We start from the raw sequence: 55,386 nt of genomic DNA on the forward strand, positions 1-55,386 counted from the left end.
CGGATTCGATAAGGACACTAGCAAACTTATGATTCTAGTGTGCTTTATGAATGCGAAGTTCGTGAAAGTGGCTGCCGCGAAATCGCACGAACTTCGCATCCAGCACACTAGCCGCTGTCGCGCAGCACCAGTTCGAAGCCGAGATCGACGCGGCGCTCGCCGCCGCGCTCCAGCGTCAGCGTCGCCGCAGTGCGGCCGATCGCGTCGCCATGCACGCTGATCGTGCTCAGGGTCGGCGAGATCAACTGGCCCATTTCGAGATCGCCGAGCCCGATCACGGCGACCGGTTGCGCCGATGCAGGCCCGTCGCGCAGCAGCCCGGCCTTGCGCAGTCCCGACATGAAGCCGATCGCATGCGCATCGTTGGCGGCGAACACCGCGTCGACATCGGGCAGGCGTGCATGCGCCGCCACGCTGCCGGAATCCTTGCGGTCCAGGATCAGCCGGCGCGGCTCGGCAAGGCCGCTGGCCAGTGCCTCGTCCCTGAAACCGAACCAGCGGCGCGTTCCGCGCGGATCGTCGCCGCCGATGAAGGCGAGCTGCTTGCGGCCCTGCGCGACCAGATGCTTCGCGACCGCAACGCCGGCCTTGTAATTGTCGAAGCCCGCGACCGCGTCGATCGGGTTTGCCGGCAGATCCCAGGTCTCGACGATCGGGATGCGCGCATTGCGCAGCAGGCGGCTGCCCTCCTCGGTCGCCGGCGAGCCGACCATGATGATCGCCTCGGGCCGCCGCGACAGCAGCGCCGCCAGCATGCGCTCCTCGCGCGCCGCGTCATAGCGTGACTGCGCCAGGATCACGGAGAAGCCCAGCGGCTCGAGCTTGTCCGACAGGCCCTGCACCGTGTCGGCGAAGATCGCGTTGGCGATGGTCGGCACCAGCACGCCGACCGAATTGGTCCGCGCGCTCGCCAGCGCGCCCGCCACCAGGTTCGGGACATAGCCGAGGTCGCGCATCGCCCGCTCGACCCGCGCCCGGGTCTCCGGGGCGACCAGGTCGGGCATCCGCACCACCCGGCTCACTGTGATCGAGGAAACGCCGGCGCGCTTGGCCACCTCTGAAAGGGTGGGCGCGGCACCGGCCGGGCCGGTCCCGGGGGCGGTCAGTTCGGAGCTCATGGGGCGGAGCCTGCCCGATTCCGGGTTGCCAAGCCATGATGTTAGCGCTAGCATCGCTATATGTTAGCGCTAACATGGAACAAAGAGGGAGAAACAGGATGATTTCGGACGAGCAGGCCCAGGCTTACAAGCGCGACGGGGTGATCGTTGTCCCGGAGGTGCTCAACCAGGAGACCTTAGCCAAGGTGCGCACGGTGCTCGCCGAGCTGGTGGCCGGCGCCGCCAGCGTGAGCGAGCACACCGACGTCTACGATCTCGAGCCTGGGCATACGTCTGACAATCCGCGCGTCCGCCGCATCAAGGCGCCGCACAAGGTGCATCCGATCTTCGACGAGATCGTGCGCAGCCCCGCCGTGATCTCGATCCTCACCAAGCTGATCGGTCCCGGCCTTCGCCTGCACGGCTCCAAGCTCAACATGAAGTCGGCGCAATATGGCTCGCCGGTTGAGTGGCATCAGGACTGGGCATTCTATCCGCACACCAATGACGACATCCTCGCGATCGGCGTGCTGCTCGACGATTGCGACATCGAGAATGGCCCGATGCTGGTGACGCCCGGATCGCACACCGGCGACACGATGTGGGATCATCACGGCGAGGACGGCCACTTCGCCGGCCTGATCGATCCTGACCAGATCGCGGACGACATCAAGCGCGCGGTGCCCTGCATGGGCAAGGCGGGCAGCATGTCGTTCCATCACGTGCGCGCGCTGCACGGCTCGGCGACCAACACGTCGAACCGGCCGCGCAACCTGCTGCTCTATGAAGTGGCTGCCAGCGACGCCTGGCCGCTGATGGGCGTGAAGGACTTCGACGAGTTCAACAGCCGCCTGCTGGCTGGTCCGCCGGTGGTCGCACCGCGGCTCACCGACGTGCCGGTGCGCATGCCGCTGCCGCCGGCCAAGCGACAAGGATCGATCTACGAGACACAGTCGGCGTCGAAGAAATCCTACTTCACGCGCGCCGCGTGAGACCTGAGCAATGCCCGCGGCCAAGCCGCGGGCATTGCTGCTTTCACGAGCATGATCCCCCGCGACAACGCAGAACGCGTTTGCGCGGAGATCGTGCCCGATCAAGACGACCATAAAAACAGACATAACGGGGAAACGAATGACCGAGATGGCAAGAGATGGCGCTCGCACATCGCGCCTGCGTGTGATCCTGGCCGCAAGCGTCGGCTCCGCGCTCGAATGGTACGACTTCTTCCTCTACGGCACCGCTGCGGCGCTGGTGTTCGGCGAGCTGTTCTTTCCGAAGAGCGATCCGGTGGTCGGCACGCTGTTGTCGTTCCTGACCTTCGGCGTCGGCTTCGTGGTGCGGCCGTTCGGCGGCCTGTTGTTCGGCATTCTCGGCGATCGCTATGGCCGCAAGCCGGTGCTGGTCGCCACCCTCCTGATGATCGGCATCGGCACCACCGCAATCGGCTTCCTGCCGACTTATGGGCAGATCGGGATCTGGGCGCCGATCCTCCTGGTCGCGATGCGTGTCATCCAGGGCCTTGGCGCCGGCGCCGAATATGGCGGCGCGGTGATCTACCTTGTCGAGAACGCGCCGCCGAAACATCGCGGCTTCTGGGGCGGCTTCGCGCCGCTCGGCGTCTCGGTGGGCAATCTGCTTGCGGCCGGCGCCTTCGCGCTGGTGACCATGCTGCCGCGCGAGGATTTGATGAGCTGGGGCTGGCGCCTGCCCTTCCTGGCGAGCTTCCTCCTGATCGTGGTCGGCATCTTCGTTCGCATGCGCATCACCGAGACGCCGGTCTACACCGAGGCGGTGGTCGCGCGCGGCAAGGTCGAGAGCAATCCAGCGATGGAGGCGTTGCGACGGCACCCGCGCAACTTCTTCGTCGTGCTCGGCGCCCGCATGGCCGAGAACGGGCTCGGCTATTTCTTCCCGGTGTTTGGTCTCAGCTACGTTATCACAACGCTCGGCGTGCCCAAGGCGGAGGCGCTCAGCGCGCTGATGCTGGCATTCACGGTCGAGCTGTTCGCGATCCTCGGATTTGCGGCATTGTCGGACCGGATCGGACGGCGGCCGGTCCACATGTTCGGCGCGCTGGCCGGCGTGGCGCTCGCCTTCCCGTTCTTCTGGATGGTCGGCACCAAGGAATGGATCATGATCGCGCTCGCCTTCATCCTGGCGCGCGCCGTGGTGACGGCGGCGATGTTCGGGCCGCAGGCGGCGTATTTCGCCGAGCTGTTCCCGCCGCAACGCCGCTTCGCCGGCTTCGCCTTCGCGCGCGAACTCGGTTCGCTGCTGTCGGGCGGACCGGCGCCGTTCGTCGCCACCGCATTGGTGGCTGCCTATGGCACCTGGTGGCCGGTCGCCTGCTACGCGATGTTCCTGTCGGCCTGCACCGTCGTTGCGATCTGGATCGGGCCCGAGACCTACCAGGAGAACATCGACGCCGACGCGAGCGAACAGGCCGAGCTGCCAGCGGCGATCCCGGCGCGGGCCTGATCGGTGGCGCAGCAACTGCGCGTCCTGCAGTCGCTCTGGGCGATGGAGCGGCGGCTTGCGGATGAGGGCGAATGGCCGCTGCACACCCAGCTCGCGATGATCCGCGATGCCGGATTTGACGGCGCCGGCGTGCGCTTCATCGATCCTGCCTTCGCGCGCGAGGTGACGAGCTTCCTTCGCGCGCATGGCATGATCTGGCAGGCGCAATGCTACCCGAGGACGGTCGACGACCTGAAACCGGTGCTCGAGCTGGTCGCCAAGCTCGGCGCCGATCATGTCAATTTGCAGCCGGACGTTCGGCCGCGCCGGCTCGCAGATTGCATTCCCTGCTCGAAGGCTGGCGGCGGCTTGCCGCGGAGGCCGGCGTCGCCGTGCATGTCGAGACCCATCGCGACCGCATGACGACCGACCTGTTCTTCATGCTCGACCTGCTCGACTGCTTTCCCGATCTGCGGCTCACCGCCGATCTCTCGCATTATCTGGTCGGCCGCGAATTCGCCTGGCCGGTCGACGACGTCAACCACGCGATGATCCATCGCATCCTCGACAACGCCTGGGGCATCCACGGTCGCATCGCGAGCCGCGAGCAGGTGCAGGTCTCGCTCGGCTTTCCGCAGCACCAGGGCTGGGTGTCGCTATTCATGGGCTGGTGGCACTACGGCATCCGCTCGTGGCGCAAGCGCGCCGGGCCCGACGCGACCCTGACCTTTCTGTGCGAGCTCGGTCCCGCGCCCTATGCCATCACCGGGCCTGACGGCAAGGAATTGTCCGATCGCTGGCGGGACGCGCTGGTCATGAAGGACATGATCCGCGCGCTATGGGATCGCATCGCGAACGAGCCGCAAGGTCCGCTCCCGCATTGATTCAAACACGCCGCGGCGGCATCCTGAACGCCACAATCCGGAATGCCGCGAGGACCCGTGCGCGACCGCTGGGCTTATCCGCTTCGATGCCTCGTCGCCGTCTCGGCGATGGCAACCTTCGCGCATACGAAGGCAGCCGCGGCAGAGCTTGCCTTGAATGTCGCGACCCTGCCGCGCGTTGCGACCATCGACCCGCGCTTTCAGTCCTACAACATCGAAATGGTCGAGGTGACCGGCGGACGGTTCTGGAAGCCCTATGCAACCGCCGCCACGCGTCGGCGTGCAGAAACGGAGCGGTTCGCAGCTCGCGCTCCGATCGACCTGCACGATGGCAGACTGCGCAAGCTCGCCGCCGCCCTCTCCCCCGCCTATCTACGCGTCAGCGGGACCTGGGCCAACAGCACGTTCTTTGCGGATCTCGACCCGCCGCCATCAGCACCGCCGGCCGGCTTCAACGGCGTGCTGACGCGACGGCAGTGGCGGGACGTGATCGAGTTCTCGCACGCCGTCGACGCTCCGATCGTCACGTCCTTTGCGATCAGCGCGGGCGCGCGTGACGCTACGGGGCAATGGAGCCCCGAACAGGCCCGGAACTTTCTTGACTTCTCACGATCGGCCGGCGGCCATATCGCCGCAGCCGAATTCATGAATGAGCCCGATCTGCCGACCATCGGCGCCGCCCCTGACGGTTACGATGCCGCGGCCTACGGCAGGGATTTCGCAGCGTTCCGCGCCTTCATGAAGGACACCGCGCCCGACGTGACGATCCTCGGCCCCGGCACGATCGGCGCCGCCGCTGAGGTTCAAGCGCTCTTCGCCGCATCTGCAGCCGGCATCGACGCGGTCTCCTACCATCACTATGGCGCGCTCTCGGCCCGATGCGGCGGCGATCGCAAGGCAAGGCATGCATTGTCGGACGAATGGTTGGCGCGAACCGGCAAGAGCCTCGCCCTCTACGAGACGCTGCGCGACCAGCTTGCACCGGGAAAGCCGATCTGGCTGACCGAGACGGCCGACACCGCGTGCGGCGGCAATCGCTGGGCTAAAACCTTCACCGACACGTTCCGTTACCTCGATCAACTCGGACGGCTGGCCAAGGCTGGCGTTCAGGTGGTGATGCATAACACGCTGGCCGCGAGCGACTACGGGCTGCTGGACGAACGAACTCATCTGCCGCGGCCGAACTACTGGGCGGCGCTGCTGTGGCGACGGTTGATGGGGACCATTGTGCTCGATGCCGGTGTCGCCGAGCAATCCGGCTTCCATGTTTATGCGCATTGCGCGCGCGAAATGCCTGACGGAGTGGCCTTGCTCGTCATCAACAATGATCGGCGAAAACAGCGCAAGCTCATGCTGCCAGCCGCCTCGCAACGCTACACGCTAACGAGCGCAAAGCCCGCCGACGGCAATGTTCAGCTCAATGGCGCGACGCTTTTGCTTGGAGCCGCTGACAGGATCCCAGCCCTGGACGGCGACGCGGCCGCTACCGGAACGATCGTCTTCGCACCTGCAACGATCACGTTCCTGACCGTCGCCGGCACCGGCAACGCCCATTGCCGTTAGCGGCCTGACGTCGCCTTACGCCGCGTCGCGGCTGGCGTCGGAGGATTCCGGCGGGCGCGCCACCAGATGGCCGAGCATGATGGCGGTCATCAGCCGCTCCATCTCGAGCCGTGCAGTGACATGCGACATGGTCGGCCGGCCACCGAGCGCGAGCTGGCTGACATCGTCGATCGCGGTCAGTCCGCGCGGATAGAATTCGCGGAAGATCACGCGTTCGGCCAGGCCATCGACCAAGCGGAAATTCAGCGTCTTGGACAATTCGCTCAACGCTTCGCCGACCAGGCGCTTGTTGCGTGACCCGAGCGTGGAGAGACGGTTGCGCAGCACCACCCACTCGAATGCCGGCTGATCGTGTGCGCTGCGCTCGCGCCGCGCCTCCTCCACCATCTTCGAATAGTGGCTGATGCCGGTCACCTTGAAGTCGTTCGGATCGACGGTGCCCAGCACGTCGAAATCGAGGAAGCTGTCGTTGAGCGGCGTGATCAGCGTATTCGCCAGCGAATGCGTGAACGTCGTCAGATAGGTGTCGTGGCCGGGACAGTCAATCACGACGAAATCGTGCGACCGGCCGAGCCGCTCGACGATCTCGGCGAGCGCGCTGCGCCCGAGCGTCTCGACCTCGCTGCTCCTGCCGCTCACCGTCTCGAAGCACATATGCGCGGGAACGCCGAGATCCAGAGAGGTTTCCCGCGCCCAGTCGCGCCGGTTCTCGACGTAGTGCGTCAGCGACTTCTGCTTGTTGTCGAGATCGATGGTGGCGACACGCTGACCCGCCTTGATCAGCGCGATGGCGACGTGCATGGCAATTGTCGACTTGCCAGAGCCGCCCTTGTTATTTCCGACAACTACTACTCGTGCGTTTGTCATGGGAATCCATACCGGACGCTTGAGTGAAAGCAGGACGAAACAGAATTTAATGAATGGCTCGAATCTCCCTGATTCGACGAATCTCGACAAGAGTCGTCGCACGATCGGCGTGATCGAAATTGATGCGGCTGCGACAACATTGTCACAACCGCAATCCGGGCACGTATCGTGAACGCAGCGAGCGCCGCTGCGGCGAGCGCCCCTGCTACTAGCGCGCCCTGGGACTAGCGTCCCTGAAACACCGCCGCGCGACGCTCCACGAAGGACCTGATGCCCTCGGCCGCATCTGATGTGTTGAGCACGCGTTCGCGGATCTGCGGGATGATCGCGATTGCCGCCTGTTCGCCGGCTTCGATGAACTTGCGGCCCGCCTCTTTGGTCACCTGGATTCCAAGCGGCGCATTGCGCGCGATGATCTCCGCGAGCGCCATTGCACGCTCGACCTGCTGGCCCGCCGGCACGACTTCCTGCACGAGGCCGATCCGATGCGCCTCGGCGGCGGTGAACTCGTCGCACAGCAACAGGTGATACATCGCATCGCCCCACCCGGCGCGGCTGATATAGCGGAAATGCGCGCCCGCCAGCGGCGCGATGCCGCGCTTGGCTTCCATCTGGCAGAAGCGGCTGTCGTCCGCGGCGATCACGATATCGCCTGCCAGCATCATCTCGATGCCGACGGTGAACACGATACCCTGCACTGCCGTGACGATCGGCTTCCGGCAGCGCTTCGACAATCCAAAGGGATCGACGTTGCCCTCCGGCAGCGGCTTGCGCGTCGCCGTCGGGCCGAAGAATTTCGGCATGTCGAGACCCGCGGTGAAACTGCCGCCGGCGGCGCAGAGCACGCCGACCCAGAGGCCGTCGTCATTGTCGAGCAGCGTCAGCGCGTCGGACAGCTCAGTCATCATCTCCGGACTGAAGGCATTCTTCTTCGCGGGATTGTCGATGATGATCTTGAGGATGTGGTCGTGCCGCTCGTGGCGGACCCGCCCTTCGCTCGCGCTGCCGGACATCTGTTCCTCCCTGCTTTGTGACCGGATAATTTCTGGATGATAGTTGTCATCCAGATGCATGATGGTCATAATCCAGAAAGAGAGTCAAACAGGGGCCAGGCGAGATGGGCCATTCCCAGGCCGACAAGACCAGGAGCCGTCAGCGTATTCTGAACGAGGCTGCAACGCAGATCCGCGGCAAGGGCCTCGACGCGCTCAGCATCGGCGGCCTGATGCAGCAGGTGAAGCTGACCCATGGCGGTTTCTATGGGCACTTCGCCTCACGTTCCGACCTGATCGCCGCGGCGCTGGAACAGGCGCTGAATGCAGGCGAAGCATCGGCTCACGCGGCGCGCGATCCCGACAGGCCGGTCAATATCAACACACTGGTGCGGAGCTATCTCAGCCGCGCCCATCGCGACTCGCCCAAGTCGGGCTGCGCGATCGGCGCGCTGATCTCGGATGTCGGCCGCGCCGATGCGCAGTGCCGCGCGGTGATGGAACCGCACATCGAATCCTTCATCGCCAAGGTCGCCGAGACGTTCGGCGACGATGACGATAGCAACGCAATCGTCGCCGTGAGTGCGATGGTCGGGGCGCTGGCGATCTCGCGCGTCCTCACCGATCAGAGGCGGTCCGATGCCGTTCTGCGCACCGTGCGTGATGCCATCGTCGCGATGGCGTCCGACGAATGATTTCGCCCGCGCCGCGGGCAGCTTGATGGAGTGAGCCATGAACGACCGATCCACCCTCGAGCCGACCGCTGTACAAGGAAGCGTACTGATTGCCGGCGTCGGCGCGTCGAACGGCCTCGGCGCCGCGATTGCGCGTCGCTTTGCCGCCGGCGGCTATCCCGTCGCGATCGCCGGCCGCAACGCCGACAAGCTCGCCGCGACGGCGGCCGAGCTGGCCGCTAGCGGCGCGACGGTCGCGCACGTGGTCGGTGACGCCTCCACGGCGGCCGATGTCGCGCGCTTCGTCGAGGCGGCCGAGAGGCTCGCACCGCTCGCGGTGGCCGTGCACAATGCCGGCTCCAACCGGCCGGCACCGTTTCTGAAGGTCAGCGAGCAGCGCTTCGAGGAACACTGGCGCGAACATGCGCTCGGCGGTTTCCAGCTCGCACAGGCTGCGATCCCCGCTCTGCTTGCGCGCGGCGGCGGCACGCTGGTGTTTACGGGCGCCAGCGGTTCGCTGCGCGGCAAGGCCAACTATTCGCCGTTTGCCGCCGCCAAGGCCGCGCTGCGCGCGCTGGCGCAGAGCGTGGCGCGGGAATTCGGGCCGCAGGGCATCCATGTCGGCCATGTTGTGGTCGATGGCGGGATCGAGGGCGACCGCCTGCTGAGCATGCGTCCCCAATTGAAGGATGAGCGCGGACCGGATGGCATGCTCAACATCGCGGCCATCGCCGACGCCTATTGGGTGCTGCATCACCAGCACCGCAGCGCCTGGACGCTGGAGCTCGACCTGCGGCCGTGGGCGGAGCAGTTCTGAAAGCGCTGCGCCGTTCTCACCCGTGAAAATAGGTTGCGATCGGCCGGAATCTTGTCAGCTTATGCGGCAAGGTCCGTCGAGATCGCACCCTGTCCCGGGAGAAGGCCATGTCGCAGCCCACGCCGATCCTGCACCACTTCGATCAATCGCCGTTCTCCGAGAAGATCCGCATCATCTTCGGATTCAAGAAGCTCGCCTGGAACTCGGTGCGGATCTCCCGGATCATGCCGCGGCCGGACCTGATGCCGATGACCGGCGGCTATCGCCGCACGCCGACGATGCAGATCGGCGCGGACATCTATTGTGACACCCAGATCATCATGCGCGAGCTGGAGCGGCGCTATCCGACGCCGACGCTGTTTCCGGCGGGCAATGCCGGCATGCCCTGGGCGCTCGGCATGTGGACCGACCGGCCGTTCTTCCAGAACACGGTCAACCTCGTGTTCGGCTTCATCGGCGACAAGGTCCCGAGGGATTTCATCGAGGATCGCGAGAAGTTGCGCGGCGGCAAGTTCGACGTCGCCGCCATGACCGCGGCGCTGCCGCAGATGCGCGACCAGTTCCGCGCCAATGTCGACTGGATCGAGGCGCAACTCGGCGACGGCCGGCCGTGGCTGTTCGGCGAGTTCAGCCTCGCGGACGTCAGCGCCTACATGAACGTGTGGTACGCGCGGCAGAGCCTCGCCTCGATGGACGAGATCATGAAGTCCGTGCCGCGTGTTGCGGCATGGGAGGAACGCATCCGCGCAATCGGCCACGGCACGCGCACGGAGATGTCGTCGGCCGACGCGCTCGAGATCGCCGCGAAGGAGCAGCCGCAGTCGCCCGTGTTCGGCGACCCCATGGATCCGAACGGTCGCAAGCCCGGCGACGTCGTTGCCGTGATGCCGGATGACTACGGCAAGGTCCCGGTGCACGGCGAGATCGTTTCGCTGTCGGCGCAACACATTGCGATCCGCCGGTCGGATGAGCGCGCCGGCGAGGTGGTGGTGCATTTCCCGCGCGCCGGCTTCCTGGTGGTCCCGGGCTGATTGCCGCATGCTGCTCCCAAGCGGGCCTGGAAACGCTGCGTTTCGCGGCGTGACCTTGCCGGCCCCCTGAACCGGCAATAGCTCAACGGTATCTCCAACCCAAGGCTCCACAGCGCAGGCTTGCGGATAGATCCGCAGCAACCCGACCTTTCGGCCTGCGTGCGATGGGTAGCCCGTGGCGGATGCTCCGCCACGCCGACAACCGGACTGACTATGACGACCTCCGTCGAATTCGGGCTTGATACGTTTGGCGACGTCACCAACGACGCCGCCGGCGCGCCGCTGCCCCACGCCCAGGTGATCCGCAACGTCGTCGACGAAGCGGTGCTGGCCGATCAGCTCGGGATCGATTTCATCGGGCTCGGCGAGCACCACCGCGCCGATTTTGCGATCTCCACGCCCGAAACCGTGCTGGCGGCAATCGCCGCGCGCACCGAAAACATCCGCCTCGGCTCGGCGGTGACCGTGCTGAGCTCGGACGACCCGATCCGCGTCTTCCAGCGCTTCGCCACGGTCGACGCGGTCTCGAACGGCCGCGCCGAGGTGATCCTCGGCCGCGGCTCCTTCACCGAGTCGTTCCCGCTGTTCGGCTTCGACCTCAGGCAATACAACGAGCTGTTCGAGGAGAAGCTCGACCTGTTCACCGAACTGCTCAAGCAGGAGCCGGTGACCTGGCAGGGCAAGCTGCGGCCACCATTCAAGAGCCAGTCGGTCTATCCGCCGGTCGAGCACGGCCGGCTGAAGACCTGGATCGGCGTCGGCGGCAGTCCCGAATCGGTGGTTCGCGCGGCGCATTACGACCTGCCGCTGATGCTTGCCATCATCGGCGGCGATCCCAAGCGCTTTGCACCCTATGTCGACCTGCACCAGCGCGCCTACCAGCAGTTCGGCCGCGAACCGAAGCCGATCGGCGTGCATTCGCCTGGCTTTGTCGCCGAGACCGACGCGCGGGCACGCGAGGAGCTGTGGCCGGACTACAAGGTCATGCGCGATCGAATCGGCAAGGAGCGCGGCTGGCCGCCTATGGGCCGCGACGAGTTCGTGTCTGAGGCCGAGCACGGCTCGCTTTATGTCGGCGCGCCGGAAACCGTTGCCCGCAAGATCGCGGCGACCGTCAAGGCGCTCGGCGCGGCGCGCTTCCAGCTGAAATACTCGGCGGGCCCGCTGCCGCACGACAAGCTGATGAAGAGCATCGAGCTCTATGGCAGCAAGGTGGTGCCGATGGTGCGCGAGATGCTCGCCGCGTGACGCGCCAGAACCGGCATGACAAAGCAAAACCCCCGGCGCTTGCGCGCCGGGGGCTCTGTTAGATCGCAGTCAGATCAACCGGTATTACCAGTTGCGCTGAGCGCGGAGCAGCATGGTGTAGGTGTTCTGGTCCTTCAGCTCGTAGATCGCAGCCGGCTTGCCGATCGCGGCGCTGCCGGGGAAGGCGACCGTACCAGCAAAGCTCTGGTCCAGACGGGTGTAGGTGAAGTCGGCCGAGAAGGTCAGGTTCTTCACCGGGGTCCACTGGGTCTGCGTGCCGAGCTGCGCAATGCTGTAGTCGGGGTTGCAGGACGTCAGAGCCGCACCAGCACCGAAGAAGTTGCTCAGCGAGCCACCGACGCCGTTGCCGGCCGGACCGCAGATGTAACCCTTGGACGTGCTGTTGTAGTTAACCTGGGCCCAGCCACCATAGATGCTGGTGTTCCAGTTCGGGTTCCAGTTGTGCACGTATGCACCGCGGAAGCCGTAGGTCGTGATCAGCTGCTGCTGACCGCCGGTCACGAAGATCGAGTCCGGCGCGAGGCCGAAGCCGATGCTCTGATAGGCGCCCGGGACGTTCGTTCCACCGAAGATGGTGTTGCCACCGGCGAAGCCAGCCAGGTCCTGGATGTTGTAGCGGGTCGCACCGTTGGTGTAGACACCCTGCAAGTTGATGGTGTCGCCAGGTCCGGTCGGGATGTTCTTGATCGACAAGGCCAACTGACCAGCCCAGCCCCACTTGTCGTCCGGATGACCGGTCAACTCGGTGCCGCCGTAGTAGGCCACGTGGTTGTTATGCGCGGCGAACGATGCCTGGAACAGACCCCAAGCTTGATCGACGCGCAGCATCGCGACGAGATCCGGAGCGATCGTGCCAGCGTAATCGCTGATGCCGAACACGTTGGTGTTGCCGGGAACGCCGAAGTTGACGGGCGCACCGAGGTTGACCACGCCAGCCTGATAGTAGGCCGACTGATCCTGAGCCGACAGAGACAGCGACACGCCGTTGCCGAACTGCGCGGTGTAGGTGAACTGGTTCACGCCAGTGATCGTGCCGCCGCCGCCGACGAGACCGTCCCAGCTGTTGCCCGGATAGTTGGCCCACGGAGCCGAGAACTGCGAGACCGCCTTACCGATGGTGAAGCCGGCGAACTGGATGAAGGCGTAGTAGACGCCGACCGTACCAGCCGCAACCGCACCGGAGTTGGCGTTGTTCGGAGCCGAAACCGCGCCGATCGGCGAGTAAACGGTCGAGCCGTTGCCCTGACCGGCGTAGCTGTCCGAGGTCCAGGAGAACGTCGCATCGAAGAACGTGCGGACCACGCCGTATTCGGTCGCGGTGCGCGTATCGATGTTCAGGTCTTCACGAGAGCGCCAGGTGTAGCCGTTGGTGAAACGGTTGTTGGCACCGCCAGCGCCGCCCGTGTTGCCGGTGGCGTCGGTGTTGCCGTTGATCACGACGTCTGCGCGCAGGTAGCCGCCCAGCTTGATACAGGTATCGGTGCCCGGGATGTAGTAGAATCCGGGACCATACAGGGAGCAAACCTTCACGTACTCGACCGCTTTGGCCTTGACGGGAAGATCGGCCGCCTGAGCTCCGCCGACCGCGACGAGAGCCGCCGCCGAGCCGAGGATAAGGCTCTTAACCATCTTCATGTTAAACCTCCAAGTTGCTCTATCTCAGGGAAGGTTCCGGATCCGCCGGGCAGAACACCCTCAGGTTGGTTCCCTTGTCCCTTAAATCCCCGCTTAGTCGCTTCGCGCCTTCGGACACACCCGCATGAACGCGAGGGACTTAAGCGAACCACCTAGAACGGGACGACCTCGGGATGCCCCCCTCCGTCGTAGTTCCATATGAGACAGAAGGCCCCCGATCACGCAACAAAAGACCGCTCGGTTTGGGGCAAGTTGCGGCTGTTTTCGGGCAAATGTTGCACAAATATCACGGGCATTTGACCTGCGACACTTCCGCAAACCATTGAAATACAAGACGAATATTTCAGTTACCGTTATCGGGCACAAGATCGGGCAACACCGCGCGGAACGGTGTGTAAAACGGGTGTCCTGCGGAGAAAGCGAAAAGCGGAGCCGGCTTCGGCAGCGCTGATTCCGGTATCCGGGCACGGCATTTTGGCCCAAAACGCCGCGATTTGAACAACATAACCCGCCCCTAATACCGTCGACTCGCGCCTGGAAGGGGGCTTTCCGATGGCTCGGAGCAGGCCGAATGACGGCGGCGGTTTGCCACCCATGTGCAGTAACGATGCTACATGTCACTGGGATGTCAGCCTGCAGAATCGGTCGATTTGTTCTCCGCGGCACCCGCGCGCTGAATATCTCTGCTGTGCGCGACGCACCCGCAAGGCTCGCCTGCGACGGAGTCGCGTCGCGCTCACTCGTCCAGAATGTCCAGGAGATCCTCGATCCGCTCGAAAGGCGGCTCATGTATGTTGTCCGAATAGAACACGCGATCGCCGTCGCGCTCGAGCGATCGTGCCCTGGATTTCGGCAGCCTCCCGGGAAGGAACGTCGCCGCGACCGCCTCCGGGCCGACATCGAGCCTCACGATTCCGCGCCGCTTGCAATCGATCCTGAGCCTTGCCGCGGCGAAGAAATCCCGACCGGCCGAGGGCAGCCTGCCGAAGCGGCGCGAGGTCTCTTCCTCGAGATCTTCCAGATCGTCTTCGCTCCGGCACCTCGCGGCACGGCCATAGATTTCAAGCCGCACGGATTCCGATTGCACATAGCTCCTGGGCAGCAAATCCGCGAGCGGAAGGTTGAGATCGGGCACCCACAGATCGGCGGACCGGTCGTTGGTCTTCTCCGAGGCTTGCTTGAGAAGGTGGCTGTAGAGCACCGGACCGAACACCTGCACGTGGCCGGATTGCCGCTCCGAAAGCAGATCCCCGGCGCCTCGGAGGTCGAGATCCCGCTCGCTGATCGCGAACCCGGCGCCCGGTCTGCTGAACTCCTCCAGAACGGCCAAACGCCTCCCGGACTGTTCCGAACTGGATTCGGTCAGCATGTATGCGAAGGCGCGTGTCCCGCCGCGTCCCACCCGGCCTCTCAGTTGATGGAGCTGTGCCAGACCGAACTTTTCCGGCCAGCAGACCACGATGGTGTTAGCCCTCGGGATGTCGAGACCGCTTTCGACGATGTTGGTCGCCAGCAGAACGTCCGCCTCACCTTCGACGAAACTCATCATTCGATCGTCCAGTTCGTCGGCGGGCAGCTTGCCGTGCAGGCAGACGATGCGCAGTTCGGGGGCCATCGACTGCACGCGCGCCAGCATCGGATCCAAATCCTGGATACGCGGACAGATCAGAAAGCTTTGCCCGTGACGTCGCTGCTCGCGCAGCAGTGCGGCGGCAATGGCGGCGTCCGAGAGCGGAGCGATCTTGGTCGCGACCGGAAGCCGATGAACGGGCGGGGATGCGATCACACTCAGCTCCCTGAATCCCGCAAGTCCCGCCGCAAGCGTGCGCGGGATCGGCGTGGCACTCATCCACAGCGTATGGGCGCCCTTCGCCAGGCCTGAAAGCTTCGCCTTCTCGGCCGCGCCGAAGTGCTGCTCTTCGTCGACAATGACCAGGCTCAGCTTGGCGAACTTCACGTCCTTCGATGCGATCGCCTGCGTGCCGACCACGACCTTCATCTTGCCGCTTCGCAGGCCCTCCTTCGTCTCCTTCATCTCCGGAGCCGACGTCGCCCGCGACAGGCTTCCCACTTCGATGCCAAGCGGTGCAAACCGTTTGCGGAAGGTTGCGACGTGCTGCCTTGCCAGAACAGTCGTCGGCACAACGACGGCAACCTGCTTGCCCGACAGGGCTACGGCCGCCGCCGCGCGCAACGCCACCTCGGTCTTGCCAAATCCGACGTCGCCGCAGACGACCCGATCCATCGGATGACCGGACGCCAGATCATCCAGGACGTCGCGAATTGCCTTCGCCTGGTCGACGGTCGTGAAATAGGGAAAGCGCGCGACGAACCGCTCATATGCGGGACCGGGAGCGACCAGCTTGGGAGCGCGCCGGCGGCGCCGTTGCGCGATGTGTTTGGCAAGCGCCCTGGCGGCAGTTTGAATTTCCTGCTCCGCCTTGGTACGGCGCGTCCACCACGTACTGCCATCGGCCCTGTCCAGTGCCAGCTTGCCGAGCTCCGCAGCATACGGCCAGATCAGCGCAAGATCGGCCGGCGGAACGAGGACGGCATCATCCCCGGCAAAGGCCAGCCTGACCATCTCGCGCGATGATCCCTTCCCCATATCGAGGGTCTGCAAGCCATCGAGCACGGCCAGCCCGCGCTGCAGATGCACGACGACCGCGTCGCGCTCCGGCACGTCAGGATGATCGAAAGCCGAGCTCCAGGCTCTCGCCATGGGCTGCGGATGATGCGCCCTGCTGCCGAGCACGTCGGTCGCCGTCACGACGACGAGCGGCTTGCGCCCTGAGCCGATGAAGCCGGTGTCGAAGTCGGCCAACAGTGCGCCTTCGCCGCCCCGCCCTTTCGCCGCCTCGTTCCAGTCGGCGAAGCGCTCCGCCTTGATCCCGCTCATTCGCTCCATCGCGCGCAGATCGTCCTCGACCGCCGCGACAAAGAGCAGCCGCGATCCGCTGCGCTCCGTGTCGGCGACGAATGCGCGAAGAGCTTTCCGCGACGAGGCGACCTTCGAGAAGTCAGGCGTGGCGATGAAAGCCGCCTTTCGAGGCAGCGAGCTCATCCGCTTGGCCAGCCGTTTCCAGTCAGCGGGCCCCAGATACTCGCGCTCCGCCTCCCTGCGGCCGGCCGCCTCCTTGATCGTGCTCAGCCAGCTATCGGCGTGGCCCGAAACGCCTGCGTCCGCGATCCAGTGCGCGCGCTGGCAATAATCCGGCAGCGCCGCCCGCTGGACCCGCTTGCCTCCCAACGCGATCCGTTCGGACATCGGGTCGATGTGCAGTTCCTCCGCGTCAAACACGACGTCGTGCTCGTCCGGATCGACACCTGCGATTCTGCGGATCACGCCACCGGAATGCTCAATTCTGAACGGCCCCAGCGCGCCCGCGGGAAATACCTCGAACGTCATTCCGTGGAACAGAGCGCTGCCGGGATAATCCGCCTCTTCGTCGAGATCGTATCCCAGAGCTTCCAGACGATCCTTGAGTTCCTGCTCGGAATAGCCCGCCCCCACCTTCAGGCTGATGCTGAGGCGCGCCGAGCTGGCAGGCAACGGCAACCGCTCCATGATCGCCTCCGCCGTCGATACCAGGAACACCGGCTTCTTGCTCCTGGCGAGGCGCCTCAACACCGAACTGCGCCTGCCGGCGATCTCTCGTGACGGCTCCAGCCCGTCAAAGGGCAAGGTATTCAGCCGCGGGAACACCAGCACCTCGACCGAGGGATCGAGCGAATGCAGCACGCTGCCGAGGCGCTCGGCCCTGTTCTCGCTTTCCGCAAGGAAAACGATGCCGTCCCGTCCGGACTTCTTCCATTGCTCGAGAAGATGGAGCGCCAGCATGCCAAGCGGTGAGGAAGACGAGATCCCGGAACGCGCCGATCCCTTGCTTTTCTTCTTCGCGCCAGCAGCAGCGCGGGCCTTCTTGGTATTCGCCACGTCAGATCCGTCGTTATGTCGTGAGTACGATCGCCCGTTGACCTGCGTCTCCGGGCGACTCGGGGGCTTGTCGCCCGCCGCCATGGAAACGAAAGCGGCACAATTTTCCAGCTGGCCGGACCAATCCGCCTGAAATGGCGGCAGGGGCTCGACCGGGGAGAATGATTTCCTTTATTAAAATCAATGACTTGTTTGCTGGCTGGGGCGGGAGGGATCGAACCTCCGAATGGCGGAATCAAAATCCGCTGCCTTACCGCTTGGCTACGCCCCAACGCGCCGATCGAAGGCCACGTCGGTCTATAGGGTGAGTCCCGCCATTTCAACAGGGCGGCGATCGAAAAGGCACGAAAGCCGCAGGATGATGACGGTACTCTTATTATAGGGCGACGCCGCGGTGGCCGAAACAGACCGCGCGATGTCTGTTCGGACTGTTGAGAGGCCGCCGGTTTCATGGGATGACAATTTCAAACGCCTCGTCGGGAGTAACGCCATGACCTACCGTGCGCCGATCAACGATATCCTGCTGTCCCTCAATCACGGTGCGGGGCTCGCTGCCGCCGTGGAGGCCGGCCACTACGGCGATTTCGACGGCGACATCACCGCTGCGGTGCTGGAAGAAGCCGGCAAGTTCGCCTCCGATGTGCTGGCGCCGCTGAATCGTGTCGGCGACGAGCACGGCATCAAGCTCGGCAATGGCAAGGTGACGACCGCGCCGGGCTGGCCCGACGCCTATCAGCGCTGGACCGCCGCGGGCTGGAACGCGGTGTCGGGGCCGGAAGCGTTCGGCGGCCAGGGCCTGCCGCTCGCGGTCAACGCCGCCTGCACCGAGATCTGGAGCGCATCGAACGTCGCCTTCGGCCTTTGCCCGCTGCTGACACTGTCGGCGATCGAGGCGCTCGATGCCCATGGCAGCGCCGAGCTGAAGAAGATCTATCTCGAGAAGCTGGTCACCGGCGAGTGGACCGGCACGATGCAGCTCACCGAGCCCAATGCCGGCTCCGACGTCGGCGCGCTGCGCACCCGCGCCGAACGCGCTGATGCCGGCACCTATCGCATCAAGGGCACCAAAATCTTCATCACCTATGGCGAGCACGACATGACCGACAACATCGTGCATTTCGTGCTTGCACGATTGCCCGATGCCCCCTCGGGCACCAAGGGAATCTCCCTGTTCCTGGTTCCGAAATTCCTGGTCAATGTCGACGGCTCGCTCGGCGAGCGCAACGACATCCATGCCAGCGGCGTCGAGCACAAGCTCGGCATGCACGCCTCGCCGACCTGCACGATGACGATGGGCGATAAGGGTGGCGCGATCGGTTATCTGATTGGCGAGGAAAACCAGGGCATGCGCTGCATGTTCACGATGATGAATCAGGCCCGCCTCGGCGTCGGCCTCGAAGGCGTCGGCATTGCCGACCGCGCCTATCAGCAGGCGCTGGCCTATGCGCAGGAGCGCCGGCAAGGAAAGGCTATCGGCCACAAGGGCGACGGGATGGATCCGATCATCGTGCATCCCGACGTCAAGCGCATGCTGATGCAGATGCGCAGCATGACGGCGGCGGCGCGCACGATCTGCTACGCCACCGCGGTCGCGCTCGACGTTTCGGTGCGCGCCAAGGACGCCAAGGTGCGCGCCGACGCTGCCGCGCGCGGCGCGCTGCTGACCCCGATCGCCAAGGCCTTCTCCACCGATATCGGCAACGAGGTCGCCTATCTCGGCGTGCAGATCCATGGCGGCATGGGCTTCATCGAGGAGACCGGCGCCGCGCAGCATTATCGCGACGCCCGCATCACCTCGATCTACGAGGGGACCAACGGCATCCAGTCGATCGACCTCGTCACCCGCAAGCTCGGTGCCAATGGCGGCGCCTCGGTCTGGGCGCTGCTCGACGAGCTCGCTGCCGTCATCAAGCAGGTGGAGACCTCCAACGATCCGGCGTTCGGCACCACGGGCGCCAAGCTGCGCGACGCGCACGCCGCGCTGGAGCGCACCAGCAGATGGCTGCTCGAGCGCCTCGCCTCGGCCCCAAACGAGGCACTCGCCGGCGCAACGCCCTATCTGCGGCTGTTCGCCGCAACGCTCGGCGGCTGCATGCTCGCCGGCGAGGCGCTGGCCGCCAAGGCGAATGGCGAAGCCGAGCCGCAGCGCTACGTCGCGCTGGCGCGCTTCTTCGCCGAGAACATCGCCGTGCAGGCGCCGTCGCTGGAAAAGACCGTGACCGAGAGCGCCGAGGCCGTGACCGGCGCGGATGCGGTGCTGGCGGGGTAAGATACTTTCCACCGTCATTGCGAGGTGAGAGGGCCCAAAGCGCTGTACTCGCCAAGGGTCCTCCTCGCTCGTTTGATGCACACGACGTGCCTCATCACAACTGTCGTCCCTGCGAAAGCAGGGACCCATAACCACAGCCTTCCGTTTTAAAACGAGCTGTGGCTCCGGCTTTGCAAACCAATCGGCATTTGTGGTTATGGGTCCCGGGTCGCGCCTCGCTTGCCCGGGACGACATCGAGTTTTGCGTCTACCGCCGAATCATACGTTTTGTCAGCGGTCCGCGCGAAGCGCGCGAAACTCCTCGGGGCCATCGAGCAAGTCACGCTTGCGAGCGGCCTGATCGAACTGGCTGGCGGCATGATCCGCCATTGCGTTAATGGCCATGCCGGCCAGGTTTTGCGCACGTCGCCGTCGGTCGTCGTGCCGCGATCGAACATCCCGATCCACGGCTCGCCGACGACAGATCTCATCGGAGATGCGTTCCTGGAGGCATCCGTTGCCTCGATAAGATCGCCGCGTCATCTTGCACGATCCTTCCAGCAGGATCGGTACGGGCTAGGTCTCCCGTGTGCCGCCTGCTTGCTGTGGCAGTTGTGGTGATTGCCTTGGCGCCGAAGGTCTGGACGCCGGGAACTTGGGCTTCCGCGGAGGAGCCGCGATCAATCCATCCCGGATCGCTTGCTTGCGGGCAAGCTTGCGGGCTCGCCGCACGGCCTCGGATTTCTCTCGAGCCCGTTTTTCCGATGGCTTTTCGAACGATCTCCGGCGCTTCATCTCTCTGAAGACGCCTTCGCGCTGCAACCTCTTCTTTAGAACTCGAAGCGCCTGGTCGATGTTGTTGTCCCTGACAAGAACTTGCAACGGATCACCTCTCTCGCGGTACAACGCACATTGAATGAACAATACGGTACCCCGCTCTATCAGCGACAGAGCGGGCCGCACCGCCATTTCAGTACATCCGTGGAACGGCAGCCGACCAACAACGTCGCGGAAGCTTCAGCCGCGGTGCTACGAGCACGCGTCCTCGCTTTCATCCGACGATGTCTTTGGAAAAGGGTCCCACCGGAACCGATCTACAAGGCTCAAGGCCAGTCGATCCTCCAAACCTATGCACTTATCTCGGCTATGCAAGACGCAATCGCAAATCGTGAGAGTTCTGTCCGACGGTGCAAGCAACGCCGAGATCATGGCTGAACCGCGATGGCGAACACGAAAGGCGGTTCCCCAAAATCTGCATCGTTGCCGAGTAGCAAATTCGCTCCAACAGGCGCAGAGTGCGGCGCTGCCGGATGATCTTGGAGCGCCGGCACTCGAGAGCCTGGGCAGCTCCCGGCACAAAAGGGAGCCGCAAATGGCAACCCGCTTCTATTTCGATATCCGCAACGGCGAGGAACTCTATGCCGACAGACAGGGCATCGAGCTACGCGACGAGGAAACTGCCGCGCACGAAGCGATGCAGTCACTGCTTAGCATAGCCAAAGACAACCCGTCTTTGGACAAGCAAAGGCTGCTGGCGTTCGAGGTCCGCACGGACGAAGGGCCATTGTTTCAGGTCAGTCTCAGTCTGGGCATAACAAGGTGCTAGGGCGTCGGCGCGCAACCAAACTCAGGAATTTGACCGGCGAATGCGCCATGCAATCCGCACTTCAAGCACGGGCCCGTCGTCGTCCCGGACTTCGATCGCAATCTGATCGAAATTGTGACCGCGAACGGAATCGCGAACCATGTCGGCCAAAGCACGCGCGGCTTCTTCTTGAACCGCCGCGAGATCGGACAGCACCAGACCTTCCTCGTCGAGGGCCAAGCCGCAACCGTCACGGAGATCGAAATAGTACTTCATCGCCATGATAATATGGCCCGGCTCTCGATCGTTCCTGCCGACCTTGCGAAATGTGGCGACGAAGTCCGGTGCAGACGGCGAGAGTCGCCCCGGAGAGGCATGACCAGTCCACGCTGCTTCCCATAGCGATTCCAGCGTGGCGGTCAAAAAACAGGGCAGCTTCAGCGACGTGATCGAGGATGCGGGGAGTGCGCAGCTCAGCGCACGATGCGCTTGATCCGCTTGGTCCTCTTGGCCGCAGGCGCTGATGGTGCAGGGCCGGCCTGCGCGGCCACCTCGGCGTCACGCGCTTCACGGAGAGCCCGCAGACGCACCATGTTCTTGCGCACGGCGATCGCATCGCGCTCGACCTCGGCGATTGCCTGCGCACCGGCCTCGGCGGCAAGCCGCTGGCGCTGGGCCTTGGCCAGGCGCTCGGCGGAAAGTTCTTCCGGCTTCTTGGCCATGAGCGAATGAGCCCTTTGAAAAGCAGCGAGACCCGCTCAACCCATCAGGGGATCGAGCGGGCCGCGGCTGTCATCCCAGTACATCCGTGGAATGACAGGTCGATTTCAAGCCAGCCGAAGATCTTCGGCGCTGGTCTTGCCACGCATCTTGTCGACCTTGAGTTCGAACGACAACTTCTGGCCCTCGGCGAGACCGCCAAGTCCAGCCCGCTCGACAGCGCTGATGTGAACGAACACGTCATTCGTGCCATCATCGGGCTGAATGAAACCGAAGCCCTTCTGGCCGTTGAACCACTTCACAGTACCTGTAGGCATTTGTCTTCTCCAAAGCGGACGCACGTGAATTCGCGCTTGGTCCGCATCATCCTTCAACCGACGATGTTCTTTGGAAAAGGGCCGCTTTGACCATTCAACAAGGCACAACGGCAAATCGAACGCTGCAAGCATACACACTTAATCCGCTAGGGCAAGCTCGGAAGCGCCGTCGATCGGGTGAGCGGAGTTGCACCGAGCTGTCGTTCCGATAAACCGAACCATGTTTCGCGTAAGGCTTGCGGCGTCGGGGAACTCCGTGACTGATGACGCGGGCGCAAATCGCAATATTCAACCGCCCGGACTTTTCGCCTTGCGTGGAACTCGCTTGGCGCGGGACCGAACGCTTGCTTTTGCTACAGCCGGCTCCGTAGGGCGCGTGATCGGAAACGTCTTCCGCATATGCGCTGCCAGCATTGCACAGTAGTCAGTCGCGAAACGAGGCAACGGACGCCGCTTGTCCCATGAGATGGTCAGGGGCTCCTGCAACACACGGCGCCTGTGCGTGAGACCGACAATCCTTAGTTCGTAGCGCCAGCACTGAAGCTGGGAGGGAACGATCGCGACGCCGTGCCCCGCCTCGGCAAGTGCCAGCAAGGTGTGCGGACTGCGACTCTCGAACGTGATCTTCGGTTTCAGCCCCGCCACACGACTTGCTGCATCGAAAGCACGCCGAAATCCGAACCCGCTGTCCAGCAGCAGCAACGGATGCTCGGCGAGGTCAGCGATCTCGATCGTGCGACGGGGACCAAGTGGCATCGACGGATGGCAAGCAGCCAGTAACCGTACCGATCCAAGCGGAAGACTGCCGAAGTGCTGTTCGTTCAGTCTGACGGCGTGCAGCAAATTTTGGCCGAGATGAACTTCCCCGCGTTCGAGCATCGCCAATATCTCGCTGCCCGTCCCCTCCCTGATCCTGATCTCGACCCTGGGATATCGCTCCGCGTACCGGTGGAGAAATTCTGACAGCACGCTCTCGATGTGTTGCGGCGAGCCAGCGATCCTTAGGACCCCGGTATCTCCTTGACGGAGCAGCTGAGCCTGCTCCTTCAGCGAACTGACGCTGTTGAGCAGCAGACGGCAGCCCGCAATCAACTGCTCGCCTTCGCCAGTCAACAGCAGCCGGCGCCCGACGCGGTCGAAGAGCTGCAAGCCGAGCTCGCGTTCGAGACCGATGATTTGCCTGGACAAGGCCGGTTGGGCGACACGCAACCGCAATGCGGCCTTTGAGACCGTGCCGAGCTCGGCCACCGTCAGGAACGTGAGGGCCTGTTGGAGGTTCATGCCCGCTTATACCATTCAAGCATAAGATTTAAGAAAATATATGTATTGGACGTATTTAGAAGCCTCGTGGAAAGTCCTGTCAGGCTGCGGCTTGCGGCACCGGCACGGCAGCGGAGGAGGCTCCCATGAATTCTGGAGGCAAGATGGCTCTGGTCATGTTGGGTTGTACCGCGATCGGCGCTCTTGGCAGCGAAGCACTGCATGGCGAAGCGAGGCCGCCCGCCTATTTGATCGGCCAGATCGAGGTCACCGATCCCGATGGTTATGCCAGGGAATATCTCCCGAAAGCGAAGGAGATCATCAAGGCACATGGCGGCAAGCTGATTGCGGCTGCAGGCGCGGCGGCAACCGGTTCGCAGGTCGTTGCCGTTGATGGAAATCCACCCAAGCGCGTCGTCCTCTATATGTATCCGAGCATGGAGGCGCTTTGGGCCTGGCGGCACGATCCAGCCTACGTGCAGGTTCGGGCCGTCGGCGAGAAATACGCCAGGTACCACACATTTGCAGTCGAGGGCTCTGTCGCCAATTAGCCCTCATCACGCCGTCGATCGCAGCGACCTGCAAGGTGCGCCACCTAATTCCGAAACACCAGGCAGCGCCCGCCGACTGCCTCTAATCGGGCGCACAGCTGGTTAGCCCGCTCACGGGTCGTCTCGGCGACCCGGAGCAGATACCAGGTGGCCGAGCCTGGCCCGGCCATGCGCGATCTCAGAACGAGCGGTGCGCGATCGCCGAGCACGGATGCAAATCGTTTCTGAAGTTGCTGGTAGTCGGCGAGGACCCTCGATTGCGACGGGCCGCCGGCCAATTGAAGTCCCCAGGGTGCCCACGCAGCTTGCTGCGCGATTGTCACGGACTCTCTTGGGCCCGCGGGAAGCGCCCGAACGAGCATGCCGCGCACGATGTCACCGCAGGCCATGGCCGCGTCGGTGTGGACTCGATCCTCAAGCGAACCCTGCGCCCATTCCTCGGCGGACTTGCCGGTGATGATCCTGACATAAGCGCGTGTTTCGCCCGGCAGGTTTCCACGTCCCGCCAACCAATCCTGAACGCGCCGCGGACCACCATTATAGGCAGCCGCCGCAAGGCCGAGATTGCCAAACTGCGCGCGCAGCTCGCGGAGCCAGCGCGCGGATTCCTGCAAGGCAGGCAATGGCTCGAACGGGTCGGCCAGACCGCGCCATCGCGCAGTGCCGGGCATGAACTGGGCGATCCCCTGGGCACCGGCCGAACTGACCGAGTTGGGATCGAAATTGCTTTCCTGCCAGATCAGCCGGACGAAGAAATCCGGCGGCAAGCCGTTCTCCAATGCAGCCTCCTCCAACGCCTTGCAGTATTGCTGCGGGCCATCGAGCTTTGGACGCAAAGGCGCCGGCGACGGAACGGATGACGATTGCTGATCGGACGCCGACGGATCGGCCTCAGCGTTACGCACTCCGGCGTCGGTAACCGGACGAGACGTTTCGGTGTGCGATGTTTCTGTCTGCGCCGGCTCTGCGCGCTGCGCGGCGGGCGTCGCTGGATTGCCGAGAGGTTGGGCGCTTGCGACGGGGACAAACAGCAGCAGGCAAGCCGAGCCGATAGCCGCTGGCAAAATCGATCGATGAACCCGCCGCGGCCTGAAAATCGACTGCATAAAGCGATCATCAAATTGGATGCATTCGCCGAATCATATCATCGGCGCCGACCGGCGGGCAGAAAATTTGCTGCCTAGCGGTTGGACAGGCTCCCAACGATCGATGCGCGACGCGACAGCTCGATCCAGTTGCCATCGGGATCGAGGATCATGGAGATCCGTGCGACCTCGCCGAGCGTCACCGGCGCAAGGCCTTCCCGCACGCCCTTGGCGCGCAGCTCGTCATGCACGGCGTCGATGTCGGCGACCTGCAGCGTGATGTAGCGCCAGCCGCGCGCCTGCCGAACCGGATCGACCGTCGCGGCAGCATCTTCCTTGAGCAGGATCAGACTGTCGCCGAGGCGGAACGCCGGACCGCCCGACCATGATTGCTCGGTGAAGCCGAGGATGTCGCCGTAGAACCTGCGATGCGCGGCGAGGTCGCGCACCGCCATCGCGACGGCGATCTGGGTGATGCCGTCGTGTCTGGGCGCAACCAGGCAAACCCGGTTGCCATCGGGATCGTGCATGTGTTGCGGCGTTTCGACGCCCGCGCGCGCAATGATCAGTTCGCGATAGCCGCTCGGCGCCGCATCCGGCAGCGGCTCGACATGATGGTTGAGCTTGATGACCGAACCGTGCGCGTCGTGCCGGTACTGCTTCTGCCCGCGGCGGATCGGCTGCACATGATCGAAGCGAAGTCCGGCATCCTGTTGCCAGAACCGCAGCATCGGCTCGAGATCGTTGGAGGAAAGGCCGACGTCGATCACGTTCTTTGCCAGTTGCATCTGCTGCCGTCCTCGGATGAAGTGCACCACGATGGATTAGCTATGCGAGGATCAAGTCACCAGCGCAAGCACCACGATCACTGTCGCGGATCGGCCGGCCGCCGCGACCGCCTGAAACAGTCAATCCAGTGAGGGCCGATATGCAAGCAGGCCTCGTTCAGACCTTTCGCGCCTTTGCGTACAATAATGCCTGGGCCAATCATCGCCTGCTCACGGCCTGCGCCGGTCTCAGCCAGGCGGAGTTCGCCGCGGCGCGGACCGGGTTCTTCCCGAGCCTGCAGGCGACGCTGAACCACATTCATGTCATCGACCTGTTTTATATCGACGCGCTCGAAGGCGGCTGGCTCGGCCCGAAGGCGTGGGCGAACGAGGTGCCCTACCCGTCAGTGGCGCAGCTGAAAGGTGCCCAGCGCGCGATCGATCAGCGGCTGATCGTGCACTGCGATGTGCTGACGCCTGAACGGCTCGAGGACATCGTGAAGATCAATCGCGACACCTCGGTGCAGACCGAGCGACGCGACCGCCTGCTGATGCATCTGTTTCAGCACCAGATCCATCATCGCGGCCAGGCCCATGCGATGCTGTCGGAGACCACCGTGAAGCCGCCGCAGCTCGACGAATTCTTCGCCGCCGGCGAAGCGCCGCTCCGGGCAGCCGAGTTCAGGGATCTCGGCTGGAGCGAAGCCACCGTGTGGGGCGGCTGAAGGCGAGGTTCCGCCCGCGATCGGACGGTGCGGAGCGGTTCCCGTTCCGGAACGAGGTCTTGAATCCGGGCGCTGCCACGCTCACCTGTCGTGAAACATGGGGAACTCTATCAATGCCATTCGCCAATCACCGGGGCCAGCGCATCCATTACACCGTCGAGGGGTCCGGGCCGCTGATCGTGCTGCAGCACGGTCTCCTGCTGGACGCCGCGAGCTGGAAACAATGTGGCGTGGTCGACGCGCTTGCCGATCGCTTTCGCGTCGTTTGCGTCGATTCGCTCGGACATGGCCTGAGCGACAAACCCGCCGATCCGGCGCTCTATAATCAGGCGCAGCGCGCCGGCGACATCGTCGCCGTGATCGACGATCTCGGCGGCGAGCGCGCCCATGTGGTGGGACACTCGATGGGCGGCTGGGTCGCGGTCGGTGTCGCCCGGTTTTTCCCGGCGCGGCTGGCGTCGCTGGCGATCGGCGGCTGGGACTTCCTCACCGGACTGCCGCGCGGCAATGCCGGCCCGCTGACCTATGGCGCCTTCATCACCTTTGCGCGCCGCACCGTCCCGGAGCTCGCCGAATGGGTGACGCCGGATCTCGAAGGCGGCGTGCGCGCCTGCTTCAATGCGCTCGGCCAGGTCGACGGCGCCAAGGACGCGGTGCTGTCCTCGCGCGTGCCGGTGCTGCTGTGGAACGGACAGGACGACGGCCCTCATGCGCCGATGCAGCGCTTCGCCGCGGAGAACGGCCTCGATGCGATGTCGGTGCCCGGCGATCACCTCGGCGCGCTGTTTCAGCACGGCGCCGCGATCGGCCGGGGCATCGGCTCGTTCGTCGGGCGCGGCTAGAGCGCTTAGGTCGAACAGCGCCCCCGACTCCGCTGTGCTCCCTCTCCCCGTTCTTCACCGGGACAGGGTTGGGGTGAGGGGCCGTCTCCGCATATCCGGTGATAGTTGTCTTTATGGAGACTCCCCCTCACCCGGAACGCATCTAGCGATGCGTCATAGCTGAAGCTCTGCTTCAGCGTTCTTGAGAACGGCCGCCAACGGCGGCCTATGCCTCTCCCCGCACGCGGGGCGAGGTGAAGCATGCCGCGCTAGACCGGCTCCGGCATCCCTGCGAGCAGCTTGTCGAGCGTGATCGGATAGTCGCGCACGCGAACGCCGGTCGCGTTGTGGACCGCGTTGGCGACCGCGGCGGCGACGCCGCAGATGCCGAGTTCGGCGACGCCCTTGGCCTTCATCGGCGATGACATCGGATCGGTCTCGTCGAGAAAGATCATCTCCTGATGCGGGATGTCGGCATGCACCGGCACCTCATAGGCAGCAAGGTCGTGATTGATGAACAGGCCGTGACGCTTGTCGACCACGAGGTCCTCCATCAGCGCCGCGCCGACACCCATGGTCATCGCGCCGATCACCTGGCTGCGCGCCGCCTTCGGATTGAGGATGCGGCCCGCCGCGCAAACCGCAAGCATCCGCCGCACCCGGATCTCCGCCGTATCGGCATCGACGCCGACCTCGACGAAATGCGCGCCGAAGGTCGACTGCTGGTAGGTTTTGGCGAGATCGCCGTATTCGATGGCATCTTCCGCCACGAGGTCGCCCGCACCGGCGGCCTGCGCCAGCGGCACGCTGCGATTGCCGGAGCGGACCACGCCGTCGGCAAACACCGCCTCCTCGGAATTGAAGCCGAGCTTCCGCGCAATGGCCTCGCGCAGCTTGGTGCAGGCTGCATAGACGCCGGCGGTGGAATTGTTGCCGCCCCACTGCCCGCCCGAGCCGCAGGACACCGGAAAGTCGGAATCGCCGAGCCGCACCGCGACCTTCTCGAGCGGCACGCCCATCATCTCGGCGGCGGTCTGCGCGATGATGGTGTACGAGCCGGTGCCGATGTCGGTCATGTCGGTCTCGACGGTCACGATGCCGTTCTGGTCGAGACGAACGCGGGCCGCCGATTTGGTCACGAGATTGTTGCGGAACGCCGCGGCGACGCCCATCCCGACCAGCCAGCGCCCATCGCGGACCTGACCCGATTTCGGATTGCGCTTGTCCCAGCCGAACCGCGCCGCGCCATCGCTCAAGCACTGTACCAGTTGCCGCTGCGAGAAGTGCCGCTCCGGATGCTCGGGATCGACCTGGGTGTCGTTGTCGATGCGCAGCGCGACCGGGTCGATGCCGAGCTTGTCGGCGAGCTCGTCGATCGCGATCTCGAGCGCCATCATGCCGGAGGCTTCTCCGGGCGCGCGCATCGCATTGCCTTCCGGCAGATCGAGCGCCGCAAGCCGCGTCGCTGTCATCCGGCTGGCGCCGGCATACAGCAGCCGCGTCTGGCTCACCGCCATCTCGGGCTCGCCGTCCTTGACGTTGCCGGACCAGCTCTCGTGGCCGATCGCGGTGATCTTGCCGTCGCGCTCGGCGCCGATGCGGATGCGCTGGATCGTCGCCGGACGGTGCGTCGTGTTGTTGAACATCAGCGGACGTTGCAGCGCGACCTTGACCGGCCGGCCGGCCGCGCGGGCGCCGAGCGCGGCGAGCAGCACCTCGGCGCGCAGGAACAGCTTGCCGCCGAAGCCGCCGCCGATATAGGGCGACACCAGACGGACATTCTCCTTGGGAATGCCAAGCGTCTTCGCCATGTCTTCGGCGCCCCAGGCGATCATCTGGTTGGAGGTCCAGACCGTGAGCTTGTCGCCGTCCCAGGCCGCGATCGAAGCATGCGGCTCCATCATCGCGTGGCCCTGATCGGGCGTGGTGTAGGTGGCATCGAGCTGCACGGGCGCAGCAGCGAAGGCGGAGGCGAAATCGCCGACGGCGGTGTCGGCCAGGCCGCCGAATGACGGGTGTGGCGTGATGCCCTTGTCCCGCTCCGCGGCGAGATCGAACTTGCCGTCGCCCTTGACGTAGTCGATCCGGACCAGTTGCGCCGCGGCCCGCGCCTGCTCGAAGGTCCCGGCGACGACGATGGCAACGGCCTGGTGATAATGCGCGATCTCGGGCCCGCCGAGCAGCGGTGCCGCATTGCGCTCGCCCTTGCCGAGCTTGCCGGCATTGTCCGATGTGACGATGGCGAGCACGCCGGGCGCAGCCTTCGCCGCCTCGAGATCGATCGAACCGATCCGCCCTTTGCCGATCGCCGAACCGACCACGTAGCCATAGGCCTGGTTGGCGGCGACGTCGTGCCGCTCATAGGCGTAAGGCGCGGTGCCGGTGGTCTTCAGCGGCCCCTCGATCCGGCTGGTCGGGTGGCCGATCACCTTGAGCTGGTCGATCGGGTTGAAGGTCGCGGGATGTTCAAAACGCATGATGTCAGGCCCTCATCTCAAGCTCTGGCCTCGCGCAACACCGCCGCGAGCGTTCGCTCGGCGAGCGGCAGCTTGTACGCATTGTCCTTGGTCGGCTTCGCATCGGCAAAGAGGCGCGCAGTGACGGCTTTGGCGCCAGCAGGCAATTCCGCCTCCGCCGCCTCGACGCGCCAGGGCTTGTGCGCCACGCCGCCGAGCGCGACGCGGCCGGTGCCGTCGCGCTGCACGATCGCGGCAACCGAGACCAGCGCAAAGGCATAAGAGGCGCGGTCGCGCACCTTGCGATAGGCCTGCGCGCCGCCGACCGGTTTCGGCAGCACCACCGCGGTGATCAGTTCGCCCCGCTCCAGGCTGGTTTCGATCTCGGGGCTGTCGCCGGGCAGACGATGCAGCTCGGCGATCGGGATGCTGCGCGTGGTGCCGTCGGGCCGCACCGTCTCCACGGTCGCGTCGAGCGCGCGCATCGCCACCGCCATATCGCTCGGATGGGTCGCGATGCAGGCATCGCTCACACCGACCACCGCATGCTGGCGGCTGAAGCCGCCGATCGCGGCGCAGCCGCTGCCGGGCTTGCGCTTGTTGCAGGGCAGATTGGTGTCGTAGAAATAAGGACAGCGCGTCCGCTGCAACAGATTGCCCGCGGTCGTCGCCTTGTTGCGCAACTGGCCGGAAGCGCCGGCGAGCAGCGCGCGCGACAGCACGCCATAGTCACGCCGCACGCGGATATCGGCGGCGAGATCGGTGTTGCGCACCAGCGCGCCGATCCGCAGGCCGCCATCCGCGGTCTCCTCGATGCGATCGAGCGCCAGGTCGTTGACGTCGATCAGATGCGCCGGCGTCTCGATCTCGAGCTTCATCAGGTCGAGCAGATTGGTGCCGCCGGCGATGAATTTGGCGTTCGCGGTGCCGACGGCGGCTGCGGCCGCTGCGCCCGGCGAGGTGGCGCGCTCATAGCTGAATGATCTCATGCGCTCCTCCCGGCGACCTCGCTGATCGCCTCGGCGATGTTGGAATAGGCGCCGCAGCGGCAGATGTTGCCGCTCATGCGCTCGCGGAGCTCGGCATTGGTCAGTCGCAGCGGCGCATTCAGATCCGCCGTGACGTGGCTCGGGATGCCGGCCTTAACCTCGGCAAGCACGGCGACCGCCGAGCAGATCTGGCCCGGCGTGCAATAGCCGCATTGATAGCCGTCATGCTCGACGAATGCCGCCTGCAGCGGATGCAGCCCGTCCGGCGTGCCGAGGCCCTCGATCGTCGTGATCTCGTCGCCCTGATGCATCACGGCGAGCGTCAGGCAGGAATTGATCCGCCGCCCGTCGACGATCACGGTGCAGGCGCCGCATTGGCCGTGGTCGCAGCCCTTCTTGGTGCCGGTCAGATGCAGGTGCTCGCGCAGGGCATCGAGCAGCGTGGTCCTGGTGTCGAGCTCGAGCTGGTGGGTTTCGCCGTTCACGTCAAAGGATACTCTCGTCATCACGGGCGCTCCGGTCGGGGCAGATTGGGCGGCCGCAGGCGGAGGCGTCGCGATCGACGACGCCGCAAGCGAGGCGGCTCCAACAATCAACAGATGGCGCCGCGATAGTTCCAAACGTCCGGAGATCTGCATGCCGCCGCTCTCCTCAAGTCAGCCGAATGCGGAACCAACGACAACGACGTGTCGAGGTCTGCTCGGCCTGTCAGCAAAGGGGGAATGCCGCGAACGGCGGAATGTTTCTCGCGGGGAAGTTAAACTCGTCGCGAGCGCCACGGCGGCTCCTGGGAGGCAGTAGCGCCATCAGGCGCGGGCGGCCTGCGCGGCAGCATCGTCGTACAGGTCCGGCCTACGACCAACGTCCCCTGCCCGGAATCGCGAAATTCCGGTTAGCTGCATTGCGCCGTCCTCATGCTCGCCCACGGGGAAAAGCGGCCCGGAACACGCTGGAGCTCTTGGGGCTTGCACCGGATCATGTAGGATGGCGGTACGACCTCCACCGGCGACGATGCCGGCCGACCCTGGGACCGCTCGATGACCGCGCATGTCATAGTGACCGACGAAGCCGCCACGCGCGTGATCCGGCTGCGCAGGCCCGAGAAGAAGAACGCGATCACCCAGGAGATGTTTCGCGCGATCAGCGACGCGATCGACAAGGCGCAGAACAATCCGAAGATCCGCTGCCTGATCATCACCGGCGGCTCCGGCGTGTTCACCGCGGGCAACGACATCGAGGACCTGCTCGCGCAGGGCACCTCGACCGGCGAGACGCCGCCGGCCTCCGACCTCGTCAAGTTCCTGTATTCGCTGGCCCACAATGTGAAGCCGATCATCGCCGCCGTCGACGGCGTCGCGATGGGCATCGGCACCACCATGCTGTTTCACTGCGACTATGTGCTCGCCAGCAAGACCGCGCTGTTCTCGACGCCGTTCTCCAATTTCGGCCTGGTGCCGGAAGGCGCCTCAAGCCTGTTGATGCCGCGCATGATGGGCCACCAGCGCGCCTTCGCGATGCTGGTGATCGGCCGCACCATGTCGGCCGACGACGCCCGCGTCGCCGGCTTCGTCAACACCGTGGTGGCGCCGGGGCATGCCGAGGTGGAGGCGCACAAGGTGGCGCGCGAGATCTGCGCGCTGCCGGCCGAGGCGGTGGCGATCTCGCGGCGCCTGATCCGGCTGCCGCCGGAGGACGTCACCCGCCGCATCGAGCAGGAGAACCATCTGTTCAGCGAACGGATGCGCTCCAAGGAAGCCGTCGAGGCGTTCAAGGCATTCATGGCTCGCCCGAAGGATTGAAACGAAGCGTCGCAAAATTGTAGTGGCGCGGCGCCATGATCCCGTGCTCCATGGACAGGTCATGAGACAGCCCCGCCTTTCCCCTCTCGCTGCGCTCTGCGCGTTCGGACTGGCCGCAGCAAGCCCCTGCCTGGCGCAGGCCGCGGAGCCGGTGAGCCTGCGCATTCTCGCGATCAACGATTTCCACGGCTATCTGCGGCCGCCGCCGGGCGGCATCCGCATCACCGATCCCGCTGACGCGACCAGGAAGATCATGGAGCCCGCCGGCGGCGCCGAGCGGATGGCCACCGTCGTCAAGCAGCTGCGCGAAGGACACAAGAACAACATCTTCGTTGCGGCCGGCGACCTGATCGGCGCGAGCCCGTTCCTGTCGGCGATGTTTCACGACGAGCCGACCATCGAGTCGCTCTCGCTGATGGGGCTTGCGATCTCCTCGGTCGGCAATCACGAATTCGACGAGGGCAAGGACGAGCTGCTGCGGATGCAGAATGGCGGCTGCCACCCGGTCGACAAATGCCAGGGGCCGCACCCGTTCACGGGGGCCAAATTCCGCTATCTCGCCGCCTCCACGATCGAGAAGGCGACCGGCAAGCCGGTGTTTCCGCCCTACGACATCAAGCAGTTCGACGGCATTCCAGTGGCCTTCATCGGGCTGACGCTGAAGAACACCCCGAACCTGGTGTCGCCGGCCGGCGTCGCGAGCCTCGACTTCCGCGACGAGGCCGAGACCGTCAATGCGCTGGTCCCCGAGCTGAAGGCGAAGGGCGTCGAGGCGATCGTGGTGCTGATCCACGAAGGCGGCTTTCCGACCGGCGACTACAATGAATGCCCCGGCATCTCCGGACCGATCGTCGACATCGTCAAGAAGTTCGATCGCGCGGTCGACGTCGTGATCTCCGGCCACACCCACCAGGCCTATGTCTGCGAGATCGATGGTCGGCTCGTCACGTCCGGCGACAAATACGGCACCCTGGTCACCGCGATCGATCTTCAGCTCGATCCGAACAGCCATGACGTAATCAGCGCCAGGGCGGCCAACACCATCGTGCGGATCGCCGGCACCGCCAAGGACCCCGAGCAGAGCGCGCTGCTGGAATCCTACGACCGGCTCGCCGCGCCGATCGCGAGCCGCGCGGCAGGCTCGGTCACCGAAACACTGTCGCGTACGCCTGCCGAAACTGGCGAGAGCCCGCTCGGCGACATCGTCGCCGACGCGCAGCTGCTTGCAACCAGCGCTGAGCCGAATGGCGGCGCGGTGATCGCCTTCACCAATCCCGGCGGCGTGCGCACCGACATCGTCAAGCGCGAGGACGGCGCGGTGACCTATGCCGATATCTTCGCCAGCCAGCCGTTCCGCAACCAGCTCGTGACGATGACGCTGACCGGCAAGCAGCTCAAGGACGCGCTGGAGCAGCAATGGGCCGACCCGAAGCGGCCGCGCGCCCTCCAGGTCTCGAGAGGGTTCTCGTACGCGTGGGATGCGAGCAAGGGCGACGGCGTGCGCATCATCGCCGCACGGATGTCGCTGGACGGCAAACCGATCGATCCGGCCGCGAGCTACCGCGTCACCGTGAACAATTATCTCGCCGAGGGCGGCGACGGCTTTACGGTGTTCAAGCAAGGGACCGCGCAGCAGTTCGGCATCTACGACGTCGATGCGCTCTATGCCTACTTCAAGGCCAACAGCCCGGTGGGCCCGACGGCAGGCAGGCGGATCGAGCGGATCAATTGAGTGAGGTGTGGGGATGGCATACGCAGCCCCTCACGTCATTGCACGCGGAGCGGAGCAATCCATTGTCTCCGAACATGCGGCAGCATGGATTGTTTCGCTCCGCTCGCAATGACGCGGAAAACGCCCCGGCTTTGAAAGGACGGGAACAGAAATGATGTCGGCCCTTTCCGGAATGCCGCTAACGGCCTAGATTAGGGCCGCTCTTGCATGATCTTATTCGGAAAACCGCTGCGCACTTTTCCGGATCATGCGTCCTCGCACGCGCATCGATTGCGCCGGGAATTTGCATGACACTGCTTCTGACGCATTCCGCCTGTCTCGACCACCTGACCCCTCCCGGACATCCCGAACGCCCCGACCGGCTGCGGGCGGTCGCCGAGGTGCTCGGCGAGGATCGCTTCAAGGCGCTGGTGCGCGATTCCGCGCCGGAAGGCGACCTCGACACCGTGCTGCTCTGTCACGGCGAGCACTATGTCAGCGAACTCCGCCACATCGCGCCGACCTCGGGTATGATCTATATCGACGGCGACACCTCGATGTCGCCGGGCACCTGGGAAGCGGTGATGCGCGGCGTCGGCGGCGCGGTGGCCGCCACCGATGCGGTGATGGAGGGCAAGCATCAAAACGCCTTCGTCGCGGTGCGCCCGCCCGGGCACCACGCCGAGAAATCGACACCGATGGGCTTCTGCTTCTTCGACAATGCCGCGATCGCCGCCCGCCACGCGCAGCGCAAATACGGCATCAAGCGCGCCGCGATCATCGATTTCGACGTCCATCACGGCAACGGCACTCAGGATATCTTCTGGGCCGACCCGACCGTGATGTATTGCTCGACGCACCAGATGCCGCTGTTTCCCGGCACCGGGGCCGCCGGCGAGCGCGGCGAGCACGACACCGTCGTCAACGCGCCGCTGGCGCCCGGCGACGGCGGCGCCAAGTTCCGCTCCGCTTTCGAGAACCTGATCCTGCCGCAGCTCGAGAAGTTCTCCCCCGAACTCGTCGTCATCTCGGCGGGCTTCGACGCGCATCACCGCGATCCCCTGGCCTCGATCAACCTGACGGGCGAGGATTTCGGCTGGGTCACACGCAAGCTGATGGATCTCGCCGACAAGAGCGCCGGTGGCCGCGTCGTCTCCGTCCTTGAGGGCGGCTACGACCTGCAGGGCCTGAAAGAGTCGGTGGCATCTCACGTCACCGCATTGATGGACGGGTAAATCCCCGCCACAATACGCCCGCAAAAATTCGATTGATTCTGCGCCGGGGCGAGCATGGCCTGCGACAGGTCATGTTTGGACGACAAGATCAGGTTGCGATCTGATCCACGCAATCGGGAACGCAAAGAATGGCCGACAACACCCAAGCCGACGTGAAGAAGCTCTCCTTTGAACGCGCGATCGAGGAACTCGAATCGATCGTCAAGCGGCTCGAGGACGGCAAGGTCCCGCTTGAGGAATCGGTCGCGATCTACGAGCGCGGCGAGGCACTGAAACGGCGCTGCGAGGAACTGCTGCGCCAGGCCGAAGCCCGCGTCGACAAGATCACCACCGACGCCTCGGGCCAGCCGACCGGGACCGAGCCGCTCGACGTGCAGTAGAGCCCCGTTCCGATTCCGTCGAAACGGAGTAGGCTCCGGGCGTCGGGGCCCCACGATCATGCGAAGGAATGTCCGCCCCGGCGGGCCATTGTTGCTGCTTATTTCCAGCAATCCATCACGCCGCGGAGCGACCGCGGCGATCGGCGCGGCGCGCGAATCAGCCCGCTCGGTAGCGGCCGGCTGCCGCTAAAATGGGCATTATTGGAACCCAGCTCCGACCCAGGCATTGAAAAGTCTAGGTTTTTCGAGACAGCGCATAGGAACCCTGCACCCCCTATCGGGTTGGCTTTGGCTACAGCTTTGGTGTAATGCTTCCAGTTCTATGGGCATTTGAAGGTGGCGGGCGGCCCGAATTTTTCGGGCGGCAAGCATCTCAAATGGTTCGACAAAACTGAACCGGGACGGGTGAAGAGCGACCAAGGTGATGCATATCACGTGGTCCAATCCGGAGTGAATCTAGGCTTACAACCAGGCACCGGCCTGCCGGGGCGGCACCCAGTGTCTGGCATTCGCTGCGCGGTGTGCGCGCCATCCCATCTCGCGTCGGGCGGTTCGTTCCGACAGGCAAAAATTGGAAATTCGCTGTGACCACATTTAGTAAGACGCCGCTTCTTGACACTATTCACACGCCGGATGACCTGCGCAAGCTGAAGGTCGAGCAGGTGCGACAGGTTGCCGACGAGCTGCGCCAGGAAACCATCGACGCGGTGTCGGTGACCGGCGGCCATTTCGGCGCCGGCCTCGGCGTGGTCGAACTGACCACCGCCATCCACTACATCTTCGACACCCCGCGCGACCGCCTGATCTGGGACGTCGGCCACCAGGCCTATCCGCACAAGATCCTGACCGGACGCCGCGACCGCATCCGCACGCTGCGCACCGGCGGCGGCCTCTCCGGCTTCACCAAGCGCACCGAGAGCGACTACGATCCGTTCGGCGCCGCGCACTCCTCGACCTCGATTTCGGCCGGCCTCGGCATGGCCGTGGCGCGCGATCTCTCCGGCGGCAAGAACAACGTTATCGCCGTGATCGGTGACGGCGCGATGTCGGCGGGCATGGCCTATGAGGCGATGAACAACGCCGGCGCGATGAACTCGCGCCTGATCGTGATCCTCAACGACAACGACATGTCGATCGCCCCGCCGGTCGGCGCGATGAGCGCCTATCTGTCGCGCCTCTACTCCGGCAAGACCTACCGCTCGCTGCGCGAGGCCGCCAAGCAGATCAACAAGCGTCTGCCGAAGATCCTCGCCAATCGCGCCAACCGCGTCGAGGAATATTCCCGCGGCTTCATGATGGACGGCGGCACGCTGTTCGAAGAGCTCGGCTTCTACTATGTCGGCCCGATCGACGGTCACAATCTCGACCATCTGCTGCCGGTGCTGAAGAACGTCCGTGACATGGAGACCGGCCCGATCCTGGTTCACGTCGTGACCCAGAAGGGCAAGGGCTACGGCCCGGCCGAAGCCTCGGCCGACAAGTACCACGCCGTGGTCAAGTTCGACGTCGCGACCGGCACCCAGGCCAAGGCCAAACCGAATGCGCCGGCCTACCAGAACGTATTCGGGCAGAGCCTCGTCAAGGAAGCCGAGAAGGACGACAAGATCGTCGCCATCACCGCGGCGATGCCGTCAGGCACCGGCGTCGACATCTTCAACAAGGCGTTCCCGGACCGCACCTTCGACGTCGGCATTGCCGAACAGCACGCGGTGACCTTCGCCGCCGGCCTCGCCACCGAAGGCTACAAGCCGTTCTGCGCGATCTACTCGACCTTCCTGCAGCGCGGCTATGACCAGGTGGTCCATGACGTCGCGATCCAGAGCCTTCCGGTCCGCTTCGCGATCGACCGCGCTGGCCTCGTCGGCGCCGACGGCGCGACGCACGCGGGTTCGTTCGACAGTGCTTATCTCGGCTGTCTGCCGAACATGGTGATCATGGCCGCCGCCGACGAGGCGGAACTGGTCCACATGGTGGCGACGCAGGTTGCGATCAACGATCGTCCGAGCGCGCTGCGCTATCCGCGCGGCGAAGGCCGCGGCATCGAGATGCCGGAAGTCGGCGTTGCCCTGGAAGTCGGCAAAGGCCGCATCATCCGCGAGGGCAAGAAGGTGGCGCTGCTGTCGTTCGGCACCCGTCTCGCCGAGTGCGAGAAGGCGGCCGACGAGCTCGCCGCCCACGGCCTTTCCGCCACGATCGCCGACGCGCGCTTCATGAAGCCGCTCGACGAAGAGATGATCATGAAGCTCGCCCGCGACCATGAGATCCTGATCACGATCGAGGAAGGCTCGATCGGCGGCTTCGGCTCGCATGTCATGCAGTTCCTGTCGGACAACGCCATGCTCGACAGCGGCATGCTCAAGTTCCGCTCGATGATCCTGCCCGACGTGTTCCTCGACCACGACACGCCGGCGGCGATGTATGCCCGCGCCGGTCTCGACGCCAAGAGCATCGTTGCCAAGGTGTTCGAAACCCTCGGCAAGGACTACAAGGCCGAGACCGTCAAGCTCGCCTGATCGCGACGGGCGGCGCTCACTTGAGCATTTTCGGTTCTGATTGAATCAGAACCGAAGCTCCGGGTTCTCGCTCGAAAACGCACCAGCCCCGGCACGTCCATGAAGATCTATCTGGCAGGTCCTGACGTGTTCCTGCCGGATGCCGTGGAGATCGGCCGCCGCAAGGCGGAGGTTTGCGCCTATCACGGGCTGACCGGGCTGTATCCGCTCGACAACAGCATCGATCCCACCGCCGCCGGCGCCTCACTCGCCATCTTCAAGAGCAACGAGGCGATGATGGAGTCTGCCGACGCCATCATCGCCAATTTGACGCCGTTTCGCGGCCCCAGTGCCGACGCAGGCACGGTTTACGAACTCGGCTACATGGCGGGACGCGGCAAACTGTGCCTCGCCTATTCGAACGATCCCACGTCCTACGCCAATCGCGTGGCGCGGCTGAGCCAGGTCGTGCCGGCATCCGACGGACGCCTGATCGATGCGGAAGGGCTGACGGTGGAAGAGTTTGGATTACCGGACAATCTGATGATGATGCACGCGCTCGACCTGCACGGCAGCCCGCTGGTGACCCCGCGCGAGCCGTCGGCCGACCTCTGGCACGACCTCACCTCCTTCGAGGCCTGCGTGCGGCTCGCTGCCGCGCAGCGCCGGCAGGCGGCGAAGTGACCAGGGCGGGCGACAACGACAACAACGCATCCGCCGGCAAGCGCATCGACGTGCTGCTGGTGGAGCGCGGCCTGTTCGAAAGCCGGGCGCGGGCGCGCGCCGCCATCGATGCCGGCCTCGTCACCGCCGACGGCAAGCAGATCGCGAAGGCGTCAGAGATCGTCGCACCGGGCGCGGCCCTCTCGGCCGAGCCGGCGCATCCCTATGTCTCGCGCGGCGGCGTCAAGCTCGCCGGCGCGCTCGAGCACTATCCGATCGACGTCGAGGGCCATGTCTGCCTCGATGTCGGCGCCTCGACCGGCGGCTTCACCGAAGTGCTGCTCGCCAACGGCGCAAGCCTCGTGTTCGCCATCGATGTCGGCCACGGCCAGCTACATCCCTCGCTGCAGGGGCATCCGAGGATCGTCTCCATGGAGGCGACCGACATCAGGAGTTTCGAGGGCAAGCGCCTGCCGGCGCGGCCCGACATCGTGGTGATCGACGTCAGCTTCATCTCGCTGAAGCTGGTGCTGCCGGTGGCGCTGTCGCTGGCGGCAGCCCCGATGCATCTTTTGGCGCTGATCAAGCCGCAATTCGAGGCGGCGCGCAAACACTCCAAGCGCGGCGTGATCCGCAACGCGATGGTGCACCAGGAGATCTGCGACGATATCGCCGCCTTTGCCGCCTCGCAGGGCTGCACCGACATTCAGGTGTTCCCGTCCTCGATCCCGGGCGGCGACGGCAATATCGAATTCTTCCTCGGCGCGCGCCGTGGCTGAGCTTCTCACCATCGACCATGTCGGCCACCGCGGCGACGGCGTCGCGATCGAGGGATCGCAATCGATCTTCGTGCCTTATGCGCTGGCCGGCGAAACAGTCGAGGTCGACGACGTCCCGGGCAATCATCCCGACCGGCGGCGGCTGCTGCGGGTCGCGCGGGAAAGTCCCGAGCGCATCGCACCGTTCTGTCCGCATTTCGGCGTCTGCGGCGGCTGCGCGATCCAGCACTGGAACGACGAAGGCTACCATGCCTGGAAGCGCAACATCGTGGTCGAGACACTGGCGCAGGCGAAGATTGCGGCGGACGTCACAGCGCTGGTCGATGCCCATGGCGCAGGCCGTCGCCGCATCACGCTGCACGGGCGCATGGGCACCCATGACGTCCTCAAGGTCGGCTACGCCGCGGCAGGTTCACACGACATCATCCCGGTCGATCGCTGCCCGATCCTCGATCCTGCGCTCGACGGTGCGCTCGAGGCGGCCTGGGCCACAGCCGAGCCGCTGATTGCGATCGGCAAGCCGCTCGACATCCAGGTCACCGCAACCGTCAACGGCCTCGACATCGATGTGCGCGGCTCCGGCGCGCTGCCGACCAGCCTGATCACCACTTTGTCGCGCGTCGCGCAGAAGCACCGGCTGGCGCGGCTGACACGCCACGGCGAGTTGGTGCTGCAGCGCGGCTCCCCCGAGATTGCGATCGGAAAGTCGAAGATCGTGCTGCCGCCCGGCTCGTTCCTGCAGGCGACCGTCAAGGGCGAGGAGACGTTGGCCGCGCTGGTTCGCGAGCATTGCGGACGCGCCAAGCATATCGCCGACCTGTTTTGCGGCGTCGGTCCGTTCGCGCTGCGCCTCGCGGAGAAGGCGCGGATCGCGGCCTTCGACAGCGACGGCGGCGCCATCACGGCGCTACAGAAGGCCGCGCAATCGACCCCAGGGCTGAAGCCGCTCAAGGCCGACGCACGCGACCTGTTCCGCCGCCCCCTGATGCCGCAGGAATTGCGCGACTATGACGCCGTCGTGTTCGATCCGCCGCGGCAAGGCGCACAGGCGCAAGTCACCCAGCTGGCGGCGAGCAAGGTGCCGGTGATCGTCGCGGTGTCCTGCAACGCCGCAACGTTTGCGCGCGACGCGAAAATCCTGATCGACGGCGGCTACAAGATCGCAGCCGTCACGCCGGTCGACCAGTTCCGCCACACGGCGCATGTCGAGCTGGTGGCGCGGTTCGCGCGCTGACAGGACGCAGCGACTATCGCTGAGCGCGGGCGCTCCCGCTATAGTCTGCGCTCCATGTCCGACGATCCGCTGCTCGCACGCATCATTCCCGTTCTCGCCGCCGTACCGGGCGTCGCCGCCATCGTGCTCGGCGGATCGCGGGCGCGCGGCACGGCGCATGACACCTCCGACACCGATATCGGGCTCTACTATCGGGATGGCGCCGCGCCGGATATCGATCGGCTGCGCGAAGTCGTAACGGGTCTGGTCGACGACCCCGCTGCTGCGCATGTCACGCCGGTCGGCGAATGGGGACCGTGGATCGTCGGCGGTGCCTGGCTCACGATCGGCGGCCGCAAGGTCGACCTGCTCTACCGCAGCATCGATCAGGTCTCCGCTGTCATCGATGCTTGCCGGAACGGCGAGATCAGCATGCACTATCAGCCGGGCCATCCGCACGGCTTCTGCTCGGCGATCTGGATGGGCGAGGTCGCGCTGTGCCATCAGCTGCACGATCCCGACGGCCTCGTCGCGGCGCTGAAGGCGAGGACCGCGCCCTACCCGCCGGCCCTCCGCGATGCGTTGGTGCGGCGCTTTCAATGGGAAGTGCTGTTCAGCATCGAGAATGCCGAGCTCGCCGTGCCGCGCGGCGACAGCACGCATATCGCCGGCTGCGCCTATCGCGCGCTGGCCTGTATCGCGCAGGTGCTGTTTGCGCTGAACGGGGCGTATCTGATCAACGAAAAGGGCGCGCTGGCGCAGGCCGCGAATTTTCCGGTGACGGTTCGCGGCCTCGCTGGTTGCGCCGCGGAGGTCTGGCGGCAGATCGGCGCGGCCGAGCACGCCGCCGCGTTGCAGACGTTGCGCGCGCTGGAGAGTGAGCTCCAGAAGATTTGTAGGGCGAGTTAGAACCGTAGGATGGGTAGAGCGCAGCGAAACCCATCATTCGCACCGCTGATATGAATTGATGGGTTTCGCTTCGCTCTACCCATCCTACGAGATCCACATGATCGGCTACCGCCCCCAGCGGTCCTGCCAGATCTTCTCGCCGATCAGGCAATTGACCCGCGGCTCCTTCTCGGCGGTCCGCATGATCGGGCGCTCGGGGGTGCGGCCGGCGACTTCGAGCAGCAGCTTGGTGCGGATCGCCTCCTTGAACTTCTCACGATCCTTGATCGTCACCACGAAGGAGCCCGGTCCGCCGATCACGCAGTCCTCGTAGTAATAGTCGAGATTCTCGATATCCATCGTCGAGTAGGACGGTTCCTTCACCATGATCGGCAGGCCGTTGATGACGATGCCCTTGTCGAGCGCCGCATCGCGCGCGGGCGTGATCGGCGTGCCGTTGTTGTTGGGCCCGTCGCCGGAAATATCGATCACGCGGCGCAGGCCGCGATGCGGATTCTCGTCGAACATCGGGATCGCGAAATAGATCGCGCCGGAGATCGAGGTGCGCGAGGCGCGGCGCACCGGCGTCTTCATGATCTCGGCGGCGACCGCATCGGCGGATTCAGGGCCGTCGATCACCCGCCAGGGGATGATGATCTTCTGATCGTTGGAGGCGGCCCATTCGAAATAGGTGATCGAGATCTTGCCGTTCGGACCGGCCTTCAGCGCCTGCAGGAAATCCTTGGAAACGATGGCCTGCGCATAGCCCTCGCGCTGGATCGCGAGCTCGTCCATGTCCATCGAATAGGAAACGTCGACCGCGATGATCAACTCGATGTCGACGCTCGGCGTGGATTCCTTTTCAGCCAGGCGATGGCCGGGCTGGGTTCCCGGGCCGGGCGCGGCAACACCGGCCACATCGCCGCTGGCCAACATGCCCGCGACAAGCACCGCTCCGATCGAGACATACCAGCGCATTGCGGCCCTCCCGTCGTATGAGCGTCATCGTGACACGCAATTCAGGCGGCGAAAAGCGCAGATATCGGCTGTCCTTCACATTCAGGTTAGACGTCCACGCTCAAGTCAGACTTCGCTTGTCTCGAATGCGGCGACACGCGCCGTGCCGTTGCCGCAATGACGCCGTGCAAATCGAACGGTTCCAAGGCGCGCCGGAAGACGGTATTCCTACGGGGCAATCGCGAGGGAGTGCGATGCCAGATACCGTCGTCAAGCCGAAAACCAGGACGAAGACCAAGGTCGAGCGGCCGCGCCTGCACAAGGTGATCCTGGTCAACGACGACTACACGCCGCGCGAATTCGTCGTCACCGTGCTGAAGGGTGAATTCCGCATGACCGACGAGCAGGCCTACAAGGTGATGCTGACCGCGCACCAGCGCGGCGTCTGCGTCGTCGCCGTCTTCACCAGGGACATCGCCGAGACCAAGGCGACGCGCGCCACCGACGCTGGCCGCGCCAAGGGCTATCCGCTGCTGTTCACCACCGAGCCCGAGGAATAGCGCGCCGGCGCCAGATTGCCGCGGGCCTTGCCACGAATTTTAGCGATCGCGGCGACCGGTGCTTTAGGGATCGCATGGTACCGACGCGGCATGTCCGTCGCGCTGCGCCAACAACTGCCCCTGCGGAAGACTCGCCCGGAGACCTCGTTCGGGCCGTTTCGCCCGTTGCCCGCCCTGCCCTGGCTCATCATGGCGGCGGCGCTGCGGATCGTCGGCTACGGCAATCTCGGCCTGATTGTGCCCGCGCTGGCGCTGGCCAACGCTTGCGTGCTGCTCGCCTTCTTCGCGACGGCCCGGGACTCGATCCAGGCTTCCGGCGGCCGATCGTCGCTCGGCGAATTGACGCTGGCCGAGCAGATCAGACTGTCGCTGTCGATCCTGTGGCGGATCGTGCTCGTGATGGTCGTGGCGGCACTCGGCACCGCCGCGATCGGCCTCTCGTCGTTTGCACCGTATCTCTTGTCGGGCCTCGACGGCATGGCCTTCGATCAGGTCACCCATCTCGGCCGGTTCTGGAGTGCGGCGATCGCGGCGCTGGTGCTGCTGATCATCGTCAATGCGGAAGGCAATGGCGGTCGCGTCGCGCTGTTTGCCGCCGTCAAGGACCTTGGCCGGCACGCGCTCTGGCTGGGCGCGGCGGTGCTCGCGCTGGGCGCGATCAACGTTGCGCTGGGCTACGGGCAGGCGCTTGTGCGCACCGCGATCTGGCACTTCTGGCAAATCTCGATGGTGGGCCAGCCGCTCAAGAACCTGGTCTACGTCGTCTTCATCTTCGGCTTCGCGATGCTGCGGCTGTGGATCACATTGTCGATCCTGACCTTCGGCCTGAAGCAGTCTTACGCCCGCGGCGGCTAGCTCGCAGCAGCGACCGGCGCCTCATCGAACAGGCCATAGACCCGTTCGGCCTTGGCAAATCCCGCGATCGGAAACTCGCCGAGATCGCTCCAGCTGCCATCGCTGATGCCGGCGAAGCGCTCCGAGGCCACCACGGTGCGGCCGAGACGGCCGGCGATCTTCTCCAGCCGCGCGGCGAGATTGACCGCCGGACCGATGCAGGTGAAGTCGAGCCGGTTGCCGCCGCCGATATTGCCGTAGAGCACGCGCCCGAGATGCAGCGCGAGGCCGAAACGGAAGCGTTCGACGGCATCGCCGTTGGCGAATTGCAGCGCCTCGACGCCGGCGCGGGACGCGCGCGCAGCTTCCAGCACGCGTGAGCAGACCTGCACCTCGTCACCGAGATATTCGTCGACCGGGAACACCGCGAGCAGGCCGTCGCCCATGAATTTGAGCACTTCGCCGCCATGGTCGCGGATCGCGGTGACCTGGCAATCGAAATAGAGGTTGAGGATCTCCACCACCGTCTCGGCCGGCAAGCGGTCCGACAGCGCGGTGAAGCCGCGCAGGTCCGACAGCCAGATCGCGGCATCCATCGTATCGGCATGGCCGCGCCGGATCTGGCCGCCCATGATGCGCTCGCCGGCACGGTTGCCGACATAGGTGTCCAGCAAGAGCGAGGCGGTGCGGCGCAGGGTGATGATCTCGATATAGCGCGCCAATGGCACGGCGATCGACCGGATCGCATCGAGCTGCTCGTCGGTGAAGCCGCCCGGCTGCCTGGTGGTCCAGCTCGAGGCATTGACGAAGCCGTCAGTATAGACCAGCGGCACAGCGATGTAGTCGGTGACGCCTTCGGCCTGCAGGTCCACGACGATCGGAAACCGGGCGCTTGCGGGATCGTCGAGCCGCGCGCGGACTTCAACGCCCTGCCTGAAGACGGTCGACAGCGGGCTGACGGCAAATTCCGGAGAGTCCAGGATGTTGTGATCGACGGTGCCGGTTTCGACCTCCGCGCCCGGCTTCCAGAAGAAATGGCGGCCATAGATCTCCGGATGCAGCGTGCGCACGAAGACGCCGATGCGCCACAGCGGCAATCCGGCCCGCACCAGCCGTTCGCAGCATTCCGCCATCATCTGCGGCGGGGTCGGCGCCGACCGCGCGCCGCCGATCATCCACTCGATGATGTCCCGAAGCTCCGACGCGTTCATGGCATTCCCCCAGGGCGGTCTGGCGACCGCCACTATATAGGGGATCAGCGCCCGGTCTGCCCGCGGTCGCGCAGAAAATGATCGGCCAGCACGCAGGCCATCATGGCCTCGCCGACCGGCACCGCCCGGATGCCGACGCAGGGGTCGTGGCGACCCTTGGTCAGGATGTCGGTATCGGCACCCTTGCGGTCCACGGTCCGGCGCGTGGTCAGGATCGAGGAGGTCGGCTTGACTGCAAAGCGCACCACCACCGGCTGGCCGGTCGAGATGCCGCCGAGGACGCCGCCGGCATGGTTGGACAGGAAACGCGTTCCGTTGTTGCCGGTCCGCATCTCGTCGGCGTTCTCCTCGCCCGACAATTCGGCGGCGCCGAAGCCGGCGCCGATCTCGACGCCCTTGACCGCGTTGATGCTCATCATCGCCGCCGCCAGGTCGCTGTCGAGTTTGGCGTAGATCGGCGCGCCGAGCCCGGCCGGCACGCCTTCGGCGACGACCTCGATGACGGCGCCGATCGAGGAGCCGCTCTTCCTGATGCCGTCGAGATAACTTTCGAAGAACGCCGCCTTGTCCTTGTCGGGGCAGAAGAACGGGTTGTTGGCGATCTCGTCCCAGTCCCACTTCTCGCGGTCGATCTTGTGCGGCCCCATCTGCACCAGCGCGCCGCGCACCTTCACTTCGGGCAGGACCTTGCGCGCGATCGCACCGGCCGCGACGCGGGTCGCGGTCTCGCGCGCGGAGGAGCGTCCGCCGCCGCGATAGTCGCGCAGGCCGTATTTCGTTTCATAGGTGAAGTCGGCGTGGCCGGGGCGGAACTTGTCCTTGATCTCGGAATAATCCTTCGAACGCTGATCGGTGTTCTCGATCAGCAGCGCGATCGGCGTACCAGTCGTCACCTGCACCCCGCTCTCCGGATGCGCCATCACGCCGGACAGGATCTTCACCGCATCCGGCTCCTGGCGCTGGGTGGTGAAGCGCGACTGGCCGGGGCGGCGGCGGTCGAGGTCGTGCTGGATCTCCTCCACGGTCAGGGGGATGAGCGGCGGGCAGCCGTCGACGACGCAGCCGATCGCGACCCCATGGCTCTCGCCGAAGGTCGTGACGCGGAACATATGGCCGAAAGTATTGAAGGACATGGCGTGTCGTAACGCGCAGGGTCGGCAGCGTCAAACGAGTTTCATGGCCCAAAGACGCAGCTAGCCGGGTGCCTTAACTATACTTCTGCAACCCCGCGGCGCCGAACACATAGACCGCCCCCTGCTCGATAGTGAGCTCGGCGGCCGAGGCCGGCGTCTCGAAGCCGAGCGTCACCATCAGCGCCCGCGCCGTGCCGCCATGGGCAACCGCAACCGTGTCTGCCGTCACCGAGCGATACCAGTCGGTCATCCGCACCTGGACGTCGACATAGCTCTCGCCGCCGGCCGGCGACACCGTCCACTTCTCGGCCAGGCGGCGGGCATACAGCGCGGGATCCGCAGCCTGCGCCTGCGCCAGGGTCGAGCCCTCCCACGTCCCGTAGCCGATCTCGCGCAGCCGCGCGTCGAGGGCGTAATCGCCGGGCGGCAGGCCGAGCTCGGCACGCACCAGCTCCATGGTGGCGCGCGCCCGGATTAGCGGGCTCGCGACAAACGGCACCGTCGTCTTGTCACGGCCGTCGCGCGCCATGAGATCGGCGAGGATGCGCCCGGCATGCGCCGCCTGGGCGCGGCCGCGCTCATTGAGGGCGATGTCCTGCACCCCCTGGAGCCGCCCTTCGGCGTTCCACGAGGTCTCGCCGTGGCGGATATAATAGATCGTCGGTACCGGCATTCCCGTAACGGCTGGTCCCTGCTGAGCGAGATGTCGGCCGCCTCAAGGCTTCCACGCTTCGAATTTTTTCGGCCCGGAGGTACACCAGCACTTCGGTGGGCGACAAGTCCAAAATGGCCGCAGCTTGGGCGGTATGCGCGCAGATCGGCGCAGACGGAATAGCCACGCCGCCAGGGTGTTATGTTGGACAAGGCGGCTATCGCCGCGACCATCGAAGACTGGGATGCATGACCGCGTTTCGTCAAAGTGTCGAAGCCATGATACCGGCGCTGCGTCGCTATGCGCGCGCGCTGGCGCGTGACACGGATATCGCCGACGATCTGGTGCAGGACACGCTGGTGCGGGCGCTGCGCTCGGAGCGGCTGTTTCTCGGCGGCGACGTCAGGAGCTGGCTCTACACGATCCTGACCAATCTGAACAAGAATCGCCGGCGTTCGCTGGCGCGGCGGCCGGCGTTCGTGCCGCTGCTCGACAACAACGCCGACGCCAGCGGCACCGAGGCCGAAGGACGCGACATCGAGCGCGCGCTGTCGACGCTGGTCGAGGAACAACGCTCGGTGCTGCTGCTCGTCATGCTGGAGGGCATGAGCTACCGGGAGGTCGCCGACATCCAGGGCGTGCCGATCGGCACGGTGATGTCCCGGCTCGCCCGTGCCCGCGCCCATGTCCGGGCCTCGATCGAGGGCCAGCGCCCGGCGCTGCGGCGGGTGAAATGATAATGTGCGCGATGGCCGGCGTGATGCATGAACGATTTTCGAACAAGATTTGGCAGAGACGACTGATATGACCGACCCGAACATTCCCGTCACCGAAGACGAGCTGCACGCTTACGTCGACAACGAGCTGCCGGCCGAACGCCGCGGCGATGTCGAGGCGTGGCTTGCCACGCATCCTGACGACGCGGCGCGGGTGCAGTCATGGCGTGCGATGGCCGAGACATTGCATGCACGCTACGACACCGTGCTGGACGAGGCGGTGCCGAAACGGCTCGAGCTCGAGCGGCTGGTGCGCCAGCCGCGCCGCTGGATCTATGGCGCGGTGGCGGCGACGCTCATGGCCTTCGTCGCCGGCGGCGGCGCCGGTTGGATCGCGCGCGGCGCCTCGGCCACGCCGTCGGCCTTCCAGAGCTTCACGGTCGATGCACTCGATGCGCATCGGCTCTACGTGGTCGAGGTCCGCCATCCCGTCGAGGTGCCCGGCAGCGAGCGCGACCACCTGCAGCAATGGCTGACCAAGCGCTGCGGCTGGGACGTCCGCGCACCTGAGCTCACCGGGCTGAAGCTGGTCGGCGGCCGCCTGCTGCCCGGACCGAGCGGCCCGGCGTCGTTCCTGATGTATGAAAGTACGTCAGGTGAGCGCTTCACGGTCTACACCGCCAAGGCGAAGACCGAGGCGACCCAGATGCGCTACGCCGCGCAGGGCAGCGACGGCGCGCTGTTCTGGGCCGATCGGGGCGTTGCCTATGTCGTCAGCGGCGGCACCGATCGCACGCGCCTGACCCAGGTCGCGCAGGCCGTCTACGATCAAATGGAGAAGAGCGGCGGGTGATCTTCCGTAATTTTACGGAAGATCGGATCGTCGAAATTGCTTCATTTCGAGTAAGTGAATCCAGCCTCACTCAGCGTCCCAATTCCGACATCGAAAACTTCGATTCGCGTCATCGACGCGTCTCATTATCGCACCGGATGCTCACGCGAAGATGATCCGCGCCCGATCCGCCGATCGGCGCACGCGGCCTCGATTGGGGTTTTGTGTACCGCGCTGGTCCCCCTCTCGAGGCCGCACTCCTTTCCACCGTCCAATCTGCACGCCGCAGATGGGATTTCCGGCGGCCGGTCATCTTTTGACGCGCTCACGACGCCCGCGTCTACCCCGATAGACTCCGGGGTAGTTGCAGTTTCGCGTCTTCGCGTCTTTGGGGCGCGCTCTCGGCGGTCAGCCGAGATCGCTGCGCGGATTATAGGGGTTACGATCCCGCCACGTCTGCATCAATGCCTCAAGCTCGGCATCGTTCCCGTCTGGAAGGATGATGCGGGTCGTGACGTAGAGATCGCCGACAGCGCCTGCCTTCGATAGCCCCTTGCCCTTGAGGCGGAAAGTACGGCCGCTCGAGGTGTTTTTGGGGATCGACAGTTCGACCGCGCTGCCGAGCGTCGGCACGCGGACCTTGCCGCCCAGCACCGCCTCGTAGAGGGTGATGGGCAGGTCGATCCGGAGATCGTTGCCGTCGACCTTGAAGAACGGGTGCGGGGCGATCGAGATCGTGATCAGGAGATCGCCGGGCGGATGGCCTTGCGCGGTCTCGCCCTGCCCCTTCAGCCGGATCTGTTGGCCCGCGGCGACCCCGGGCGGAATCTTGACATTGAGCTCGCGGCCGGTCGGCAGGCGGACGCGCTTGTCGCCGCCCCTGACCGATTCCTCCAGCGACACCGTCATGGCGACCGAAAGATCGAGGTCGACGCCGACCCCGCCGCCGTCAAACTCGAACGGACTGGCCCGGCCCGCGCGGCCGCCGCCGCGAGCGGCATTGCCGAACATGCTGTTGAGGATGTCCTCGAAGCTGCCGCCGCCCGTGCCGCCGCCGGGCCCGGAGCGGAAACTGTACTCGAAGCCGCCCGGACCGGCACGGCCGCCGGCGCCGCCGCCAGGGAAACCCTGGAAGCGCGGCTTGCCTTCGGCATCGATCTCGCCGCGGTCGAACTGCTTGCGCTTGTCCTCGTCGCCGACGATCTCGTTGGCCGTGTTGATCTCCGCAAAGCGGGCCGCCGCCTTCGGGTCGTTCTTGTTGTTGTCAGGGTGATGCTTCTTGGCGAGCTTGCGATAGGCGCTCTTGATCGTCGCAGCGCTGGCGCTCCGCTGCACCCCCAAGACCTCATAGGGGTCGCGCATCCGTCACGTCTCCTTCACGGGAAAAATCAGTCCTGGCCGGGAACCCGTCCGGGCCCACTTTGCCTTCATGTGGGGGCTCAGTGGCATTTTTGCAACTAGTCCGGCTTCGCCGGAATTCTCAGGATTTTCTCCAAGGCTTCAGGCTATGGATTTCCCACCGCCCTTGTCCAGCCTTGCACGCGGCGCCCTGCAGCCAGCTCTCGGTGGCTCCATTGACGTAGCTGGCAAGGAAATCCCGGCACGTCTTGCCATCCTCGCCCGAATAGGCCTGAGCCAGCGGCGTCACCGAGCCGCGCGCGCCGGTTTCAGGATTTTCCCAGGGCTGGCTGGAATCTTTGTCGCCCTTGGTCAGCACGTCGGAGGCGGCATTGCGAGCGAAGGCGAGATCGCTGTCGGTCGGCATCACCGCATTGACCTGGGTCGGGCTGATCGAGCCCGTCACATCCTTGTCGTCGATCTTGGCGAAGGCGTCGCTGCGCGACAGGCTGCAGCCGCTTGCGCCGACGCCGATCAGGATCAATGTCACCACCGCACCTGCGGGGTGGATCGCCGATAGGCCAACGCGCCCCCATGCCCTATATAGGGCTAGTAACGCGCTTTCAGACGCGGGCGGATGCAAATCGGGACTCCTGACATGACCGACACGACCTCCATCAAACACCCGACACCGTTAACATCGGGTGATTTCACCGCGGCGGAGGAGCCGTTCGCCCTGTTCGCCGAATGGTTTGCGGAGGCGGTCAAGTCTGAGCCGAACGATCCGAACGCGATGGCGCTTGCGACCGTCGATCCCGACGGCCTGCCCGACGTGCGGATGGTGCTGATGAAGGGCTTCGATGCCGACGGCTTCGTGTTCTACAGCCACATTGCGAGCGCCAAGGGTCGCGAATTGGCCGCAAATCCTAAGGCCGCTTTACTCTTCCACTGGAAATCGCTGCGCCGCCAGGTGCGCATCCGCGGACCGGTCACACCGGTGACCGATGCCGAGGCCGACGCCTATTTCGCCACGAGGCCGAAGCAGGCGCAGATCGGCGCGTGGGCCAGCAAGCAGTCGCAGCCGCTGGAGAGCCGCTTCGCCTTCGAGCAGGCGATCGCCAAGACCGGTGCGAAATACGTCATCGGCGAGGTGCCGCGGCCGCCGGGCTGGAGCGGCTGGCGGATCACGCCGCAGCGCTTCGAGTTCTGGCACGACCGCCCCTACCGCCTGCACGACCGCATCGAATTCCGCCGCGACGGCGCCGGCAGCGCCTGGTCGAAGGTGCGGCTCTATCCCTGAAAGCTGCGACCGTCGTGGCCGGGCGAAAGCGCGAAGCGTGTCTTCGTGTAAGATGACCCCGGCCATCGACGTCTTGATCCCAAATCGTCCCAAGTCGTTCGAAGGCGTGGATGCCCGGCACGCCGCCGCGCATGACGAAAACGAAAGAAACCGTCGATGCCCCACCCATCCAATGCACCGCGGCGCACGCTGCTCCTGACCGGCGCAAGCCGCGGCATCGGCCATGCCACCGCGATCCGGTTCTCGTCCGCCGGCTGGCGCGTCATCACGCTGTCGCGGCATGCGTTTCCCGAGGTCTGCCCGTGGGGCGCCGGGCCGGAAGACCACATCGAGGTCGATCTCGGCAGCCACGACGACACCGTGCGCGCGATCTCCGAGATCCGCAGGCGGCTCGAGAACGATGAACTGCACGCGCTGGTCAACAACGCCGCGATCTCGCCGAAGGCTGCGGGCGGCGGCCGCCTCGGCACCATGGACACCGACATCGAGACCTGGACCCACGTTTTCCACGTCAACTTCTTCGCACCGATCATGATCGCGCGCGGGCTGCTCGAGGAGTTGAAACACGCCAAGGGCGCGGTAGTGAACGTCACCTCGATCGCCGGCTCGCGCGTGCATCCGTTTGCCGGCGCGGCCTATGCGACGTCGAAGGCGGCGCTCGCGGCGCTGACGCGCGAGATGGCATCGGACTTCGGCCGCGTCGGCGTCCGCGTCAACGCGATTGCTCCGGGCGAGATCGATACCTCGATCCTGTCGCCGGGCACCGAGAAGATCGTCGACCAGCAGATCCCGATGCACCGCCTCGGCACGCCGGACGAGGTCGCCAAGATCATCTACGTTCTCTGCACGGAGACCAGCTCTTACGTGAACGGTGCGGAGATCCACATCAACGGTGGTCAGCACGTCTGAAGCTGAGAAGAGCCGTATTTCGGGGAAGGAAGTTTTGAGGCGATCCCGGCCGCCGCCGCGGCCGTCATTGGGATTGCTTCACTTGCAGGCGTAACAAACGCAAACGAGGCTTCTGCCTCCGAGGCTTCGGCCTCTAGTCTGCGTAGAACCGACGCGACTTCTTCTCGGGCTGCCGCAGCGCGACGTCATTCAGCGCGCTGGAGCATTCGTCTTCGTCCTCGCCATCCAGCAACGCAGCGCCACAGTAACGGCAAAGTGTCGGCGAGATCGCCTGCACCTTGCCTGCTGCGCGGTCCTGTTGATAGCGCGCAAAGTCGATGACGTTACGCCGTGGCGTTATGATCTTCTCAACCATTGCTGTCCTCCGGCTTCGAGGCGGGCGTTATCGCAGACAAGTTTCGCCCAAACGTTCAGCGCAACGCTCAAATTTTAGCAGAGGAAATAAGGCAGAAAGCGCGTCCCAAAACGCGACGCGTGGAACCGGTTTACAGCCACTTCTTCCACTTGAAGATCCAGTACGGCACAATGGCCGCAATCAGCATCAGCACAAGTGCATACGGATAGCCGTGCGCCCACTCGAGTTCCGGCATGATCTTGAAATTCATGCCGTAGATCGAGGCAATCAGCGTCGGCGGCATCAGCACCACCGCCATCACCGAGAACAGTTTGATGATGTTGTTCTGTTCCAGATTGACCACGCCGAGCATGGCGTCGAGCACGAAGGTGATCTTGTTGGAGAGATAGGAGGCGTGGTCGGTCAGTGAGGCGACGTCACGCTGCATGGTCTTGAGCTGCTCGCGCATGTCCTTGGACCATTTCACGCCCTCGACCACCGCGGAGAGGAAGGTGACGAGGCGGCCGATCGAGACCAGGCTTTCGCGAACCTTCGAGGTCAGGTCGCCCTTGCGGCCGATCGCGATCAGGATCTGCGAATATTGCTTGGCGTGGCCGTGGCGCTCGCTCTCCGGCTCGAAGATGTCGTGGGACACCTGGTCGATATCGGCTCCGCAGCGCTCCAGGAGATCGGCGCAACGGTCGATCACAGCGTCCAGCAGTTCCATCAGCACCTGCTCGCCGGTGATGCCGGGGGAACAGGCGCGCGCCAGCTTGTTCTCGACCAGCGCGAAAGGTTTCGGCAAGTCGTAGCGTACCGTGACCAGGCGATGGCTGGTCAGGATGAAGGTAACCGCCGTGGTGCGCGGCATGTCGGTGTCGGACTGGCACATCAGCGTCGCGGTCATGTAGCGGGCGCTGTTCTCGATATAGAGACGGCTGGAGATCTCGATCTCCTGCATGTCTTCCCGGGTCGGCACCGCGATCCCCGCGAGCTTCTCGACCGCCCGGTCCTCCTCCACCGTCGGATTCACCAGATCGACCCAGACCGCTCCCTCGGGCAGCGCGCCGAGATCGGTCGCGGTGGCCTTCTTGAGCGAAAACTCGGACGGAACGAACACCGACAGCATCACGAACTCCACGAAACAGGGCTGGCAGGACCCGCCGACTTAGCGCGATTCTGGGGGGCGCTTCATGACCGGGGCATTAACCGGGCATCCATACTTGTGGCGGCCAAGCGGCAGTGACGTGGCGCCGACTCGTCGACCGTTGCCTGTTTGCACAAAAACCAACCCGGCGCCAGAACAGTTGCGGCAAAAAAGCCACAGACGACGTCCCGCGATGCGGGAAAGGCATCTAAAGTCTGGGAATAATGGCGGGTTTCAGCAATACTGCCCTCATGGAATCGTGGCGTTTGGGGCGTAATAGTGGCGCTTTCGAGCGCGGATTTTCGATTGGAATGTAATCATGTCGTCGCTCAAAGTTACCTTCGGGATTCTGGCCGCGGGCCTGATGTTGTCAGGCTGCATGCAGGCCACAACCTATGAGGCAACCAATACCTCGAACTTCAAGCCGCGTGACAAGGAACTCCTGGCCAAGACCACCTACGTCAAGACGCCGGTGGCTGAACCGTTCCGCCGCGCCATCGTCGAGTATCACCGCAAGGAAGCCCCCGGCTCGATCGTGGTCGATTCCGACAACCATTACCTCTATTACGTGCTGAACGACGGCAAGGCGATCCGCTACGGCATCACCGTCGGCGAGGAAGCCATGGCCTGGTCCGGCATCGCCAAGGTCGGCAGCATGACCGAATGGCCGGCCTGGCACCCGACCCCCGGCGAAATCTCGCGCCTCGGCGTCCCGACCTTCGTGGCTCCGGGCCCGGACAATCCGATGGGCTCGCGCGCGATGTATCTCTATTCGGGCGGCAAGGACACGCTGTTCCGCATCCACGGCACCAACCAGCCGGAATATATCGGCGCGTCGATCTCCTCGGGCTGCATCCGCATGACCAACGAGGACGTCATCGACCTCTACAACCGCGTCAAGCTCGGCACCATCGTCGTGGTGCTGGAGCCGAAGCACGGCGACTCGCCCTACAAGCCGCAGATGGCCCTGCAGGGCGGCGGCGGCACGACCTACTGATCCAATCGCAATCGCGATCAAAAGCGCCGGCTTTGCCGGCGCTTTTTTGTTGGCTGCGTCTTGGTCTCGGCGCTGCGGTCAGGCGCAGCCGCATCATCTGATTTTGTGCCGTTCGGCTTCTTGCCGGCGTCAGACTTGCCGTAGTTAGCCTTGCCTTGGTCAATTCTGGGTGCGTCCGTCTTCGACGCGTCGGATTTGGCGGCGACCTCGCGCGGCGGCGCCTCTTCGGGGCGCTCGGCCGGCAACAGCGGCGCGACTTGCGGCAGCGGGTCGTCCACGTTCCACTGGCAGATCCGGTAATTGTTGCGACGCTCGATCAGGTCGAGATGGATGTGGTCCTCGTGGTACCAGTCCGAGCCCGGCCCGAGCACCGTGGAGAAGCGGGCGCAAACCGAATGCAACACGGTCTCGCGCAAGGCCCGCGGCACACTGCGGTCAGTCAGCGAGATCGACTTGCCGTTGGCGAGGCCGAGGGCGCGCACGTCAAGCGCATTGGCGCGGCCGTGCTCGGAGAGCTGCGCTCCGGCGACCCGATTGCGGCCGCGGCATTCGAACGAGT

54 protein-coding genes, 1 tRNA gene and 1 pseudogene (1 of these 56 only partly in view) are annotated in these 55,386 nt (G+C 65.0%); 31 read left to right on the forward strand and 25 right to left on the reverse strand.

What is annotated here, in order from left to right; translation table 11 throughout:
• Positions 1-107 precede the first annotated feature (107 nt).
• Entirely contained in the window at positions 108-1,118 is a 1,011-nt protein-coding gene (locus tag AC1VNY_RS27790; protein WP_482407586.1) for a LacI family DNA-binding transcriptional regulator, read from the reverse strand.
• Positions 1,119-1,216: 98 nt separating this feature from the next.
• On the opposite strand from AC1VNY_RS27790, the gene AC1VNY_RS27795 reads away from it, so the two are divergent.
• The 4 genes and pseudogenes from AC1VNY_RS27795 (at position 1,217) to AC1VNY_RS27810 (ending at position 6,001) form a co-directional block, all read left to right on the forward strand.
• Positions 1,217-2,089, forward strand: a complete 873-nt coding sequence (locus AC1VNY_RS27795; protein ID WP_482407587.1) for a phytanoyl-CoA dioxygenase family protein — start codon at positions 1,217-1,219, stop codon at positions 2,087-2,089.
• A gap of 139 nt (positions 2,090-2,228) precedes the next feature.
• Entirely contained in the window at positions 2,229-3,575 is a 1,347-nt protein-coding gene (locus AC1VNY_RS27800; protein ID WP_482407588.1) for an MFS transporter, read from the forward strand.
• A gap of 3 nt (positions 3,576-3,578) precedes the next feature.
• A pseudogene (locus AC1VNY_RS27805) lies at positions 3,579-4,438 on the forward strand (sugar phosphate isomerase/epimerase family protein).
• A 219-nt stretch (positions 4,439-4,657) separates the two neighbouring features.
• The gene (locus tag AC1VNY_RS27810) at positions 4,658-6,001 is read left to right on the forward strand and encodes a glycosyl hydrolase family 79 N-terminal domain-containing protein (RefSeq protein WP_482407589.1); all 1,344 of its coding nucleotides are present in this window, start codon (positions 4,658-4,660) and stop codon (positions 5,999-6,001) included.
• A gap of 15 nt (positions 6,002-6,016) precedes the next feature.
• Here the strand turns inward: AC1VNY_RS27810 and AC1VNY_RS27815 are convergent, their stop codons facing one another.
• A complete protein-coding gene (locus AC1VNY_RS27815; RefSeq protein WP_482407590.1) occupies positions 6,017-6,802 on the reverse strand; it encodes a division plane positioning ATPase MipZ in 786 nt (261 codons plus the stop codon).
• Between AC1VNY_RS27815 and AC1VNY_RS27820 the strand changes: the two genes are divergently transcribed.
• Positions 6,801-7,040 (forward strand): hypothetical protein, encoded by a 240-nt coding sequence (locus tag AC1VNY_RS27820; protein ID WP_411780073.1) that lies wholly within the window; start codon positions 6,801-6,803, stop codon positions 7,038-7,040. The genes AC1VNY_RS27815 and AC1VNY_RS27820 overlap by 2 nt on opposite strands.
• A 52-nt stretch (positions 7,041-7,092) precedes the next feature.
• Here the strand turns inward: AC1VNY_RS27820 and AC1VNY_RS27825 are convergent, their stop codons facing one another.
• A complete protein-coding gene (locus tag AC1VNY_RS27825; protein ID WP_482407591.1) occupies positions 7,093-7,881 on the reverse strand; it encodes a crotonase/enoyl-CoA hydratase family protein in 789 nt (262 codons plus the stop codon).
• A gap of 104 nt (positions 7,882-7,985) precedes the next feature.
• Here AC1VNY_RS27825 and AC1VNY_RS27830 point away from each other — a divergent pair, with 104 nt between their 5' ends.
• From AC1VNY_RS27830 to AC1VNY_RS27845, 4 genes are all read left to right on the forward strand, one after another.
• Positions 7,986-8,555, forward strand: a complete 570-nt coding sequence (locus AC1VNY_RS27830) for a TetR/AcrR family transcriptional regulator (RefSeq protein ID WP_482407592.1) — start codon at positions 7,986-7,988, stop codon at positions 8,553-8,555.
• 37 nt (positions 8,556-8,592) lie between these two features.
• Complete coding sequence (locus AC1VNY_RS27835) at positions 8,593-9,351, forward strand: SDR family NAD(P)-dependent oxidoreductase (RefSeq protein WP_482407593.1); 759 nt, start codon at positions 8,593-8,595, stop codon at positions 9,349-9,351.
• A 107-nt stretch (positions 9,352-9,458) separates the two neighbouring features.
• Complete coding sequence (locus AC1VNY_RS27840) at positions 9,459-10,382, forward strand: glutathione S-transferase family protein (RefSeq protein WP_482407594.1); 924 nt, start codon at positions 9,459-9,461, stop codon at positions 10,380-10,382.
• A gap of 213 nt (positions 10,383-10,595) precedes the next feature.
• The gene (locus AC1VNY_RS27845; RefSeq protein ID WP_482407595.1) at positions 10,596-11,630 is read left to right on the forward strand and encodes an LLM class flavin-dependent oxidoreductase; all 1,035 of its coding nucleotides are present in this window, start codon (positions 10,596-10,598) and stop codon (positions 11,628-11,630) included.
• 84 nt (positions 11,631-11,714) lie between these two features.
• Here the strand turns inward: AC1VNY_RS27845 and AC1VNY_RS27850 are convergent, their stop codons facing one another.
• From AC1VNY_RS27850 to AC1VNY_RS27860, 3 genes are all read right to left on the reverse strand, one after another.
• On the reverse strand, positions 11,715-13,286 hold the full coding sequence (locus AC1VNY_RS27850; protein ID WP_482407596.1) for a porin: 1,572 nt from the start codon (positions 13,284-13,286) through the stop codon (positions 11,715-11,717).
• A 736-nt stretch (positions 13,287-14,022) separates the two neighbouring features.
• Positions 14,023-17,127 carry a helicase-related protein gene (locus AC1VNY_RS27855; RefSeq protein WP_482407629.1) on the reverse strand — a complete coding sequence of 1,035 codons (3,105 nt, stop codon included), beginning with the start codon at positions 17,125-17,127 and terminating at the stop codon, positions 14,023-14,025.
• Between the two features lie 292 nt (positions 17,128-17,419).
• Positions 17,420-17,494: transfer RNA gene (locus AC1VNY_RS27860), tRNA-Gln, on the reverse strand.
• Positions 17,495-17,713: 219 nt separating this feature from the next.
• Between AC1VNY_RS27860 and AC1VNY_RS27865 the strand changes: the two genes are divergently transcribed.
• Positions 17,714-19,492: an acyl-CoA dehydrogenase family protein gene (locus AC1VNY_RS27865; protein ID WP_482407597.1), complete on the forward strand. Its 1,779-nt coding sequence runs from the start codon at positions 17,714-17,716 to the stop codon at positions 19,490-19,492.
• Positions 19,493-19,759: 267 nt separating this feature from the next.
• Positions 19,760-20,092, forward strand: coding sequence for a hypothetical protein (locus tag AC1VNY_RS27870; protein ID WP_482407631.1), 333 nt, complete (start codon positions 19,760-19,762; stop codon positions 20,090-20,092).
• Here AC1VNY_RS27870 and rpsU read toward each other — a convergent pair.
• Positions 20,048-20,353, reverse strand: coding sequence for a 30S ribosomal protein S21 (rpsU, locus tag AC1VNY_RS27875; RefSeq protein ID WP_482407630.1), 306 nt, complete (start codon positions 20,351-20,353; stop codon positions 20,048-20,050). The genes AC1VNY_RS27870 and rpsU overlap by 45 nt on opposite strands.
• Positions 20,354-20,843: 490 nt before the next feature.
• Between rpsU and AC1VNY_RS27880 the strand changes: the two genes are divergently transcribed.
• The gene (locus tag AC1VNY_RS27880) at positions 20,844-21,077 is read left to right on the forward strand and encodes a DUF6894 family protein (RefSeq protein ID WP_028339486.1); all 234 of its coding nucleotides are present in this window, start codon (positions 20,844-20,846) and stop codon (positions 21,075-21,077) included.
• Between the two features lie 21 nt (positions 21,078-21,098).
• On the opposite strand, the gene AC1VNY_RS27885 is transcribed toward AC1VNY_RS27880, so the two are convergent.
• The 4 genes from AC1VNY_RS27885 to AC1VNY_RS27900 form a co-directional block, all read right to left on the reverse strand.
• Positions 21,099-21,479 carry a DUF6894 family protein gene (locus AC1VNY_RS27885; protein WP_482407598.1) on the reverse strand — a complete coding sequence of 127 codons (381 nt, stop codon included), beginning with the start codon at positions 21,477-21,479 and terminating at the stop codon, positions 21,099-21,101.
• Between the two features lie 50 nt (positions 21,480-21,529).
• Entirely contained in the window at positions 21,530-21,778 is a 249-nt protein-coding gene (locus AC1VNY_RS27890; RefSeq protein WP_482407599.1) for a hypothetical protein, read from the reverse strand.
• Positions 21,779-21,883: 105 nt separating this feature from the next.
• On the reverse strand, positions 21,884-22,093 hold the full coding sequence (locus AC1VNY_RS27895; RefSeq protein WP_028339489.1) for a cold-shock protein: 210 nt from the start codon (positions 22,091-22,093) through the stop codon (positions 21,884-21,886).
• Between the two features lie 288 nt (positions 22,094-22,381).
• Positions 22,382-23,374, reverse strand: a complete 993-nt coding sequence (locus tag AC1VNY_RS27900; RefSeq protein ID WP_482407600.1) for a LysR family transcriptional regulator — start codon at positions 23,372-23,374, stop codon at positions 22,382-22,384.
• Positions 23,375-23,517: 143 nt separating this feature from the next.
• On the opposite strand from AC1VNY_RS27900, the gene AC1VNY_RS27905 reads away from it, so the two are divergent.
• Positions 23,518-23,904 (forward strand): DUF1330 domain-containing protein, encoded by a 387-nt coding sequence (locus AC1VNY_RS27905; protein WP_482407601.1) that lies wholly within the window; start codon positions 23,518-23,520, stop codon positions 23,902-23,904.
• A 44-nt stretch (positions 23,905-23,948) separates the two neighbouring features.
• Here AC1VNY_RS27905 and AC1VNY_RS27910 read toward each other — a convergent pair whose 3' ends face one another.
• Together AC1VNY_RS27910 and AC1VNY_RS27915 are read right to left on the reverse strand one after the other, a co-directional pair.
• Positions 23,949-25,010: a lytic transglycosylase domain-containing protein gene (locus AC1VNY_RS27910; protein WP_482407602.1), complete on the reverse strand. Its 1,062-nt coding sequence runs from the start codon at positions 25,008-25,010 to the stop codon at positions 23,949-23,951.
• Between the two features lie 74 nt (positions 25,011-25,084).
• The gene (locus tag AC1VNY_RS27915; protein WP_482407603.1) at positions 25,085-25,777 is read right to left on the reverse strand and encodes a VOC family protein; all 693 of its coding nucleotides are present in this window, start codon (positions 25,775-25,777) and stop codon (positions 25,085-25,087) included.
• 140 nt (positions 25,778-25,917) lie between these two features.
• On the opposite strand from AC1VNY_RS27915, the gene AC1VNY_RS27920 reads away from it, so the two are divergent.
• Entirely contained in the window at positions 25,918-26,481 is a 564-nt protein-coding gene (locus AC1VNY_RS27920) for a DinB family protein (protein WP_482407604.1), read from the forward strand.
• Between the two features lie 113 nt (positions 26,482-26,594).
• The gene (locus tag AC1VNY_RS27925; protein ID WP_038386477.1) at positions 26,595-27,323 is read left to right on the forward strand and encodes an alpha/beta fold hydrolase; all 729 of its coding nucleotides are present in this window, start codon (positions 26,595-26,597) and stop codon (positions 27,321-27,323) included.
• Between the two features lie 248 nt (positions 27,324-27,571).
• On the opposite strand, the gene paoC is transcribed toward AC1VNY_RS27925, so the two are convergent.
• From paoC to paoA, 3 genes are read right to left on the reverse strand one after another with little or no spacing between them, the layout of a single operon-like run.
• Entirely contained in the window at positions 27,572-29,779 is a 2,208-nt protein-coding gene (gene paoC, locus AC1VNY_RS27930) for an aldehyde oxidoreductase molybdenum-binding subunit PaoC (protein WP_482407605.1), read from the reverse strand.
• A gap of 17 nt (positions 29,780-29,796) precedes the next feature.
• Positions 29,797-30,747 carry an FAD binding domain-containing protein gene (locus tag AC1VNY_RS27935; protein WP_482407606.1) on the reverse strand — a complete coding sequence of 317 codons (951 nt, stop codon included), beginning with the start codon at positions 30,745-30,747 and terminating at the stop codon, positions 29,797-29,799.
• Positions 30,744-31,385 carry an aldehyde dehydrogenase iron-sulfur subunit PaoA gene (paoA, locus tag AC1VNY_RS27940; protein ID WP_057015220.1) on the reverse strand — a complete coding sequence of 214 codons (642 nt, stop codon included), beginning with the start codon at positions 31,383-31,385 and terminating at the stop codon, positions 30,744-30,746. The genes AC1VNY_RS27935 and paoA overlap by 4 nt, the downstream gene beginning before the upstream one ends.
• 399 nt (positions 31,386-31,784) lie before the next feature.
• Between paoA and AC1VNY_RS27945 the strand changes: the two genes are divergently transcribed.
• From AC1VNY_RS27945 to AC1VNY_RS27985, 9 genes are all read left to right on the forward strand, one after another.
• On the forward strand, positions 31,785-32,546 hold the full coding sequence (locus tag AC1VNY_RS27945; protein WP_028339497.1) for a crotonase/enoyl-CoA hydratase family protein: 762 nt from the start codon (positions 31,785-31,787) through the stop codon (positions 32,544-32,546).
• 61 nt (positions 32,547-32,607) lie between these two features.
• Complete coding sequence (locus AC1VNY_RS27950) at positions 32,608-34,278, forward strand: bifunctional metallophosphatase/5'-nucleotidase (RefSeq protein ID WP_482407607.1); 1,671 nt, start codon at positions 32,608-32,610, stop codon at positions 34,276-34,278.
• 287 nt (positions 34,279-34,565) lie between these two features.
• Positions 34,566-35,492, forward strand: coding sequence for a histone deacetylase family protein (locus AC1VNY_RS27955; protein ID WP_028334493.1), 927 nt, complete (start codon positions 34,566-34,568; stop codon positions 35,490-35,492).
• Between the two features lie 128 nt (positions 35,493-35,620).
• Positions 35,621-35,872 (forward strand): exodeoxyribonuclease VII small subunit, encoded by a 252-nt coding sequence (locus AC1VNY_RS27960; RefSeq protein WP_028339500.1) that lies wholly within the window; start codon positions 35,621-35,623, stop codon positions 35,870-35,872.
• 584 nt (positions 35,873-36,456) lie between these two features.
• Positions 36,457-38,385: a 1-deoxy-D-xylulose-5-phosphate synthase gene (gene dxs, locus AC1VNY_RS27965; protein WP_482407608.1), complete on the forward strand. Its 1,929-nt coding sequence runs from the start codon at positions 36,457-36,459 to the stop codon at positions 38,383-38,385.
• A gap of 99 nt (positions 38,386-38,484) precedes the next feature.
• A complete protein-coding gene (locus tag AC1VNY_RS27970) occupies positions 38,485-39,048 on the forward strand; it encodes a nucleoside 2-deoxyribosyltransferase (protein WP_482407609.1) in 564 nt (187 codons plus the stop codon).
• The gene (locus AC1VNY_RS27975; protein WP_482407610.1) at positions 39,045-39,806 is read left to right on the forward strand and encodes a TlyA family RNA methyltransferase; all 762 of its coding nucleotides are present in this window, start codon (positions 39,045-39,047) and stop codon (positions 39,804-39,806) included. The genes AC1VNY_RS27970 and AC1VNY_RS27975 overlap by 4 nt, the downstream gene beginning before the upstream one ends.
• A complete protein-coding gene (locus tag AC1VNY_RS27980) occupies positions 39,799-41,040 on the forward strand; it encodes a class I SAM-dependent RNA methyltransferase (protein WP_482407611.1) in 1,242 nt (413 codons plus the stop codon). The genes AC1VNY_RS27975 and AC1VNY_RS27980 overlap by 8 nt, the downstream gene beginning before the upstream one ends.
• A gap of 54 nt (positions 41,041-41,094) precedes the next feature.
• A complete protein-coding gene (locus AC1VNY_RS27985; RefSeq protein ID WP_482407612.1) occupies positions 41,095-41,928 on the forward strand; it encodes a nucleotidyltransferase domain-containing protein in 834 nt (277 codons plus the stop codon).
• 105 nt (positions 41,929-42,033) lie between these two features.
• Here the strand turns inward: AC1VNY_RS27985 and AC1VNY_RS27990 are convergent, their stop codons facing one another.
• On the reverse strand, positions 42,034-42,885 hold the full coding sequence (locus AC1VNY_RS27990) for a DUF1194 domain-containing protein (protein WP_028339506.1): 852 nt from the start codon (positions 42,883-42,885) through the stop codon (positions 42,034-42,036).
• A gap of 233 nt (positions 42,886-43,118) precedes the next feature.
• On the opposite strand from AC1VNY_RS27990, the gene clpS reads away from it, so the two are divergent.
• A complete protein-coding gene (gene clpS, locus AC1VNY_RS27995; protein WP_482407613.1) occupies positions 43,119-43,424 on the forward strand; it encodes an ATP-dependent Clp protease adapter ClpS in 306 nt (101 codons plus the stop codon).
• A 90-nt stretch (positions 43,425-43,514) separates the two neighbouring features.
• Positions 43,515-44,279 carry a hypothetical protein gene (locus AC1VNY_RS28000; protein WP_482407614.1) on the forward strand — a complete coding sequence of 255 codons (765 nt, stop codon included), beginning with the start codon at positions 43,515-43,517 and terminating at the stop codon, positions 44,277-44,279.
• Here AC1VNY_RS28000 and AC1VNY_RS28005 read toward each other — a convergent pair.
• From AC1VNY_RS28005 to AC1VNY_RS28015, 3 genes are all read right to left on the reverse strand, one after another.
• A complete protein-coding gene (locus AC1VNY_RS28005; protein WP_482407615.1) occupies positions 44,276-45,469 on the reverse strand; it encodes an adenylate/guanylate cyclase domain-containing protein in 1,194 nt (397 codons plus the stop codon). The two genes, AC1VNY_RS28000 and AC1VNY_RS28005, sit on opposite strands and share 4 nt — an antisense overlap.
• 44 nt (positions 45,470-45,513) lie before the next feature.
• On the reverse strand, positions 45,514-46,602 hold the full coding sequence (aroC, locus tag AC1VNY_RS28010; protein WP_482407616.1) for a chorismate synthase: 1,089 nt from the start codon (positions 46,600-46,602) through the stop codon (positions 45,514-45,516).
• Positions 46,603-46,675: 73 nt separating this feature from the next.
• Complete coding sequence (locus tag AC1VNY_RS28015) at positions 46,676-47,275, reverse strand: histidine phosphatase family protein (protein ID WP_482407617.1); 600 nt, start codon at positions 47,273-47,275, stop codon at positions 46,676-46,678.
• A 227-nt stretch (positions 47,276-47,502) separates the two neighbouring features.
• Between AC1VNY_RS28015 and AC1VNY_RS28020 the strand changes: the two genes are divergently transcribed.
• Positions 47,503-47,991: a sigma-70 family RNA polymerase sigma factor gene (locus AC1VNY_RS28020; protein ID WP_016844579.1), complete on the forward strand. Its 489-nt coding sequence runs from the start codon at positions 47,503-47,505 to the stop codon at positions 47,989-47,991.
• Positions 47,992-48,058: 67 nt separating this feature from the next.
• Positions 48,059-48,823 (forward strand): anti-sigma factor family protein, encoded by a 765-nt coding sequence (locus AC1VNY_RS28025; protein ID WP_482407618.1) that lies wholly within the window; start codon positions 48,059-48,061, stop codon positions 48,821-48,823.
• 387 nt (positions 48,824-49,210) lie between these two features.
• Here AC1VNY_RS28025 and AC1VNY_RS28030 read toward each other — a convergent pair whose 3' ends face one another.
• The gene (locus AC1VNY_RS28030; RefSeq protein WP_482407619.1) at positions 49,211-50,164 is read right to left on the reverse strand and encodes a DnaJ C-terminal domain-containing protein; all 954 of its coding nucleotides are present in this window, start codon (positions 50,162-50,164) and stop codon (positions 49,211-49,213) included.
• Between the two features lie 118 nt (positions 50,165-50,282).
• Entirely contained in the window at positions 50,283-50,690 is a 408-nt protein-coding gene (locus AC1VNY_RS28035) for an RT0821/Lpp0805 family surface protein (RefSeq protein WP_028339514.1), read from the reverse strand.
• Positions 50,691-50,798: 108 nt separating this feature from the next.
• Here AC1VNY_RS28035 and pdxH point away from each other — a divergent pair, with 108 nt between their 5' ends.
• Together pdxH and AC1VNY_RS28045 are read left to right on the forward strand one after the other, a co-directional pair.
• Positions 50,799-51,440, forward strand: coding sequence for a pyridoxamine 5'-phosphate oxidase (gene pdxH / locus AC1VNY_RS28040; protein WP_018270355.1), 642 nt, complete (start codon positions 50,799-50,801; stop codon positions 51,438-51,440).
• 156 nt (positions 51,441-51,596) lie between these two features.
• A complete protein-coding gene (locus AC1VNY_RS28045; protein WP_028339516.1) occupies positions 51,597-52,349 on the forward strand; it encodes an SDR family NAD(P)-dependent oxidoreductase in 753 nt (250 codons plus the stop codon).
• A gap of 133 nt (positions 52,350-52,482) precedes the next feature.
• Here the strand turns inward: AC1VNY_RS28045 and AC1VNY_RS28050 are convergent, their stop codons facing one another.
• The gene (locus AC1VNY_RS28050) at positions 52,483-52,704 is read right to left on the reverse strand and encodes a hypothetical protein (protein ID WP_063607063.1); all 222 of its coding nucleotides are present in this window, start codon (positions 52,702-52,704) and stop codon (positions 52,483-52,485) included.
• Positions 52,705-52,834: 130 nt separating this feature from the next.
• The gene (locus tag AC1VNY_RS28055; protein ID WP_482407620.1) at positions 52,835-53,812 is read right to left on the reverse strand and encodes a magnesium transporter CorA family protein; all 978 of its coding nucleotides are present in this window, start codon (positions 53,810-53,812) and stop codon (positions 52,835-52,837) included.
• A gap of 337 nt (positions 53,813-54,149) precedes the next feature.
• Between AC1VNY_RS28055 and AC1VNY_RS28060 the strand changes: the two genes are divergently transcribed.
• Positions 54,150-54,827, forward strand: a complete 678-nt coding sequence (locus AC1VNY_RS28060) for a L,D-transpeptidase (RefSeq protein WP_028339518.1) — start codon at positions 54,150-54,152, stop codon at positions 54,825-54,827.
• A gap of 17 nt (positions 54,828-54,844) precedes the next feature.
• Here the strand turns inward: AC1VNY_RS28060 and AC1VNY_RS28065 are convergent, their stop codons facing one another.
• On the reverse strand, positions 54,845-55,386 hold the 3' portion of the coding sequence (locus tag AC1VNY_RS28065) for an extensin family protein (RefSeq protein WP_482407621.1). The gene runs 655 nt beyond the window's last position; the window shows 542 of its 1,197 coding nt (coding positions 656-1,197); its start codon lies beyond the right edge, outside the window — the gene reads right to left on this strand; it ends in the stop codon at positions 54,845-54,847.

The organism is Bradyrhizobium ferriligni (assembly GCF_056837965.1).

What these genes read in the sequence shown, in the direction of transcription:
- AC1VNY_RS27790 (WP_482407586.1), bottom strand. Translation starts at nt 1,118, where the DNA reads ATGAGCTCCGAACTGACCGCCCCCGGGACCGGCCCGGCCGGTGCCGCG.
- AC1VNY_RS27795 (WP_482407587.1), top strand. Translation starts at nt 1,217, where the DNA reads ATGATTTCGGACGAGCAGGCCCAGGCTTACAAGCGCGACGGGGTGATC.
- AC1VNY_RS27800 (WP_482407588.1), top strand. Translation starts at nt 2,229, where the DNA reads ATGACCGAGATGGCAAGAGATGGCGCTCGCACATCGCGCCTGCGTGTG.
- AC1VNY_RS27810 (WP_482407589.1), top strand. Translation starts at nt 4,658, where the DNA reads ATGGTCGAGGTGACCGGCGGACGGTTCTGGAAGCCCTATGCAACCGCC.
- AC1VNY_RS27820 (WP_411780073.1), top strand. Translation starts at nt 6,801, where the DNA reads ATGGCAATTGTCGACTTGCCAGAGCCGCCCTTGTTATTTCCGACAACT.
- AC1VNY_RS27815 (WP_482407590.1), bottom strand. Translation starts at nt 6,802, where the DNA reads ATGCACGTCGCCATCGCGCTGATCAAGGCGGGTCAGCGTGTCGCCACC.
- AC1VNY_RS27825 (WP_482407591.1), bottom strand. Translation starts at nt 7,881, where the DNA reads ATGTCCGGCAGCGCGAGCGAAGGGCGGGTCCGCCACGAGCGGCACGAC.
- AC1VNY_RS27830 (WP_482407592.1), top strand. Translation starts at nt 7,986, where the DNA reads ATGGGCCATTCCCAGGCCGACAAGACCAGGAGCCGTCAGCGTATTCTG.
- AC1VNY_RS27835 (WP_482407593.1), top strand. Translation starts at nt 8,593, where the DNA reads ATGAACGACCGATCCACCCTCGAGCCGACCGCTGTACAAGGAAGCGTA.
- AC1VNY_RS27840 (WP_482407594.1), top strand. Translation starts at nt 9,459, where the DNA reads ATGTCGCAGCCCACGCCGATCCTGCACCACTTCGATCAATCGCCGTTC.
- AC1VNY_RS27845 (WP_482407595.1), top strand. Translation starts at nt 10,596, where the DNA reads ATGACGACCTCCGTCGAATTCGGGCTTGATACGTTTGGCGACGTCACC.
- AC1VNY_RS27850 (WP_482407596.1), bottom strand. Translation starts at nt 13,286, where the DNA reads ATGAAGATGGTTAAGAGCCTTATCCTCGGCTCGGCGGCGGCTCTCGTC.
- AC1VNY_RS27855 (WP_482407629.1), bottom strand. Translation starts at nt 17,127, where the DNA reads ATGCTGGCGCTCCATCTTCTCGAGCAATGGAAGAAGTCCGGACGGGAC.
- AC1VNY_RS27865 (WP_482407597.1), top strand. Translation starts at nt 17,714, where the DNA reads ATGACCTACCGTGCGCCGATCAACGATATCCTGCTGTCCCTCAATCAC.
- AC1VNY_RS27880 (WP_028339486.1), top strand. Translation starts at nt 20,844, where the DNA reads ATGGCAACCCGCTTCTATTTCGATATCCGCAACGGCGAGGAACTCTAT.
- AC1VNY_RS27890 (WP_482407599.1), bottom strand. Translation starts at nt 21,778, where the DNA reads ATGGCCAAGAAGCCGGAAGAACTTTCCGCCGAGCGCCTGGCCAAGGCC.
- AC1VNY_RS27895 (WP_028339489.1), bottom strand. Translation starts at nt 22,093, where the DNA reads ATGCCTACAGGTACTGTGAAGTGGTTCAACGGCCAGAAGGGCTTCGGT.
- AC1VNY_RS27900 (WP_482407600.1), bottom strand. Translation starts at nt 23,374, where the DNA reads ATGAACCTCCAACAGGCCCTCACGTTCCTGACGGTGGCCGAGCTCGGC.
- AC1VNY_RS27905 (WP_482407601.1), top strand. Translation starts at nt 23,518, where the DNA reads ATGGCTCTGGTCATGTTGGGTTGTACCGCGATCGGCGCTCTTGGCAGC.
- AC1VNY_RS27910 (WP_482407602.1), bottom strand. Translation starts at nt 25,010, where the DNA reads ATGCAGTCGATTTTCAGGCCGCGGCGGGTTCATCGATCGATTTTGCCA.
- AC1VNY_RS27915 (WP_482407603.1), bottom strand. Translation starts at nt 25,777, where the DNA reads ATGCAACTGGCAAAGAACGTGATCGACGTCGGCCTTTCCTCCAACGAT.
- AC1VNY_RS27920 (WP_482407604.1), top strand. Translation starts at nt 25,918, where the DNA reads ATGCAAGCAGGCCTCGTTCAGACCTTTCGCGCCTTTGCGTACAATAAT.
- AC1VNY_RS27925 (WP_038386477.1), top strand. Translation starts at nt 26,595, where the DNA reads ATGCCATTCGCCAATCACCGGGGCCAGCGCATCCATTACACCGTCGAG.
- paoC (WP_482407605.1), bottom strand. Translation starts at nt 29,779, where the DNA reads ATGCGTTTTGAACATCCCGCGACCTTCAACCCGATCGACCAGCTCAAG.
- AC1VNY_RS27935 (WP_482407606.1), bottom strand. Translation starts at nt 30,747, where the DNA reads ATGAGATCATTCAGCTATGAGCGCGCCACCTCGCCGGGCGCAGCGGCC.
- paoA (WP_057015220.1), bottom strand. Translation starts at nt 31,385, where the DNA reads ATGCAGATCTCCGGACGTTTGGAACTATCGCGGCGCCATCTGTTGATT.
- AC1VNY_RS27945 (WP_028339497.1), top strand. Translation starts at nt 31,785, where the DNA reads ATGACCGCGCATGTCATAGTGACCGACGAAGCCGCCACGCGCGTGATC.
- AC1VNY_RS27950 (WP_482407607.1), top strand. Translation starts at nt 32,608, where the DNA reads ATGAGACAGCCCCGCCTTTCCCCTCTCGCTGCGCTCTGCGCGTTCGGA.
- AC1VNY_RS27955 (WP_028334493.1), top strand. Translation starts at nt 34,566, where the DNA reads ATGACACTGCTTCTGACGCATTCCGCCTGTCTCGACCACCTGACCCCT.
- AC1VNY_RS27960 (WP_028339500.1), top strand. Translation starts at nt 35,621, where the DNA reads ATGGCCGACAACACCCAAGCCGACGTGAAGAAGCTCTCCTTTGAACGC.
- AC1VNY_RS27970 (WP_482407609.1), top strand. Translation starts at nt 38,485, where the DNA reads ATGAAGATCTATCTGGCAGGTCCTGACGTGTTCCTGCCGGATGCCGTG.
- AC1VNY_RS27985 (WP_482407612.1), top strand. Translation starts at nt 41,095, where the DNA reads ATGTCCGACGATCCGCTGCTCGCACGCATCATTCCCGTTCTCGCCGCC.
- AC1VNY_RS27990 (WP_028339506.1), bottom strand. Translation starts at nt 42,885, where the DNA reads ATGCGCTGGTATGTCTCGATCGGAGCGGTGCTTGTCGCGGGCATGTTG.
- clpS (WP_482407613.1), top strand. Translation starts at nt 43,119, where the DNA reads ATGCCAGATACCGTCGTCAAGCCGAAAACCAGGACGAAGACCAAGGTC.
- AC1VNY_RS28000 (WP_482407614.1), top strand. Translation starts at nt 43,515, where the DNA reads ATGTCCGTCGCGCTGCGCCAACAACTGCCCCTGCGGAAGACTCGCCCG.
- AC1VNY_RS28005 (WP_482407615.1), bottom strand. Translation starts at nt 45,469, where the DNA reads ATGAACGCGTCGGAGCTTCGGGACATCATCGAGTGGATGATCGGCGGC.
- aroC (WP_482407616.1), bottom strand. Translation starts at nt 46,602, where the DNA reads ATGTCCTTCAATACTTTCGGCCATATGTTCCGCGTCACGACCTTCGGC.
- AC1VNY_RS28015 (WP_482407617.1), bottom strand. Translation starts at nt 47,275, where the DNA reads ATGCCGGTACCGACGATCTATTATATCCGCCACGGCGAGACCTCGTGG.
- AC1VNY_RS28020 (WP_016844579.1), top strand. Translation starts at nt 47,503, where the DNA reads ATGACCGCGTTTCGTCAAAGTGTCGAAGCCATGATACCGGCGCTGCGT.
- AC1VNY_RS28025 (WP_482407618.1), top strand. Translation starts at nt 48,059, where the DNA reads ATGACCGACCCGAACATTCCCGTCACCGAAGACGAGCTGCACGCTTAC.
- AC1VNY_RS28030 (WP_482407619.1), bottom strand. Translation starts at nt 50,164, where the DNA reads ATGCGCGACCCCTATGAGGTCTTGGGGGTGCAGCGGAGCGCCAGCGCT.
- pdxH (WP_018270355.1), top strand. Translation starts at nt 50,799, where the DNA reads ATGACCGACACGACCTCCATCAAACACCCGACACCGTTAACATCGGGT.
- AC1VNY_RS28045 (WP_028339516.1), top strand. Translation starts at nt 51,597, where the DNA reads ATGCCCCACCCATCCAATGCACCGCGGCGCACGCTGCTCCTGACCGGC.
- AC1VNY_RS28050 (WP_063607063.1), bottom strand. Translation starts at nt 52,704, where the DNA reads ATGGTTGAGAAGATCATAACGCCACGGCGTAACGTCATCGACTTTGCG.
- AC1VNY_RS28055 (WP_482407620.1), bottom strand. Translation starts at nt 53,812, where the DNA reads ATGCTGTCGGTGTTCGTTCCGTCCGAGTTTTCGCTCAAGAAGGCCACC.
- AC1VNY_RS28060 (WP_028339518.1), top strand. Translation starts at nt 54,150, where the DNA reads ATGTCGTCGCTCAAAGTTACCTTCGGGATTCTGGCCGCGGGCCTGATG.